35 protein-coding genes (1 of these 35 only partly in view) are annotated in these 44,077 nt (G+C 63.0%); 18 read left to right on the forward strand and 17 right to left on the reverse strand.

Annotation, left to right across the window (positions count from 1 at the left end):
- Positions 1-500, forward strand: partial view of an ABC transporter substrate-binding protein gene (locus EBB56_RS16875; protein WP_253028828.1) — the final stretch only. 706 nt of this gene lie to the left of the window's left edge; only the last 500 of its 1,206 coding nucleotides appear in the window; the start codon falls outside the window, past its left edge; its stop codon occupies positions 498-500.
- A 134-nt stretch (positions 501-634) separates the two neighbouring features.
- Here the strand turns inward: EBB56_RS16875 and EBB56_RS16880 are convergent, their stop codons facing one another.
- From EBB56_RS16880 to EBB56_RS16900, 5 genes are all read right to left on the reverse strand, one after another.
- Complete coding sequence (locus EBB56_RS16880; protein ID WP_409360217.1) at positions 635-955, reverse strand: septal ring lytic transglycosylase RlpA family protein; 321 nt, start codon at positions 953-955, stop codon at positions 635-637.
- Positions 956-1,134: 179 nt separating this feature from the next.
- Positions 1,135-1,977, reverse strand: a complete 843-nt coding sequence (gene cobA / locus EBB56_RS16885; protein WP_108448812.1) for a uroporphyrinogen-III C-methyltransferase — start codon at positions 1,975-1,977, stop codon at positions 1,135-1,137.
- 201 nt (positions 1,978-2,178) lie between these two features.
- Entirely contained in the window at positions 2,179-3,645 is a 1,467-nt protein-coding gene (locus tag EBB56_RS16890; protein WP_108448813.1) for a sodium-dependent transporter, read from the reverse strand.
- Positions 3,646-3,881: 236 nt separating this feature from the next.
- The gene (hppD, locus tag EBB56_RS16895; RefSeq protein WP_108448814.1) at positions 3,882-4,970 is read right to left on the reverse strand and encodes a 4-hydroxyphenylpyruvate dioxygenase; all 1,089 of its coding nucleotides are present in this window, start codon (positions 4,968-4,970) and stop codon (positions 3,882-3,884) included.
- A 216-nt stretch (positions 4,971-5,186) separates the two neighbouring features.
- The gene (locus EBB56_RS16900; protein ID WP_108133064.1) at positions 5,187-5,792 is read right to left on the reverse strand and encodes a LysE/ArgO family amino acid transporter; all 606 of its coding nucleotides are present in this window, start codon (positions 5,790-5,792) and stop codon (positions 5,187-5,189) included.
- A 153-nt stretch (positions 5,793-5,945) separates the two neighbouring features.
- Here EBB56_RS16900 and EBB56_RS16905 point away from each other — a divergent pair, with 153 nt between their 5' ends.
- On the forward strand, positions 5,946-6,836 hold the full coding sequence (locus tag EBB56_RS16905; RefSeq protein ID WP_045994014.1) for a LysR family transcriptional regulator ArgP: 891 nt from the start codon (positions 5,946-5,948) through the stop codon (positions 6,834-6,836).
- Positions 6,837-6,927: 91 nt separating this feature from the next.
- Here the strand turns inward: EBB56_RS16905 and EBB56_RS16910 are convergent, their stop codons facing one another.
- Complete coding sequence (locus tag EBB56_RS16910; protein WP_045994015.1) at positions 6,928-7,230, reverse strand: MTH1187 family thiamine-binding protein; 303 nt, start codon at positions 7,228-7,230, stop codon at positions 6,928-6,930.
- A gap of 215 nt (positions 7,231-7,445) precedes the next feature.
- Between EBB56_RS16910 and cfa the strand changes: the two genes are divergently transcribed.
- The 3 genes from cfa (at position 7,446) to EBB56_RS16925 (ending at position 11,942) form a co-directional block, all read left to right on the forward strand.
- A complete protein-coding gene (cfa, locus tag EBB56_RS16915) occupies positions 7,446-8,612 on the forward strand; it encodes a cyclopropane fatty acyl phospholipid synthase (RefSeq protein WP_108448815.1) in 1,167 nt (388 codons plus the stop codon).
- A gap of 332 nt (positions 8,613-8,944) precedes the next feature.
- Positions 8,945-9,877: a GGDEF domain-containing protein gene (locus tag EBB56_RS16920; protein WP_108448816.1), complete on the forward strand. Its 933-nt coding sequence runs from the start codon at positions 8,945-8,947 to the stop codon at positions 9,875-9,877.
- Positions 9,878-9,983: 106 nt separating this feature from the next.
- Positions 9,984-11,942, forward strand: coding sequence for an ATP-dependent DNA helicase RecQ (locus tag EBB56_RS16925; RefSeq protein WP_124804875.1), 1,959 nt, complete (start codon positions 9,984-9,986; stop codon positions 11,940-11,942).
- A 113-nt stretch (positions 11,943-12,055) separates the two neighbouring features.
- Here the strand turns inward: EBB56_RS16925 and EBB56_RS16930 are convergent, their stop codons facing one another.
- Positions 12,056-13,618 carry a sigma-54-dependent transcriptional regulator gene (locus tag EBB56_RS16930; RefSeq protein WP_045994019.1) on the reverse strand — a complete coding sequence of 521 codons (1,563 nt, stop codon included), beginning with the start codon at positions 13,616-13,618 and terminating at the stop codon, positions 12,056-12,058.
- 284 nt (positions 13,619-13,902) lie between these two features.
- Here EBB56_RS16930 and phhA point away from each other — a divergent pair, with 284 nt between their 5' ends.
- Genes phhA through EBB56_RS16945 form a run of 3 tightly spaced genes read left to right on the forward strand, consistent with a single transcriptional unit; the run spans position 13,903 to position 16,404 of the window.
- The gene (gene phhA / locus EBB56_RS16935) at positions 13,903-14,823 is read left to right on the forward strand and encodes a phenylalanine 4-monooxygenase (RefSeq protein ID WP_124804876.1); all 921 of its coding nucleotides are present in this window, start codon (positions 13,903-13,905) and stop codon (positions 14,821-14,823) included.
- Between the two features lie 38 nt (positions 14,824-14,861).
- Entirely contained in the window at positions 14,862-15,212 is a 351-nt protein-coding gene (locus tag EBB56_RS16940; RefSeq protein ID WP_045994020.1) for a 4a-hydroxytetrahydrobiopterin dehydratase, read from the forward strand.
- Between the two features lies 1 nt (position 15,213).
- A complete protein-coding gene (locus tag EBB56_RS16945) occupies positions 15,214-16,404 on the forward strand; it encodes an amino acid aminotransferase (protein WP_124804877.1) in 1,191 nt (396 codons plus the stop codon).
- Between the two features lie 322 nt (positions 16,405-16,726).
- On the opposite strand, the gene narL is transcribed toward EBB56_RS16945, so the two are convergent.
- Both narL and EBB56_RS16955 read right to left on the reverse strand, forming a co-directional pair.
- Positions 16,727-17,371 carry a two-component system response regulator NarL gene (gene narL, locus EBB56_RS16950; protein WP_045994022.1) on the reverse strand — a complete coding sequence of 215 codons (645 nt, stop codon included), beginning with the start codon at positions 17,369-17,371 and terminating at the stop codon, positions 16,727-16,729.
- Positions 17,372-17,463: 92 nt separating this feature from the next.
- Positions 17,464-19,305 carry a histidine kinase gene (locus EBB56_RS16955; RefSeq protein ID WP_108448820.1) on the reverse strand — a complete coding sequence of 614 codons (1,842 nt, stop codon included), beginning with the start codon at positions 19,303-19,305 and terminating at the stop codon, positions 17,464-17,466.
- Between the two features lie 249 nt (positions 19,306-19,554).
- Between EBB56_RS16955 and EBB56_RS16960 the strand changes: the two genes are divergently transcribed.
- The 9 genes from EBB56_RS16960 (at position 19,555) to EBB56_RS17000 (ending at position 32,446) form a co-directional block, all read left to right on the forward strand.
- Positions 19,555-22,266, forward strand: a complete 2,712-nt coding sequence (locus tag EBB56_RS16960; RefSeq protein ID WP_108133053.1) for an MFS transporter — start codon at positions 19,555-19,557, stop codon at positions 22,264-22,266.
- 82 nt (positions 22,267-22,348) lie between these two features.
- Entirely contained in the window at positions 22,349-26,116 is a 3,768-nt protein-coding gene (locus tag EBB56_RS16965; protein WP_124804878.1) for a nitrate reductase subunit alpha, read from the forward strand.
- Complete coding sequence (narH, locus tag EBB56_RS16970; RefSeq protein ID WP_108133051.1) at positions 26,113-27,669, forward strand: nitrate reductase subunit beta; 1,557 nt, start codon at positions 26,113-26,115, stop codon at positions 27,667-27,669. Before EBB56_RS16965 ends, narH begins: the two co-directional genes overlap by 4 nt.
- Positions 27,662-28,417, forward strand: a complete 756-nt coding sequence (gene narJ, locus EBB56_RS16975; protein ID WP_045994027.1) for a nitrate reductase molybdenum cofactor assembly chaperone — start codon at positions 27,662-27,664, stop codon at positions 28,415-28,417. The genes narH and narJ overlap by 8 nt, the downstream gene beginning before the upstream one ends.
- Entirely contained in the window at positions 28,414-29,091 is a 678-nt protein-coding gene (gene narI / locus EBB56_RS16980; protein ID WP_108448823.1) for a respiratory nitrate reductase subunit gamma, read from the forward strand. Before narJ ends, narI begins: the two co-directional genes overlap by 4 nt.
- Before the next feature lie 11 nt (positions 29,092-29,102).
- Entirely contained in the window at positions 29,103-29,918 is an 816-nt protein-coding gene (locus tag EBB56_RS16985; RefSeq protein ID WP_108448824.1) for a peptidylprolyl isomerase, read from the forward strand.
- A 173-nt stretch (positions 29,919-30,091) separates the two neighbouring features.
- Positions 30,092-30,703: a molybdenum cofactor biosynthesis protein B gene (gene moaB, locus EBB56_RS16990; protein WP_108448825.1), complete on the forward strand. Its 612-nt coding sequence runs from the start codon at positions 30,092-30,094 to the stop codon at positions 30,701-30,703.
- Entirely contained in the window at positions 30,700-31,962 is a 1,263-nt protein-coding gene (glp, locus tag EBB56_RS16995; RefSeq protein ID WP_108448826.1) for a gephyrin-like molybdotransferase Glp, read from the forward strand. The genes moaB and glp overlap by 4 nt, the downstream gene beginning before the upstream one ends.
- Positions 31,963-32,020: 58 nt before the next feature.
- Positions 32,021-32,446 (forward strand): putative zinc-binding protein, encoded by a 426-nt coding sequence (locus tag EBB56_RS17000; RefSeq protein ID WP_124804879.1) that lies wholly within the window; start codon positions 32,021-32,023, stop codon positions 32,444-32,446.
- Between the two features lie 170 nt (positions 32,447-32,616).
- Here EBB56_RS17000 and EBB56_RS17005 read toward each other — a convergent pair whose 3' ends face one another.
- The 3 genes from EBB56_RS17005 to EBB56_RS17015 form a co-directional block, all read right to left on the reverse strand.
- Positions 32,617-32,967: an antibiotic biosynthesis monooxygenase gene (locus tag EBB56_RS17005; RefSeq protein WP_124804880.1), complete on the reverse strand. Its 351-nt coding sequence runs from the start codon at positions 32,965-32,967 to the stop codon at positions 32,617-32,619.
- A 289-nt stretch (positions 32,968-33,256) separates the two neighbouring features.
- Positions 33,257-34,678, reverse strand: coding sequence for a YfcC family protein (locus EBB56_RS17010; protein ID WP_124804881.1), 1,422 nt, complete (start codon positions 34,676-34,678; stop codon positions 33,257-33,259).
- 10 nt (positions 34,679-34,688) lie between these two features.
- A complete protein-coding gene (locus EBB56_RS17015) occupies positions 34,689-35,885 on the reverse strand; it encodes a M20 aminoacylase family protein (protein ID WP_124804882.1) in 1,197 nt (398 codons plus the stop codon).
- 125 nt (positions 35,886-36,010) lie between these two features.
- Between EBB56_RS17015 and EBB56_RS17020 the strand changes: the two genes are divergently transcribed.
- The gene (locus EBB56_RS17020; RefSeq protein ID WP_185696464.1) at positions 36,011-36,934 is read left to right on the forward strand and encodes a LysR family transcriptional regulator; all 924 of its coding nucleotides are present in this window, start codon (positions 36,011-36,013) and stop codon (positions 36,932-36,934) included.
- Positions 36,935-36,999: 65 nt separating this feature from the next.
- Here the strand turns inward: EBB56_RS17020 and EBB56_RS17025 are convergent, their stop codons facing one another.
- The 5 genes from EBB56_RS17025 to EBB56_RS17045 form a co-directional block, all read right to left on the reverse strand.
- Positions 37,000-37,383: a hypothetical protein gene (locus tag EBB56_RS17025; RefSeq protein WP_124804884.1), complete on the reverse strand. Its 384-nt coding sequence runs from the start codon at positions 37,381-37,383 to the stop codon at positions 37,000-37,002.
- Between the two features lie 157 nt (positions 37,384-37,540).
- Complete coding sequence (locus EBB56_RS17030) at positions 37,541-39,721, reverse strand: hypothetical protein (protein WP_124804885.1); 2,181 nt, start codon at positions 39,719-39,721, stop codon at positions 37,541-37,543.
- 2 nt (positions 39,722-39,723) lie between these two features.
- The gene (locus EBB56_RS17035; protein WP_124804886.1) at positions 39,724-40,263 is read right to left on the reverse strand and encodes a hypothetical protein; all 540 of its coding nucleotides are present in this window, start codon (positions 40,261-40,263) and stop codon (positions 39,724-39,726) included.
- Positions 40,264-40,864: 601 nt separating this feature from the next.
- A complete protein-coding gene (locus EBB56_RS17040) occupies positions 40,865-42,100 on the reverse strand; it encodes a lyase (RefSeq protein ID WP_221621204.1) in 1,236 nt (411 codons plus the stop codon).
- 389 nt (positions 42,101-42,489) lie between these two features.
- Positions 42,490-43,461, reverse strand: coding sequence for an NAD(P)-dependent alcohol dehydrogenase (locus EBB56_RS17045; protein ID WP_124804887.1), 972 nt, complete (start codon positions 43,459-43,461; stop codon positions 42,490-42,492).
- Positions 43,462-44,077: the final 616 nt, after the last annotated feature.

Genomic DNA, 44,077 nt, shown 5'->3' on the forward strand with positions numbered 1-44,077 from the left:
TGGCGGCGCTGGGCAAGGCAGATACCGCCCTGGTGAATACCACCGGCGCCATGCTGGAAGGCCTCAGGCAGGGTCGCTACGACATCGCCTACAACGTGCTGGGCAGCTATGCCCGGGAAAGGATCGCCGATGACCCCGAGCTCAGGCTGGTGATTCCCGACGACTATGCCCTGGTCATTCGACGTCTGGCCTTCGTGCCTCGCCAGGCGCCGCACGCGGGGGCAGCGCGCCGCTTTATCGACTACCTGCTGAGCGCCGACGGCCAAAGGGTCATCGCCGAGGCCGGCGAACTCGGCGCCCTGCACCCCCAGCTGGATGGCCCGGGCACCGCCACCGCCATGCGCCGCGACTACCCTGACGGCCTGAGGCCGATTCCTCTGAGCCCCGGCTTGCTGGCGACCCTCGATGAGTTGAAGCGCACCGCACTGCTCGCCCGCTGGCAGCGCGAATTTCACGATCAGCCGGTCGATACCCGGGCGATCGAGCAGTTCTCGCGGTGACGATGCGCCCTGCTATCGTTGCGCAGACACGACAAGGCCCGCCAGGCAAGCCTGGCGGGCCTTGGTCGATCACCTGCGATCGCACATCTTCGTTTCGACGTACCGATGCTTGTGGCCCCTGTTGGTGCCCCGGGTCAAGCTCCGGGCAGGTAGGTCAGAAGGACCGGCGCGGTGCCGCGCTTGAGCATGCCTAGCTCGCGGGCGGCACGCTTGGACAGGTCGATGACCCGTCCCTGGACGAAGGGGCCGCGGTCATTGATCTCGACCTCGACGCTCTGGCCGGTATCACGACGGGTGACCAGCACCTTGGTACCGAAGGGCAGACTGCGATGGGCGGCGGTCAGCGCCTGCTGGTCGAAGGACTCGCCGCTGGCGGTTCGACGCCCCTGGAAGCGATCGCTGTAGTAGGAAGCCTGGCCGCGCTGGGAAGCAACCTCTCCGTCGTCACGGGCCATTGCCGGCGCGCTCGCAAGCGACGCCATGGCCAGAACAACGGCGGCCGCCCAGGCGGCCATGGTCGATCGACCGGACAACATACGACGCAGAGAAATGGACAACATCATCTTCACCTCAGGTAACCCGCGAGACGCGGGGATTCAGAGCCTGGTGCGAAGTCTCCAGCGATGGCGCACGTTCAATCCGAAGAACGTTCTCGGGGTGACGGATGCTTGCCGTGCATCCACCCACGACTCCCCGCTTGCGCATGATCGAACCAGGCCAGTTGCTCGTGCAGCGATACCACGCTGCCGACGATGATCAAGGTGGGCGGTCGAATGATATCCCGATCATTCAACTTCGGCAAATTAGCCAAGTTGGATAGATGGACGCGCTGGCGCTGGGTAGTTCCCTGTTCGACCAGCGCCACCGGGGTGTCCGGGCTCAGTCCCTCGCCGATCAAGCCCTGGCTGATGTAGTCGAGACTGCCAAGCCCCATGTAGAACACCAGCGTCTGACCGGGGCTTGCCAGCGCCCGCCAGTCGAGTTCGCACCCCCCTTCCTTCAAGTGCCCGGTGATAAAGCGCACCGACTGGGCGTGATCACGATGGGTCAAAGGAATGCCGGCGTAGGCGCTGCAGCCGGAAGCCGCGGTGATGCCCGGTACCACTTCCACCTGAACGCCTTCGGCCACCAGGGTCTCAAGCTCCTCACCGCCACGACCGAAGATGAAAGGGTCGCCCCCCTTGAGCCTGACCACACGCTTGCCCTGACGGGCCCAGTCGACCAGCGAGCGATTGATGTCCTCCTGGGGCAGGCTGTGATCGGAGCGAGCCTTGCCGACGTAGTAGCGATCCGCCGATGCCGGCACCAGCGCCAGGATTTCCTCACTGACCAGTCGATCGTGCAGCACCACCTCGGCCTCGCACAGTCGCCGCCAGGCTCGCAGGGTCAGAAGCTCAGGATCGCCGGGACCGGCACCGACGAGACTCACGCTACCGGCCGGAAAGCCACTGTGGGCAGGCAACTGGGAAGGGCTCATGACGGTGGACTCCAGAGTGAACAACGAGCGATGACAACGGGCATCATTATGCCATGTCGGAATTAAACGTCCACTTCGTTATTACCAAAAACACACTTCATTGCTGCTGCAAGGCGTCGTCACCCCAAACCAGAACGCCGCCTTCCCCGACGGAGAAAGCGGCGCTCTGGCGGCTTTGGCAGGGTCAGTGGGGTGACTGTCTTACCCCTTGGCGCTCAGCGTCCGCCGCAGCCTCGGGCTGAGGGTTTCACCGAGACCGGTCATCACGACCAGGATCAGTGCCAGCCACAGCCAGTGAGCGGCGAAATCCACAGCGACGATGCCCAGCGCATCGACGAAGATCACCAGGATGCCCAGGGGACTGACGTAGCGCACCATGAACAGCCACAGGGCGTGTATGCCCGCCGGCAGATCCAGTTCATCGCGTACCGCCTCACTCTTGAGGAAGAAGCCGGCCAGCAGCGCCATGCCGAGTCCGCCCAGCGGCATCATCAGACGCGAGGTGAGGAAGTCGAGCCAGTCGAAGAAGTGCTTGCCGGCCAGTGTCCAGTCGGCACCGATATTGAACGACAGCATCGCCAGGGTGCTCATCAGCCACAGCACGATGCCGGTGCCCCAGGCGGCCGCCTTGCGGCTGATGCCCTTGTTGTCGTTGAGCCAGGACACCGTGGCCTCGACCATCGAGATCGAGGAGGTCAGCGCCGCCATCGACAGCATGATGAAGAACAGGATGCCAAACAGCGTGCCCATCGGCATCGCCTGGAACGCCAGCGGCAGGCTCATGAAGATCAGGCCGGGGCCGCTGTTGGGCTCCATGCCGTTGGCGAAGATCACCGGGAAGATCGCCAGCCCCGCCATCAGCGCCACCAGGGTATCGGCCACCGCGACTGTCAGGGTGGTACGACCGATGGAAGCACGTCTCGGCAGGTAGCTGCCGTAGGTGAGGATGGCCCCGGAGGCCAGTGACAAGGTAAAGAAGGCATGGCCCATGGCGGCCAGCATGCCTTCGCTGGACAGGCTGGAAGCCTTGAAGTCGAACAGGAAGTGGACGGCCTGACCGAAGCCACCGGAGAACATGCCGTAGACGATCATGATCAGCAGCATGATCACCATGCCCGGCATCATCCAGCCGACGCTCTTCTCGATGCCCTGCTGCACCCCCTTGCCAACGATCACCATGGTGGCCACGGTCACCAGGGTGCTCCAACCGCCGAGGCTGAAGGGGTTGGCATTGTTGGCGCCGAAGATGGCCGCCATGTCATCGACGCTGGAACCGACCAGTCCGCCGGAGATCATCTTCCACAGGTAGGCGAAGGACCAGCCGGCGACCACCACGTAGAAACTCAGGATCAAAAAGCCGCAGAGCATCGCCATCCAGCCGAACAGCGACCACAGCGAACTGCCTCCGGATTCCTTGACTACCCGGCGAATGGCGTCGATAGGGCTGCCCCGACCACGCCGCCCCAGGGCGATCTCGGTCATCATGATGGGCACACCGACCGACAGGATACAGACCAGGTAGACCAGCACGAAGGCGCCGCCGCCGTACTCTCCGGTCATGTACGGAAATTTCCAGATATTGCCCAGGCCCACAGCGGAGCCGGTCGCGGCCAGAACGAAGCCCCAGCGGCCTAGCCACTGGGTGCGAGAGGGTTCATTGGTTGTCATGACTCACCAGAGATCGCTTGCGCACTTTTGTTTGTCCACCATGGCGGTGGCGCCCTGAAAACAGCCTGAAACAGCACAGACCCAGGGCATCCAGCGCGCCATTGTGACGGATTTTGTTGTGATTGGGCAGGCCGACGACGCAAAGTCGCGGCCAAGGGCCTACCTGGCGAAGGATCCGCTGCCGCTCACCTGGCCGACAAGACGCCAGTGACGACAGCGGCTGTAGCCGACCGACGTTAGTCGGCGTCGAGGACACCGCGGCGAATCTGATCTTCCTCGATGGATTCGAACAGCGCCTTGAAGTTGCCCTCGCCGAAGCCGTCGTTACCCTTGCGCTGGATGATCTCGAAGAAGATCGGACCGATCACGGTCTCGGTGAAGATCTGCAGCAGCACCCCCTGATCCGGACCGCCATCGATCAGCAGGCTCAACTCACGCAGATCCTCGACCCGCTCTTCGTGGTTGGGCACTCGCACATTGACCTTCTCGTAGTAGGTGTCGGGGGTGGACAGGAAGCGAATGCCGTTGGCCTTCAGCGCGCGCACCGTGGCGTAGATGTCGTCGGTGGCCATGGCCAGGTGCTGGATGCCCTCGCCGTTGTACTCGCGGATAAACTCGGCGATCTGGGAGTTGTCGTCGGCGGACTCGTTGATCGGGATATGCATCTTGCCGCAGGGTGCGGTCATGGCGCGGGAATGAAGCCCGGTCTTCTTGCCCTCGATGTCGAAATAGCGATTCTCACGGAAGTTGGCGATACGGGTATAGAAGTCGGCCCAGGGATCCATCTGACCCCTCGCCACGTTGTGGGTCAGGTGATCCAGCACCTTGAGACCAACGCTGTTGTCCTGAGCCGAGGTGCCGGCGATGGGCTCGAAGTCGATGTCGTAGATGGTACGTCCCTGTTCGTCGACCCGATCATCGACGAAATACAGCAACGAACCACCAATGCCCTCCACCGCCGGAATGCCGACCTCGCCAGCACCGACAGGGTTATCGACCTGACGGGCGCCCTGATCGATGGCGTAGGACAGTGCCTGACGAGCATCCGCTACCTTCCACGCCATGGCGCAGGCGCCCGGACCGTGAATCTCGGCGAACTTGGCGGCGTGACTGCCGGGTTCCGCGTTGAGCACGAAGTTCACCCCCTCCTGCTGAAACAGGGTGACCCGCTTGGAGCGGTGGCGGCGCGTCTCGGTAAACCCCATGGCGAGAAACAGCTCGCGCAGGGCGTCGATGCCAGCCTGATCCGGGGCGCTGTATTCGACGAACTCGAAGCCATTGGTGCCGATGGGGTTGTGGGTATCGATGGGAGCGACTGCGGTCATGTGGGCCTCCGTCATTGTGATTGTCACTCCCCATCCTAGGCTCCTCGACACGCGCCCCCCATCCCCCCGGAGCGGCTTGAGGTGGTAGCGCACACGCCCCGGCATCGGCCAGCTGTAGCGCTGGCGTGACACCCCGTGTGCGCTCTGCACCCCAGGCGTCACGAAATCCTTACACGACGTCACGCTGGCATGACAGGCTGCCTATCGCTGGGACCTTTACAGCGTCAGCGTCACCAGCTGCCACGCCACCAGCAGCATGATCACGGCGATGATCCCGTCCACCCACTGCCATGCCCTCGGGCTCTTCAGCCGCGGTGCCAGGGCGCCGGCGGCGCTGACCAGACCGAAGAACCAGACAAAGGAAGCAATGGTCGCCCCCACGTAGAACCCCACCGGGCTCTCTTGCAGCGAACCGATGGCGCCCAGCATCACCAGGGTGTCCAGATAGACCTGGGGGTTGAGCAGCGTCACCGCCAGGGTCGCCAGCACCACCTGGGCAAGGCTGGCACTGGAGGCAGACGATGCAACGTCCATGCCCCTGGGCCGTCGAACCCGACCAATGGCCAGCCAGGCCTGCCAGGCAAGGAAGGCGGCGCCGCCGTAGCGCGCCAACAGCATGGCCCCTTCACTCTGGGCGATCAGGGCGCCGAGGCCCATCACCCCCAGGCCGATCAGCACGGCATCGCACAGGGCGCAGATCCCCGCCACCCACCAGACGTGTTGTCGCCTCAGTCCCTTGGACAACACAAAGGCGTTCTGCGCGCCGATGGCAATGATCAGTCCCGCTCCGGTGCCCACGCCCTGGATCAGTGAAAGCCACATGGTCTGTCCTTCCTCACGATGATTGTCGACGCTGCGCCGATGTTGGGCGCTGCTGGATGTGGCAGAGACTAGGGCAAGCTGGTAAATAAGAGAAATCACTTCTCCCACTACCTCATTACCATTTCTTATACTCAAGGAAATAGATAGACGCCCATGCTGGACTACAAACTGCTCGATGCACTGGCCGCCGTGCTGACCCACCAGGGCTTCGAGCGCGCGGCCCGTGCGCTGGGGCTGACCCAATCGGCGGTATCCCAGCGCATCAAGCTGCTGGAGGCTCGCCTGGGACAGCCGGTGCTGGTGAGGGGCTCCCCGCCGACACCGACCGAACTGGGTCAACGGCTGTTGAACCACGTGCAGCAGGTACAACTGCTGGAGGGCGAGTTGATCCAGGATGCACCGCAGCTGGCACTGGGCCACCGTCAGCTACGTATCGCCATCAATGCCGATAGCCTCGCCACCTGGTGGCCGGGCGCCATCGCCGGCTACCTCAAGCATCAGGCGATTACCCTGGATCTGGTCATCGAGGATCAGGAGGTCGGACTTGAACGCATGCGCCTGGGAGAAGTGGCTGCGTGCCTGTGCGCAAGCGACATGCCGGTCCAGGGCGCCAGGGTCATCGCCCTGGGCGTGATGCGCTACCGCGCACTGGCGAGTCCCGACTTCATGGCCCGACACTGCCCCCAGGGCGCGGACGCCGGTTCTCTGGCCCAGGCGCCGGCCATCATCTTCGGGCCCAACGATCAACTGCAACACCGCTTCATGGCGGCCCATGGCGTCAACGGCCCCTTCCCGCACCACCGCTGCGCCAGCGTCGAGGGATTTCTGCGCCTGGCCCACGCGGGCCTCGGCTTCGGGCTCATTCCCGAAATCCAGGCGTATCGGGAGCTCTCGACGGGGGAGCTTGAGGACGTGGTGCCGGGCTGGCATCTGGACGTACCGCTGTACTGGCACTACTGGCGCCACGGCGGCGAGCCGCTGGAGCGACTCGGCCGCCACCTGGCCGACCAGGCCGGACACCATCTGTTGCCACCTGCGGATTGACCGGGCCCGGCAAGGTACCCGCCCCGTCTCATGCAGCGATCAGCGTCGCGAGGTCGGGGCAGGCGGTAAAGTGTGCTTTCGAAGTGTGCCGTCAGTCACCCAGGCGTCGTGCCACGCTCTCGACCTTGTCTGCCATGCTCTGATCGCGGTCGGTCCGGGTACCGAGTTTCAAGGTGGTGGTGATGCGTGGCGCCCCCATCTCGTGCACCACCTCATGGCAGCGCTTGACCACCGCCATGACCTCGTCCCAGGGGCCTTCGATATTGGTGCCATAGGCGTGCATCTGGTGGCTGAGACCGGACGCCTGGATCTCCCGCTGGCAAGCGGCCACGTGGTCGGAGACCGAAACGCCCACACCCAGGGGGACCACGCAAAGATCGACGATAACGTGCATAACTTAAGCCTCCTTGATTCTGTGCCAACCCGCCCGCGTTCTTCGCTGGAAAGGCATGCCAGCTGAACTATGCTGTTTTGCAACAATAAAGATAGCCGAAGGTGATTCAGGCCCCTGCCGAGGTGGCGGTCCTGGCCTCACTTCGGAGCGGGCGACTCTCCTGCCCGCTTCTCGTTTCTTCGGACATGCCGCCTGCACAGACACCAGGAGGCCACATGACCAGCGACGCCCGCCCCCATCCCATCGCACTGCCGAACAATCGCCCTCGACGGATCATCGAGCAGTTGCTCGAGGGCTCGGGCATTCGCCTCAACGGACCTGAACCCCACGATATCCAAATCTATCATCCCGATCTGTTCGCCCGCATCCTGCACCAGGGCACGCTGGGGCTCGGGGAAGCCTACATGGATGGCTGGTGGGAGGCGCGGCGTATCGACCAGCTTGCCCATCGGCTGCTGCGCCACGGTCTGGGCCAACGCTCGCGTAGCGCCGCGAGCCACCTCTTCTATCGCCTGCAGGCGGGCTTCTTCAACCTCCAGAGTCGCGCCCGAGCCTATCAGGTCGGCGAGGCTCACTACGACCTCGGCAATGACCTGTTTCGGTATATGCTGGACGACACCATGTGCTACTCCTGTGGCTACTGGCGCCAGGCAACGACGCTGCATCAGGCCCAGCTCGCCAAGCTCGACCTGGTCTGTCGAAAGCTGGCGCTGCGCCCTGGCATGCACCTTCTCGACATCGGCTGCGGCTGGGGCAGCCTGGCCGAGCACGCCGCACGTCACTACGGCGTCAGCGTGACCGGTATCACCATTTCCCGGGAGCAGGTGGCACTGGCCAGGGAGCGCTGCCAGGGCTTGCCCGTCGATATCCAGTTGGCCGACTACCGCGACCTGCAAGGCCAGTACGACCGGATCGCCTCGATCGGCATGTTCGAACACGTAGGACAGCGCAACTACACGACCTTCTTTCGGACGGTGGCCGACCTGTTGCCGGATGACGGACTCTTCCTGCTGCATACCATTGGCTCCAATACTTCTCGCATCACCGCAGACCCCTGGATCCATCGCTACATCTTTCCCAACGGCGTGTTGCCGTCCGCCCGCCAGATCTGCCAGCACAGCGAGGAGACGTTGATGGTGGAAGACTGGCAGAACTTCGGCTCCGACTACGATCTCACCCTGCTGGCGTGGCTAGCCAACCTTGACGCCTGCTGGCATGACATTGCACGTCACTACAACACACGGCACTGCAATGAACGCACCTATCGGATGCTGCGCTACTACCTGGCGATCTGTGCCGGAGCCTTCAGAGCGCGCTACCTGCAACTGTGGCAGGTGGTATTCTCCAGGGGGCGAGAGCTTCGCTATGACGCACCCCGGTAGCCACGAGGTCGCCGGAAATGCGCGCGCTTTCGGTGAATCATGACGGGAACCTGCCTAGTCACTCTCGCTGCGGCATATCCTTGATCAAGCCCTCACGCCGATGTCTGCCGATCGATCAGCGACCGGCTTCACGGCCACAACGCCCGCCACCAGCGGCCCTGCGTAAACATTCAAGCCTTTCCTCCCTATGGCGTAATCCACAAATGCAGAGTTTTGTCTGATATTTCTTAGTCCCTTGGACTGATATACCCGCAATACCCTGCCTTTAAGATGGTGATGAAGGCCCGATACCTCGGGTTGACCCGCCATCCCGTGGCCAAGGACTGCCTGCTATGGAAGATCGTGACCCGCCGTCACCCTCCCCGACCTGCGACGAAAACGCGAGTCTTGTTTGCCTCAAGCGTGTCCCTGGGGTGCTGTTCACCCTGAAGCGAGACGCGCGCGGTCGCCTGCAGCTACCTGCAGTGACCGGTGAAGACCCGATGACGCCTCGCCTTGAGCCACTGCTGGCGATCAACGACGTGCGTCAGCGGCTCGGCGATCTGCTGGGTGACGCCTATGGCGAATTCATCCGGGCCATCGAGCACTCTGCCCACTGGCTGTCGCCGGTCTCCACGCGACTGCGCCTGCCGATCGGCGAACTCACCCCGCACTGGTACTCGCTGGAGGCCCTGCCGGAACGCTCCGAAGAGGGCATCCTGTGGCACGGCCTGCTGGTGGACATCGAGGATCAGGTCGCCGAAGAGCAACGTCTTCGCTACCTGTCCGGCACCGACGAACTCACCGGGCTGACCAACCGACGTTCGATGATGGGACACATCGACAAGATCGCCTCCATGTCCAACCGCCATGGCACGCCGCTATCGCTGTTGCTGATCGACCTGGACCACTTTGCCCTGATCAACGACACCTGGGGGCGCGGACTCGGTGATCGGGTGCTCTGTCAGATCGCCGCCCTGGCATCCAGCCAGTTGCGCCAGGAGGACATGCTGGCACGCATGGGCAGCGACGAATTCGCCCTGCTGCTGCCGATGACACCCGCTGGCAGAGCGCGCGAGCTGGCGGAACGCCTGCGCGAGAGCATCTCTCGTCAGGATTTCGGCATCGGTCGCCACAAGGTCACCGTCAGTATCGGCGTCTCCGACTTCGTTCGCGGCTTGAGCAGCGCGCAACTGATGCAGCAGGTCCACACCAACCTGATGGAAGCCAAGCAGCAGGGCCGCGATCGCGTGATCCAGCGCTGGCTGCCCCAGGGATCATCCTGACACCGCCACCTGAGCTGGCACGTCGTCGCTTCATGCCGGTGACTGTTTTGGGTACCCTTGCCCCCGATCCTGCCGCTGTCACAGGGCCCGCCATCAGGGAGCCAGCATGTCCACCACCATCGACCAGACCCTCGAGAACGTCTTCGGCCACCGCGACTTCAGGCCAGGACAGCGGGAGACCATCAACGCCATCGCAGAAGGCCGCAGCGCAGCGGCGATCTTCCCGACCGGCTCGGGCAAGTCGCTGTGCTATCAGCTACCGGCATTGCACCTGCCCTACCTCACCCTGGTGGTATCTCCTCTACTGGCGCTGATGCAGGACCAGCTGGCGACGCTGACCTCGCGCGGTATCGCCGCCGCCAGCATCGATTCGAGTCAGGATCGCGATCAGGCTCGGGAGGTCATGGCAGCGGCCCGCAACGGCCAGCTCAAGGTGCTGATGGTATCGGTCGAACGCCTGCGCAATGAACGCTTTCGCGCCTTTCTGCGCGACGTGCGGGTCTCCTTGATGGTGATCGACGAGGCCCACTGCCTGTCGGAATGGGGACATAATTTTCGCCCGGACTACCAGAAACTGCCCGACTATCGCCGGGAGTTCGGCATCGACCAGGTGCTGCTGCTGACCGCCACCGCCACGCCCAAGGTCATCGATGACATGCGTCGAGGCTTCGATATCGCGCCTGACGATGTCATCACCACCGGCTTCTACCGCGCAAATCTGGACCTTGCCGTCACCCCGCTGCCCGCCGACAACAGGGCTCGCCATCTGGCCAGTTGGCTGGCGCCAAGACTCGGCAACGGCGGCACCATCGTCTACGTCACCCTGCAGCAAAGCGCCGAACGCCTGGCGGCCTACCTCAAGGCCGCCGGGCTCGAGGTCGCCGCCTACCACGCAGGGCTCGACAGTGAGACCCGCCAGCGACTGCAGGCCGACTTCATGAGCGGACGCCTGCCCGGCATCGTCGCCACCATCGCCTTCGGCATGGGCATCGACAAGGCCGATATCCGCCAGGTGGTGCACTTCGACCTGCCCAAGTCCATCGAGAATTACAGCCAGGAGATCGGACGCGCCGGGCGCGACGGCAAGCCGTCGGAGTGCCTGATGCTGGCCGGACGTGAACACCTGCCAGTGCTCGAGAACTTTATCCATGGTGACGTTCCACCGCTGTCGGGCATCGAAGCGGTATTGACCGATCTGGCGGATGCCTCCGAGACCTGGGAGCTGTCACTCAACGCCCTGTCACGCCTCTCGGACATCCGCGAGCTGCCGCTGAAGACGCTGCTGGTCAAGCTGGAACTGGCCGGCGTGGTACGCGCCAGCCACAGCTACTTTGCCGAGTATCGCTTCAGCCTGGCGATCGAACCAGACGCCCTGCTCGCCCGCTTCCCCGGCGAGCGCGGCGCCTTTCTCGGCGCACTGCTCGATGCCTCGCACAAGGCCCGTACCTGGTATCGGCTGGACTTCGAACGCCTCGACCAGCTGGGCCAGCAACGCGGCCTCGACACCTCCCGCCCACGGGTGCTCAAAGCGCTCGACTACCTGGCGGAACAGGGGCTGATGCGCCTGGAAAGCAAGCAGATGACCGAGGTCTACCACAAACTCGCGGCCGTGGACCCCGGACGGCTGGCTCCCGAACTGCATCAGCAGTTCGTCGAGCGCGCGGGGGTCGAACTCGAGCGGCTCGACGCCATGCTGGCGCTGTTCGAGGCCGACGACTGCATCAGCGCGCGACTCGCCGACTGGTTCGGTGACCCCAACGCCCCCCGACGCTGTGGCCACTGTTCGGCCTGTCGCGGCGAGACCGCCATCCTGCCGCCCGCCCCGGCTCCGGCGCTCCCGGACGAGGGCGAACTGCGAACCTGGCTGACGGGCCTGGCCCAGGCACTGGAAAGTGTCGAGCCAGGCAAGCCGCTGGACCTGGAGCTTGCTACCCGCTTCCTGTGTGGCGTCATCAGCCCGCGCCTGAGTCAGGCCAAGGCGCGACGCCTGCCGGGATTCGCCAGCCAGGAAAGCGCCCGCTATACCGACGTCAGGCAGGCCCTCGCACCACTATTCGAAGGCTAGCCTTGCGACCGCGAGCTATTCGACCGCCAGCTATTCGACCGTGAGCAGTGGGCCTCGATGCCCCGTCGGTGCCTCGAGCCCCCTCAGTCTCACTTTCACTCTCACACTCACCGTCAGCCTTCGCTGCCGGTGATGCCATAGCGATTCAGCTTGTTGGCGATGGTGGTGTGGGATACGCCAAGGCGCCGCGCCAACTGGCGACTGGACGGATGCTGGGGGTACAGCGAGGCCAATACGCGCCGCTCGACCTCGCCCAGGATGTCGTTGAGCGAGCCGTCCAGGTCGATACCGGCAAGACCCGCCGGCGCCCCCGAGGCCGGCAGCCGCAGATGGGCCGGCTCGATGAGCCCGGTCTCGCACAGCGACACCGCCTGGAACAGCACGTTCTCGAGTTGCCGCACATTGCCGGGCCAGTGATAGCTGGCCATGCGCGCCAGTGCCGCGGGGGAAAGCGCAGGCAGCGCGCAGCCGATCTGGCGCGCGGCTCGGTCGACAAAGTGCCCGGCCAGGGCCTCGATGCCATCCAGGCAATCCCTCAGCGGCGGAACGCTCAACGACAGCACGTTGAGGCGATGATAGAGATCCTGACGAAACAGCCCCTGGCCGCACAGGGCCAGCAGATCCTGCTGGGTGGCACAGATCACCCGCACGTCCAGGTAGGTCTCGTCATCGGCGCCGACCCGGCGAAAGCCTCCGTCCTGCAGAAAGCGCAACAGCTTGGCCTGCAGCCGCGGACTCATCTCGCCGACCTCATCGAGGAAGATGGTGCCACCGGCGGTCAGCTCCAGCAGACCCAGCTTGCCCTCGGGGCGAGCGCCATCGAAGGCGCCCGGGGCATAGCCAAACAGTTCGGTCTCGGCCATGGACTCCGGCAGGCCGGCGCAGTTCAGCGCCATGAACGGCGCCTGGCCGCGCTGGCTGGCCAGGTGACAGGCCCGCGCCAGTACCTCCTTGCCGGTGCCGGTCTCGCCAAAGATCAACAGCGGCGCGTCCAACGGCGCCATGCGCCGCGCCTCGTGGATCAGGGAGGCGAGTCGGGGGCTGGCCGCGAACATCGCCTCGAAGCCGCGCATCTCCTGGCGCTGCACCTGATAGATACGCTCGCCGATGCGATCGGCGCTATGCAGCGTGACCACAGCACCGGCCAGCGAGGCCACGTCGTCGTGGTGTTCGCGATGCAGCGGCGCGATATCGGCCAGGTAGGTGGCGTCCTTGAGCCGGATCCTGAGCCCGTTGACCCGAGCATTGTTGCGACGAATCACTTCCGGCAGGTCGAGCTCCGGCAGGTAGCGATTCAGCGACAGCCCGGGCACCTCGTCGACGCGCACGCCGAGCAGCTGGCTCGCCGCCCGGTTGGCCGCCACCAGGTGCCCCTCCATGTCGATGGACATCACCGGGTCGGAGAGTGACGACAGCAGCGCCTCCAGCTCGAGCTGGTGGCGCTCGCTGGGCATCAGGCTGACCCGGCGCACCCCGAATACGCCGGACACCTGCTCGAGACTGGGCTTCAGCGTCGCCAGCTGGGCGTGCAACAGCTGCGGCACGTGCAGATAGATGGCGTTGCCATGCTCTCCGCCCACCTCGCCCCGGGCGACGTTGACCCCGTAGTCGGCCAGCAGGGCCACAATGTCGCGAAGGATGCCGACACGATTCTGGCAGTGAACTCTCAGGCGCATGAAGGGAATGGCTCCGCAAAAGGGTCACACCATCTGAAGTTTCCGTCAGGCTGGTCTGACTCGTATGTCAAGATTTCGTTACAGCCTATCGAAGACAGAGGAGCGCGTCCTGCATCTTTGGTCGATAGACACCATCTCGAGCACCAGCTGTAAAGATTTCCTGACAGAAAAGGGCCGCCTTCTGGTGCCTATCCCCCCGATGCACGGCTGCGTGACGAAAGCCCCCATGCCTAGACTCGACTCAGTCTCGATACCACAACAGTCGACAATCGCCGGGAGACACCATGCACGCACCTTCTTCGTCCACCCCGTCCACCAAGGGCACCGCCTATCAGGCCCGTGAGCCGGATGCCGACGGCATCATCCATTGGAGCGAGGTCGAGAACCGAACCTGGCAGACGCTGATGGAACGCCAGCTGACGTTGATCGAAGGGCGCGTGTGCCAGCAGTATCTGGACGGCCTCGAGCGCCTCGGCCTGCCCAGCGATCGTATTCCGCAACTGGGCGACGTCGATCGGGTGCTACAGCAAGCCACCGGCTGGCAGACCGCCCAGGTACCGGCCCTGATCCCCTTCGACACCTTCTTTCAACTGCTGGCCAACCGTCGTTTTCCGGTCGCGACCTTCATCCGTACCCCCGAGGAGCTGGACTACCTCAAGGAACCGGACATCTTCCACGAGATCTTCGGCCACTGCCCGATGCTGACCAACGAGGCCTTCGCCGAGTTCACCGCCACCTACGGCCGCATCGGCCTCGCCGCCGAACCCAAGGACCGGGTCTACCTGGCCAGGCTCTACTGGATGACCGTGGAATTCGGCCTGGTGGACACCCCACAAGGCCGGCGCATCTATGGCGGCGGTATCATCTCCTCGCCCAAGGAGACCCTGCACGCCCTGTCCGACACCCCTGCACATGCGCCCTTCGACGCCCTCGACGCCCTGCGCACCCCCTATCGCATCGACATCCTGCAGCCCCTTTACTACGTTCTGGACAGCCTCGACCGGCTTCAGGAACTGTCCCGGCGCGACCTGATGGCACTGGTCGAGGAAGCCAAGGCGCTGGGGTTATTCGAACCGCGCTTTCCGCCCAAGCCCAATTCAACGACCAAGCCCAAGCCAACGCCCGGCGAGAACGGCGAGACCGGCGAGACCGGCCCCATCGCCCACGACGGTGCCGACAACGACCGACGCAGCGAACACGCCTGAACATCCACATTCCCTCACCGACACCACCAGGAGACAGCATGAACGACACCACCCAGACCCTCACCGAGCAGTCCTGCGAAGCCTGCAGCTGGGACGCCCCCCACGCCACCGAGGACGAGATCGAACAGTGGCACGCGCAGATCCCCGAGTGGCGGATCGTCGAGCGCGATGGCATCATGCAACTGGAGCGGAGCTACAAGTTCCGCAACTTTCGGCAGGCCCTTGCCTTTACCAACAGCGTCGGCGAGATCGCCGAGGAAGCCGGCCATCACCCGGCCCTGTTGACCGAGTGGGGCAAGGTCACCGTGACCTGGTGGTCCCACGAGATGAAGGGCCTGCACAAGAACGATTTCATCCTAGCGGCCAGAACCGACGAGGTAGCAAGCTAAAATGTTCGAGAAGATTGAGCGGGTTCCCGGGGATGCCATCCTCGGGCTCATCGAGGCCTTCAAGAAGGACACCAATCCCCAGAAGGTCGATCTTGGCGTCGGCGTCTACCGCGATGCAAAGGGCAACACTCCGGTGATGCGTGCGGTCAAGGAGGCCGAAGCCCTGCTGCTCAACAACGAGACCACCAAGACCTACATCGGCTCACACGGCGCCGCCCAGTACGGTGCCGTGGTGCTGCCGATGGTGCTGGGCCAGGACTCCCCCGTGCTCGAGGCCGGCCGCGCCAGCGTCACCCAGTCCCCCGGTGGTACCGGCGCCCTGCGCCTGGCGGCGGACTTCGTCGCGACCCAACTGCCTGGCAAGGGCATCTGGGTCAGCGACCCGACCTGGCCGAACCACCACGGCATCTTCACCGCCGCCGGCATCGAACTGCACAAGTATCCCTACGTGGACGCCGACAACCGTCTCGACTTCGACGGCATGCTGGAAGCCCTCAAGCAGATCCCCCAGGGCGACGTGGTGGTGCTGCACGCCTGCTGCCACAACCCCACCGGCTTCGACCTGAACCACCAGCAGTGGCAACAGGTGCTTGAAGTGGTCCAGCAGCGCGACCTGCTGCCACTGGTCGACTTCGCCTACCAGGGCTTCGCCGAGGGCCTCGACGAGGACGCCTACGCCGTTCGCCTGCTGGCCGAGAACCTCGACAACGTGCTGATCACCAGCTCCTGCTCGAAGAACTTCGGCATCTACAACGAGCGTACCGGCGCCCTGATCGTGGTGGCGAAGAACAGCGACGAGATGGAGAACGTCCGCTCGCAGATCGCCATCGTCGCCCGTGAGAACTACTCCAACCCGCCGGCCCACGGCGGCAGCATCGTGGCCGAGATCCTCAACTCTGCGGAACTCGCCGCGGTGTGGCGCGAGGAACTCACCGAAATGCGCGATCGCATCAACACCCTGCGTCGTGACTTCGTCGAGGCCTTGAAGCCCTACGGGCTGGACCAGAAGTACGCCCACATCGCCGAGCAGCGTGGCATGTTCTCCTACACCGGCCTGACGCCGGAACAGGTGGACCGCCTGCGTGACGAGTACGGCATCTACATGGTGCGCTCGGGCCGCGCCAACGTCGCCGGCTTCTCCCAGGAGAACCTGCCGTACCTGGCCAAGGCGGTGGCCGCCGTCAACGACTGACGCCCTGCCTGCTGGCTCTGCCAGCCAGCAAACGACGCCCGGGCCTGCCCCGGGCGTTGTCGTATCTGGACGAACTTCCCGGCGCCACCGAGCGCAACCACCATTCCTGCAAGCCTGTTTCTGCAAGCCCTGGGCTCTGTCCGAAAAGCCGACGAGCGTAGGCAGGTTTCGCAAAAGCCCTAGGCGCAGTCCGAAAAGTCGACGAGCGAAGGTTAGACAAGGCAAAAATCGGTGAGAAAGCGCAGTTTACGGGGTGTAAATGAGCATTTTGATCCGATTTTTAACGCCGTATTACCGAGCGCAGGCACTTTTCAGACAAGCCCTAGCCCAGGCCATGCTTGGTGGCCCACACCGCTGCTTCCACCCGTGAGCGCAGGTCCAGCTTCTTGAACAGATGCTTGACGTGGACCTTGACGGTGCCCTCGGCGATGTCCAGCTCACGGGCGATCATCTTGTTGGACAGGCCGCGAGCCAGGGTCCGCAGGATGTCCCTCTCTCGAGCGGTCAGGCACGACATGCCGTCGTCGCCCCCTGCCGGCAGCTCGCCCTTGACCACGCTGGCCAGCAGCGACGCCATCTGTGGCCCCAGCACCACCTGACCCTGGGCCGCCTCGCGAATCAGCCGCAGCACCTCCTCGGGGTCCATGTCCTTGAGCAGATAGCCATCGGCGCCTTCCTTGAGCGCGCGCACCACGTCGTCGTCGGAGTCGGACACGGTCAGGATCACGATACGGCTCTTGACCCGGGCGTCACGCATCCGCCGGAGCACCTCGATGCCGTCGATGGGCTGCATGTTGAGGTCGAGCAGGATCAGGTTGGGTTGCAGATCGACGGCCTTGCGCACCGCCTCGGCGCCATCCGAGGCTTCACCGACCACCACCAGGCTAGGATCCATGTCCACCAGTTGACGCACCCCACGCCGGAACAGGGGGTGATCGTCCACGATCATCAATCGAAGCATGCTCATAGTGCTATCTCCAGAGTGGTTTCACCCGACCCGCTGCCGGGCAACACGTTCAGCAGGCCACGTCGTCGCGACCTCGCGCCCGTGAAAGCCCATCACTCGGACGCCACAGGTAACTGCGCCAACAGACGCGGCAGAAAGCGGACGGTCACCACGGTACCGCAGGGCTTGATGCCCCTGACCGTGAGCTTTCCACTCAGGCTTCGTGCCCGCTCCTCCATGATCGCCATCCCGTGGGACATGGAAGGATCGGATTGCGGTCCGATGCCTACACCGTCGTCCGTGACCGAAAGTTGATAGTGCCCCGTGTCGTCGACGGCGAGGCTGATGGTGCAGTGCCGAGCACGTGCATGGCGGGCCACGTTGGACAGCGACTCGCGCACGATCTGCAGCACATGAATTTCCTCGTTGGGGGTCAGCGACAGCCCGCTCCACTGGCCTTTCAGGGTCAGCTCGAAGTCGCCCCGCTTGGAGTACTCCAGCACCGTTTCCTCCAACGCCGCTTCCAGACCCGACTCATGGATGCGCAGACGAAAGGTGTTGAGCAGCTCCCTGAGCTGGCGGTAGGACGAATTGAGACCGTGCCGGAGTTCCGCGACCACCTGCGCCACCTGCTCGTGGCGTTGCTGATCGAGCTGCATCTGTAGACGGGTGACCTGGATCTTCAGGTAGGACAGCGACTGCGCCAGCGAGTCGTGAAGCTCTCGCGCAATCACCGCGCGCTCATCCATCAGCGCCAGCCGACGCTGTTCGTCGGCCTTCTCGGACAGCGACAAGGCCGCGGCAATCAGCCCGGCCACCGTCTCCACCAGCTCGATCTTCCACTGGGCAAGCATATGGCCGGGAGGCTGATGGACACGCAACTCGCCAAAATCCCGACCCGCTTCGCGCACCCTGACCGCATATTCATTGCCGTTGGCATACAGTCCGGCAGCCGCCTTGTCTGATATTTCACGGCCGCGCGATGGTTCCTGAACGAAAGCGCTTTCCGCGCCGGGGCGAGAGCTGAGTCTGACAATATCCTTGCCATTGCCTCCCATGGACAGGCGCAGCTCGAAGGGGCCTTCGTCGGTCACCGCCTCCAGCTGGCGCAGCACTTCCTCGAGCTCTTCCCGGGTCAGCGGAGTGACCCCATTGAGACGCCGCGCGGTCAGATAAAGCATACGCAACGCATCATTGCTGCGCTTCAGTTCATGGGTCTTCGCCGCGACACGCTTTTCCAGCTGACCGTACATTTCCGACAGGCTGGCATTCATCTTGTTGATTGTTCTGGATAACAAGCCTAACTCGTCGTTACCTCGGTAGATGGTTCTCCCCGAAAAGTCACCGACCATCACGCCATTTACAACGCGAATAAGGTCACGAAATGGCGGCATGACACCGCAGACTATTCGATAGACAACCATCACCATAAATATCACGAGAACGGCGAGTGATGCCCCCTGAAAAACCTCAAGAAATACGACCTTTGACTCGGCATATTCTTGAAGCCTTCCCACCAGAATATCGACCTTGTCGACGAACTCTGCGACCTTGTCATCCAGCCGAAAGACGTCACCACCTTCGAAATCCACCGTGTTGGGACGCAGGGTTTCGTGCCAGCACTCCACCACCCTGTCGTAGGCCTCTCTGAGCGGATCATCGGCGTCCACCGGAATCAGCGCGATGATCGCCCCCGCAGCCAGCGTGGCCTCCATCTGTTCGTGCTGCCAGCGTCGCCTGGGGTGATCCGCCGGCAGCAACTCCGACGTCGCCAGCAGTCGATAGGCCTGCATTCGCAGCGAGCCCGCCTGGTTGATGGCGTCGGCGTAACCTCCCGCGCTCTTTGCGATGACGATGGAGCCCAGCAGGCTGACCAGGGCCAGACAGGATATCGCCGCCATGGCGACCAGCATGCGCAGCATCAGTGATCGGCGCAGGTAAAAGGCGCCGTTCATCTACTACACCTTCCCTTTTTGACCCAGATCAAGGGTTTCATCATCTAGAATTTTCCGGAATGTCGCATCCATCTGAGAGGGCAGATAATACGTGACGAACACCTCAAAAACACCCGGATACCTCCATGGAGGTAATTAAGCAAAAGCGCTGGATATAGCACGCAATTCTCTTGACCACAATCAAGTGCCATACAGATACATTGTAGCAAGGTTTAGGGGCCGAACCGGCACCCCTAAAGAGGAAAGCACATGCTCCAACATGACACCGTACCCCGGCGTCAGCAGAACAGAGCGCTAGGCCTATCCACACTCGCCTTCACTCTCTGCTTCGCCGTCTGGACCCTGTTCTCGATTCTCGGTATCCAGATCAAGGAGGACTTCGCGCTCTCCGACACCCAACTTGGCCTGCTGATGGCCACTCCCGTGCTGACGGGTTCGATCAGCCGACTCTTTCTCGGTGTACTGACTGACCGCTTCGGGGGCCGCTGGGTCTTCGGTCTGCTCATGCTGGTCACCGCTACCTGTGTCTACCTGCTGACCTTCGCCAACAGCTACGTGATGCTGCTGGTCGGCGCACTGGGTATCGGCCTGGCCGGTGGCTCCTTCATCGTCGGCGTGGCCTACACCTCGGCCTGGTTCGAGAAGGAACGCCAGGGTACGGCGCTGGGCATCTTCGGGGCCGGTAACGTCGGTGCCGCCGTCACCAACTTCGGCGCGCCCTTCCTGCTGATGGCAATGGGCTGGAAAAGCACCGCCCTGGTCTACGCCACCATCATGGCGATCATGGGCGTGGCCTTTATCCTGCTGGCCAAGGAAGACCCCCAGAATCAGTCGCGCAATGCCGTGCGCCTGCCGCTGTCCGAGCAGTTCGCGCCCCTGGCCGACCTGCGCGTGTGGCGCTTCTCGCTCTACTACTTCTTCGTCTTCGGTGGCTTCGTCGCCCTCGCCCTTTGGCTGCCCCACTACCTGATCGAGGTCTACGGCCTGAGCCTCTCCGCGGCGGGTATCGTGGCGGCGCTGTACACCATCCCGGCCTCGCTGTTCCGTATTCTCGGCGGTTGGATGTCCGACCGCTACGGCGCACGTCGCGTGATGTACTGGACCTTCCTGGCCTCGGTCATCTGCACCTTCCTGCTGAGCTATCCGCCCACCCAGTACGTCGTCGATGGCGTCCGTGGTCCGGTCGAGTTCACCTTCGCCATGCCGCTGGTCGGCTTCATCCTGTTGACCATGGTGCTGGGCTTCTTCATGTCGCTGGGCAAGGCCGCCGTGTACAAGCACATCCCGGTCTACTATCCCAAGAGCGTCGGCCTGGTCGGTGGCGCCGTCGGCATGGTCGGTGGCCTGGGTGGCTTCTTCCTGCCGCTGACCTTCGGCATGCTCAACGATGTCATCGGCATCTGGCAGAGCTGCTTCATGCTGATGTTCGTCGTGGTTGCCGCCGCGCTCATGTGGATGCACTTCGCCATCCGCAAGGCCGAGCGTATCGAGGCCCGCGATCGCTGCGAGTCCACCGACCTGCCCGAGCTGTCCACCCCGAGCCGTTTCGTGCTCGAGGACTGGCGCCCCGAGGACGAGTCCTTCTGGCAGTCCACCGGTCGCAAGATCGCCACGCGTAACCTGTGGATCTCCATCCCCTGTCTGCTGCTGGCCTTCTGCATCTGGATGGTGTGGTCCATGGTCGTGGCCAAGCTGCCCCAGGTAGGCTTCGAGTACACCCCGAACCAGCTGTTCTGGCTGGCGGCCCTGCCGGGTCTTTCCGGTGCCACCCTGCGGATCTTCTACAGCTTTACCGTGCCGATCTTCGGCGGCCGTCGCTTCACCGCGATTTCCACCGCCTCGCTGCTGCTGCCTGCTCTGTGGATCGGCTTCGCCGTCCAGAATCCCGAAACGCCCTACCTGGTGATGGCGATCATCGCCCTGCTGTGTGGTTTCGGTGGCGGCAACTTTGCCTCCTCCATGGCCAACATCGCCTTCTTCTATCCCAAGCGTGAAAAGGGCAAGGCCCTGGCCATGAACGCCGGCCTCGGCAACCTCGGCGTGTCGGTGATGCAGTTCCTGGTGCCCGTGGTCATCTCCACCGGCAGCTTCGTGATGTTCACCGGCAGTGGCCAGCCGATGTCCGACACTGATCTTCTGTGGCTGCAGAACGCCGGCTTCGTGTGGGTGCCGTTCATCGCCATCGCCACCGTTGCCGCCTGGTTCGGCATGAACGACATCGCCAGCGCCAAGTCCTCCTTCAAGGAGCAGTCGGTCATCTTCAAGCGCAAGCACAACTGGCTGATGTGCATCCTGTATACCGGCACCTTTGGCAGCTTCATCGGCTTCTCCGCCGGCTTCCCGCTATTGACCAAGACCCAGTTCCCGGCCATCGATGCCCTCCAGTACGCCTTCCTCGGCCCGTTCGTCGGCGCCCTGAGCCGTGCCTGGACCGGTGGACTGGCCGACCGCTTCGGTGGTGCCCGGGTCACCTTCTGGACCTTCCTGACCATGATCGGCGGCGTGATCGGCGTGTTGTTCTTCCTGATGAACAAGGACATGTCGATCGCCTTCTACGGCTTCTTCGCCTCCTTCATGCTGCTGTTCTTCGCCACCGGCGTCGGCAATGCCAGCACCTTCCAGATGATCCCGTCGATCTTCCGCAAGGAAGTGCCGCGGCTGATGCCGAACCTGACCGCCGCCGAGCAGCTGGTCCACGCCGAGCGCGAATCCGCTGCCACCATCGGCTTCACCTCGGCCATCGCCGCCTACGGCGCCTTCCTGATTCCGAAGTCCTTCGGTACCTCGATCTCGCTGACCGGCGGCGCCGAAGCGGCGCTGATCGGCTTCATCGTGTTCTACGTGTTCTGCACCGCCCTGACCTGGTTCTACTACAGCCGCAAGGGCGCGGAGATCGAACTGAACCTGGATGCGGGGCCCACCCGCAAGCCAAGCGCCGGTGCGGCTCAGACCCAGCACTGACGTTCCCGTCAAGACCGTGACATTCGAGTCCACAAGGACCGTCTAGCCAGGCCCCCTTCGGGGGGCCTTTGAGGAGACCTCCATGAGTCATTTTCTCGATCGCCTGAGATACCTGACCAAACGTCCTCCGGAATTCGCCAACGGACACGGCGAAACCCGCGAAGAGACACGTGACTGGGAAGACGGCTATCGCGCCCGCTGGCAGCACGACAAGATCGTGCGCTCCACCCACGGGGTGAACTGCACCGGCTCGTGCAGCTGGAAGATCTACGTCAAGAATGGCCTGGTCACCTGGGAAACCCAGCAGACCGACTATCCGCGCACCCGCGCCGATCTGCCCAACCACGAGCCCCGCGGTTGCCCACGTGGCGCCAGCTACTCCTGGTACCTGTACAGTGCCAACCGCCTCAAGTACCCGCTGATTCGCCAGGAGCTGGTCAGCCTGTGGCGACGCGCGCTGGACAAGCACGCCGACCCGGTGGATGCCTGGGCCTCCATCGTCGAGGACCCGGTCCTGGCCAATCAGTACAAGCGTGCCCGCGGCATGGGCGGCTTCGTCCGCGCCGACTGGGACGAGGCGCAGACCCTGATCGCGGCGGCCAACGTCTACACCGCCCAGACCTACGGTCCCGACCGCATCATCGGCTTCTCGCCGATCCCTGCCATGTCGATGGTCTCCTACGCCGCCGGCGCCCGCTACCTGTCGCTGATCGGTGGCGTCTGCCTGTCGTTCTATGACTGGTACTGCGACCTGCCGCCGGCCTCCCCCCAGACCTGGGGCGAGCAGACCGACGTGCCGGAATCCGCCGACTGGTACAACTCCGGCTACATCATCGCCTGGGGCTCCAACGTGCCGCAGACACGTACCCCGGACGCCCACTTCTTCACCGAGGTACGCTACAAGGGCACCAAGACGGTATCGATCACCCCGGACTACGCCGAGGTCTCGAAGCTCACCGACGAATGGCTGTCCGCCAAGCAGGGCACCGACGCCGCCCTGGCCATGGCCATGGGCCACGTCATCCTGAAGGAATTCCACCTCGCCTCGCCCAGCGTCTACTTCACCGACTACGTCAAGCGCTACACCGACATGCCCTTCCTGGTGGCGCTGGAGCCCCGCGAGGACGGCACCTACGCCCCGGGCAAGCAGCTGCGTGCGGCCGACTTCGACGCCTCGCTCGGCCAGGACAACAACCCCGAGTGGAAGACCGTCGCCTGGGACGAGACGCGTGACCAGCTGGTGGTGCCGCGCGGTTCCATCGGCTTCCGCTGGGGCGAGAACGGCGACGACGAAAAGGGCAAGTGGAGCCTTGAGTCACTGGACGCCGACGGCCAGGAGATCGACCTGCGACTGTCGCTGGCCGACGCCCACGACAGCGTCGCCAAGGTGGCCTTCCCCTATTTCGGTGGCATCGCCCACGAGCACTTCGACCACGTCGAAGGCAACGAGGTGCTGCACCACTGCCTGCCGGCCAAGAAGCTGACCCTGGCCGATGGCAAGGAAGTGCTGGCGGTCACCGTGTTCGACCTGATGTGCGCCAACTACGGTATCGACCGTGGCCTCGGCGGCGAGGGCGAGGACGACGGCGCCACCACACTGGACCAGCTGCGCCCCTACACCCCGGCGTGGCAGGAAAAGATCACCGGCGTACCCGCCAACCAGTGCATCCGCATCGCCCGCGAGTTCGCCCACAACGCCGACAAGACCCAGGGTCGGTCCATGATCATCGTCGGTGCCGGGATGAACCACTGGTACCACATGGACATGAACTACCGTGGCCTGATCAACATGCTGGTGCTGTGCGGCTGTATCGGTCAGTCCGGCGGCGGCTGGTCCCACTACGTGGGCCAGGAAAAGCTGCGTCCCCAGACCGGCTGGACCCCGCTGGCCTTCGGCCTGGACTGGCAGCGTCCGCCGCGCCACATGAACGGCACCTCGTTCTTCTACAACCACTCGAGCCAGTGGCGCTACGAGAAGCTCGAGGTCAAGGAACTGCTGTCGCCGCTGGCCAAGGCCGACAAGTACGACGGCAGCCTGATCGACTTCAACGTGCGCGCCGAGCGTATGGGCTGGCTGCCGTCGGCGCCGCAGCTCGGGATCAACCCGCTGCGCCTGGCCGGCCCCGCTGCCGAGGCCGGCATGACCACCGCCGACTACGTGGTCAGCCAGCTCAAGCAGGGCCGTCTTGGCTTCGCCGCCGAGGACCCGGACAACCCCCAGAACTTCCCCCGCAACATGTTCGTGTGGCGCTCCAACCTGCTGGGCTCCTCGGGCAAGGGTCACGAGTACATGCTCAAGTACCTGCTGGGCACCCGCCATGGGCTGCAGGGCAAGGACCTGGGCGAATCCGGCGGCGCCATGCCCCGGGAAGTCACCTGGCACGACGAGGCCCCCGAGGGCAAGGTGGACCTGTTCACCACCCTGGACTTCCGCATGTCGACCACCTGCCTGTACTCCGACGTGGTGCTGCCCACCGCGACCTGGTACGAGAAGGACGATCTCAACACCTCGGACATGCACCCCTTCATCCACCCGCTGACCGCCGCCACCGATCCGGCCTGGGAAGCGCGCAGCGACTGGGACATCTACAAGGGCATCGCCAAGAGGTTCTCCCAGGTCTGTCCCGGCCACCTGGGCGAGGAAACCGACCTGGTCACCTTGCCGCTGCAGCATGACAGCCCCGGCGAGCTGGCCCAGCCCGAAGTGCTCGACTGGAAGCGCGGTGAGTGCGAGCCGATCCCCGGCAAGACCATGCCGAGCCTGATCGAGGTCAAGCGCAACTACCCCGAGACCTACGAGCGCTTCACCTCGGTGGGCCCGCTGCTCGAGAGCATCGGCAACGGTGGCAAGGGCATCGGCTGGAACACCGACAAGGAAGTCGAGCTGTTGCGTGGCCTCAACCACGTCAAGCTCGAGGGTCCGGCCAAGGGTCAGCCAAGACTCGAAAGCGCCATCGACGCCGCCGAGATGATCCTGGCGCTGGCACCGGAGACCAACGGTCAGGTGGCGGTGAAGGCCTGGGACGCGCTGTCGAAGATCACCGGACGCGACCACACCCACCTGGCGATTCCCAAGGAAGAGGAGAAGATCCGCTTCCGCGACGTGGTGGCCCAGCCGCGCAAGATCATCTCCAGCCCGACCTGGTCTGGCCTGGAGGACGAGCACGTGTCCTACAACGCCGGCTACACCAACGTCCACGAGCTGATTCCCTGGCGTACCGTCAGCGGCCGCCAGCAGTTCTACCAGGATCACGCCTGGATGCGTGACTTCGGCGAGAGCCTGCTGGTCTACCGTCCGCCCATCGACACCAAGGCCACCAAGGCCATGGCGATGCCGCGGCCCAACGGTAACCCGGAGATCGCGCTGAACTGGATCACCCCGCACCAGAAGTGGGGCATCCACTCCACCTACTCCGACAACCTGTTGATGCTGACCCTGTCGCGTGGCGGCCCCATCGTCTGGCTGTCCGAGGAGGACGCGGTCGCCATCGGTGTCGAGGACAACGACTGGATCGAGCTGTACAACGCCAACGGCGCCATCGCCGCCCGCGCGGTGGTCAGTCAGCGGGTCAAGACCGGCATGGCGATGATGTACCACGCCCAGGAGCGCATCGTGAACGTGCCCGGCTCCGAGGTCACCGGTACCCGCGGCGGTATCCACAACTCTGTCACCCGCGTCTGCCCCAAGCCGACCCACATGATCGGCGGCTACGGACAGCTCTCCTACGGCTTCAACTACTACGGCACCGTCGGCTCCAACCGCGATGAGTTCGTCATGGTGCGCAAGATGAAGCACGTCAACTGGTTGGACGGCGAAGGACAGGACAGCGCCCAGGAGGCAGTGAAATGAAGATCCGTTCCCAAGTGGGCATGGTGCTCAACCTCGACAAGTGCATCGGCTGTCACACCTGTTCGGTGACCTGCAAGAACGTCTGGACCAGTCGTGAAGGCGTCGAGTACGCCTGGTTCAACAACGTCGAGACCAAGCCGGGCATCGGCTATCCCAAGGAGTGGGAGAACCAGGCGCGCTGGAAAGGCGGCTGGCTGAGGCGCGAGGATGGCACCATCGAGCCGCGCATCGGCGGCAAGTGGCGGGTGCTGGCGAACATCTTCGCCAACCCCGACCTGCCGGAGATCGACGACTACTACGAGCCGTTCACCTTCGACTACCAGCACCTGCACCAGGCCAAGAAGGGCCGCCACCAGCCGGTGGCGCGCCCCCGTTCGCTGATCTCCGGTCAGCGCATGGAGAAGATCGAGTGGGGCCCGAACTGGGAAGAGATTCTCGGCACCGAGTTCGCCAAGCGCCGCAAGGACGCCAACTTCGACAAGATCCAGGCGGACATCTACGGCCAGTTCGAAAACACCTTCATGATGTACCTGCCGCGCCTGTGCGAGCACTGCCTCAACCCGGCCTGTGTGGCCAGCTGCCCGAGCGGTGCGATCTACAAGCGTGAAGAGGATGGCATCGTCCTGATCGACCAGGACAAGTGCCGCGGCTGGCGGATGTGCGTGTCCGGCTGTCCGTACAAGAAGATCTACTACAACTGGAAGTCCGGCAAGTCCGAGAAGTGCATCTTCTGCTACCCGCGTATCGAGTCGGGCCAGCCGACGGTGTGCTCCGAGACCTGCGTCGGTCGCATCCGCTACCTTGGCGTGCTGCTCTACGACGCCGATCGCATCGAAGAGGTCGCCGCCTCCCAGGACGAGCGCGACCTGTACAAGCGCCAGTGCGAGATCTTCCTCGACCCCAATGATCCCGAGGTCATCGCCCAGGCCAAGCGTGACGGCATCGATGACAACGTGATCAAGGCGGCCCAGGAGTCCCCGGTCTACAAGATGGCCATGGACTGGCAGCTGGCGCTGCCGCTGCACCCGGAGTACCGCACCCTGCCGATGGTCTGGTACGTGCCGCCGCTGTCGCCGATCCAGTCGGCGGTGGACGGTGGCCACGTGGAAACCGACGGCGTGCTGCCCAAGGTCGAATCACTGCGTATCCCGGTGAAGTACCTGGCCAACATGCTCACCGCCGGTGACGAGGCGCCGGTGGTTCGCGCGCTCAAGCGCATGATGGCGATGCGTGAGTACATGCGCGGCAAGCACGTGGACGGCGAGTTGCGCCACGACGTGCTCGACGAGGTCGAGCTGAGCGAGGCCCAGGTCGAGGAGATGTACCGCTACCTGGCCATCGCCAACTACGAGGACCGCTTCGTCATCCCGACCAGCCACCGCGAGCAGGCTCGCGAGGCCTTCCCGGAGCGTGGCGGCTGCGGCTTCACCTTCGGCAACGGCTGCCAGGGTGGCAGCGACAAGACCAGCCTGTTCGGTGGACGCAAGCAGACCACCACCCTGGTCAACGTCGAGCAGTACGACCCCAGCCATCCGGAGGTCGAGCATGACTAATCCACTCGCCCAGGGTCTGCGCGCCCTGGCCCGGCTGCTCGACTATCCCGACCGGGAACTGATCGAGGGGCTTGCCGAGGTCAAGGCGGCGATCGCCGCCATGCCACTGCCGGGGGGAGCCCCCCGGCAGGCACTGCTCGACTGGTGTGATCGCCTGGCGGATGCCCGCCTGCTGGACGTTCAGGCGGCCTACGTCGCCCAGTTCGATCGTGGCCGCGCCACCTCGCTTCTGCTGTTCGAGCACGTCCATGGCGAGTCCCGCGACCGTGGCCAGGCCATGGTCGACCTGCTCGGCGAGTACGAGGACGCCGGCTTTGCCCTCGACAGCCGCGAGCTGCCCGACCACCTGCCGCTGCTGCTGGAGTTCCTCTCCACTCGCGAGGGCGACGAGGTCGCCCGCTGGATCGGTGACGTCAGCCATATCCTGGCGCTCATCACCGCCCGCCTGGAGGCCAAGCAGTGCGACCAGGCGCTGGTGACCCTGACCCTGCTGTCGCTGATCGGCGCCGAGGATCAGGTGGACCTCCACCGCGAGGCGGTCAAGGAAGAACCGGCCGACAACACCCCTGCCGCCCTCGACGCCGTGTGGGAGGAGGAGGCCGTGCGTTTCTCGGCCGAATCCGACCAGGACTGCGCGCTGACCTCCGCCGAGGGCAAGCGCCTCGCCGAACGCCGGGGCAGTATCCAGCCCGACACCGTTCGCCTCCCCGATGCCATGCCCTCTCGACCCACTGGAGGTCTGTCATGAACTACCTGCACACCCTGCTGTTCGGCCTCTATCCCTACCTGGCGGGCAGCGTCTTCCTGATCGGTAGCCTGTTGCGCTTCGACCACGGCCAATACACCTGGAAGACCGGCTCGAGCCAGATGCTGTCGTCCAGGCGCATGCGCCTGGCCAGTCCGCTGTTCCACGTCGGCATCCTGGTGATCTTCTTCGGTCACCTGGTCGGCCTGCTGACACCGCATTGGGTCTACGCCCCCTTCATCAGCGCCGGCACCAAGCAGGTGTTCGCCATCCTGGTCGGTGGCGTTGCCGGTATCGCCTGTCTGATCGGTGGCGCCATGCTGCTGCATCGCCGCTTCACCGACCCACGGGTCAAGGCGTCCTCCAGCTTCATGGACAACCTGATCATCGTGCTGCTGGTGGTTCAGGTCACCCTGGGCCTGCTGACCATTCCCGCCGCCCTGCATCACCTGGACGGCGGCGTGATGATCAAGCTTGCCGAATGGGCCCAGGCCATCGTCTTCTTCCAGGGCGGCGCCGCCACCCACCTCGAAGGCATTGGCTTTATCTACCACCTGCACATTCTGGTCGGTCTGACCATCGTGCTGGTGTTCCCGTTCACTCGTCTGGTTCACGCCTGGAGCGCTCCCCTGGGTTACTTGGGCCGTCGCTACCAGATCGTCCGGCGCCGTGCCTGAGGAGGCATGTCATGCAAACCATCCCCGTGGAAACCCTGCCGCACACAACGGTTCCCAGCATTCGTGTTGGTGACAGCGTGATCGGCGAGGAAGCCATCGCCGGGGAGATGCAGTTCCATCCGTCAACGGATCGCGAGGCCGCCGCCAAGGCGGCGGCCCGCGCCCTGGTCATCCAGGAACTCTTGCGCCAGCGCGCCGAGATCCTGGGCATCGAGACGGGCTCGTTGCACGAGCCCGACGAACGTGCGATCGCCGTGATGCTGGATCAGGAACTGCAAGTCCCCCCGCCCGATGAAGAGGCCTGCGTGCGCTTTCACGCGGCTCACCCCGAACGCTTCTGCGAGCCCACTCGTCTCAAGGTCCGGCATATCCTGCTGGCGGCGGCCCCCGACGACCTGGACGCCCGCGACGAGCAGTTCAAGAAGGCCGAAGGGCTGATCGACACCCTCAAGCAGCATCCCGAACGCTTCGACGAGATGGCTCAGCGGTTTTCGCAGTGCCCATCGAAGGACGAAGGCGGGAGCCTTGGCTGGGTCAGCCGCGGCCAGACCGTCAGCGAGCTCGACCGCGCGCTGGAACCCCTGCCCGAAGGCCTGCACGAGCGTCCGCTGCCGTCACGCTACGGTTGGCACGTGGTCGTCATCGACGCCCGTCTGGAGCGCCAGCCACTGCCCTACGCCGAGGTCAAGGACAGGGTCGCCCACGAGCTGACCGAACAGGCCACACGCGTCGCCCTGCGCCACTACCTGCTGGCGCTGGAAAGCGAGATCGGCGTCGAGGGTTTCACCCTGGCCGACGATGACGTCGACGGTCCCCTGATGCGCTGACGAGGGCGCTGAAAGGTCGCCATCAAGGGCGTTGAAAGAGCACAGACAGAGCGCCGACCAGGCGCCACTAGCGAATGACGCGTGCCGACTCCCCCTTCCCTCCCACCTGACACCCCCGCCAGACCTCAGGGTCCGGCGGGCTCCCTTCACGTTCTCTCCACCGGAGTCCTTGCATGTCTCATACGTCCACGTGCGCTGTGTTCACCCCGCTGGATATCGCCATCCTCACCGTGTCCGATACCCGAGGCCTGGACGAGGACGGCAGCGGCAACCTGCTGGCGGACCGGTTAGCCGGCGCCGGACACCGCCTGACCGAGCGCGCCCTGGTCCCCGACGACATCTATCGCATTCGCGCCCAGGTCAGCGCCTGGGTGATCCGTTCCGACATCCAGGTAGTGCTGGTCAACGGCGGCACCGGCTTCACCGCCCGTGACAACACCCCGGAGGCACTGACGGTACTGTTCGACAAGGTCGTCGAAGGCTACGGCGAGCTGTTTCGTCTGCGTTCCTTCGAGGCCATCGGCACCTCCACCATCCAGTCCCGCGCTGTGGCCGGGGTGATCGATCGCACCCTGGTGTTCTCCATGCCCGGCTCGCCCAAGGCCTGCGCCATGGCCTGGGACGACATTCTTGCAGCCCAGCTCGACGCCCGCACCCGGCCCTGCAACTTCGTCGCCATGGTGGTGAAGGACAGCCAGCGCTGCACCAGCCGCAGCGCGGATCACCACGTCGCTTCCGTCACCGGGACGACGGCTCGACACGAAGCCCTGGAGGTCACCCCATGAGCGAGACCTGCGGCTGTGACACACCGACCAGGGGCCACACCCTGATCGATCCCTGGCAGGCCCGCGAGCAGGTCATCGCCTTGACCCGCCCGCTGGAGGACACCGAGACGCTGAGAACGACCCACGCCCGTGGCCGCATCCTGGCCGCGCCGCTCAAGGCGCTGCACGACGTTCCCGGCATCGACAACAGCGCCATGGACGGCTACGCCCTGCGTCTGGCCGACCTCAAGCACCGGCTTGCCCTGCCGGTGGTGGCCCGGGTGCCCGCCGGCGCCGCCCCGATCACCCTGCCCTTCGACGGCTGTGCGCGCATCTTCACCGGCGCACCGATTCCCCGCGGTGCCGACGTGGTGGTGCCCCAGGAACAGGTACGGATCGACGACGCCGGCCAGATCCACTTTCCCACTGACTTGCACCTGGGAGACCATATCCGGCGACGCGGCGAAGAGCTCACCCAGGGAGCGGCTCTGCTCGAGCCAGGTGAGCCCCTCGATGCCATCCGCCTGGCGCTGCTGGCGGCCCAGGGCATCACCGAGGTGCCCTGCCGGCGTCGGGTGCGCGTCGCCGTCATCAGTACCGGCTCGGAGCTGGTCACGCCCGGCAAACCGCTAGCCCCGGGCCAGATCTACAACTCGAACGCCGGCATGCTGCACGCCCTGCTGCAGGATCACAACGCCGAGCTTGTCGACCTTGGCAACATCAGCGACAGCGCCACGGCACTCGAAGAAGCGCTGACCTTCGCCGCCCGCCAGGCCGATCTGATCGTCTGTACCGGCGGCGTCTCGGTGGGTGAGGAAGACCACGTCAGGCCCTGTCTCGAGCGCCTTGGCGGCATCTGCCTCAGCGGCGTGGCGATGAAGCCCGGCAAGCCCTTCACCCTGGGCTACATCGGCCAGTCCCCGTCCACCGGCACCCCGTTGCTGGGACTTCCCGGCAACCCCACCGCTGCCCTGGTCGCCTGGCACCTGCTGGGCCTGGCGGTACTGCATCGCCGACAGGGTCGAACCATCGCCCCGCTGGCGAGCTTTGCAGTGCATGCAGGCTTCACCTACCGCGCCAACCGCACCCGCACCCAGTGGCTGCGCGTCCGCCTGGATCACAGCGACATTGCCCCGGTGGCCAGGATCGCCGGCGACCAGGGCTCCAATATGCTCAAGAGTGCGGCACAAGCCGACGGCTACCTCCAGGTCCCCCCTGGCCAGCAGGTGGTGCCCGGCCAGCGCTATCCCTACCTGCCGCTAAGCCAGTTCGCCCGCTAGTGCGACGACCTGAACACCGACAGCACACCCCAGAATGTTCCGACAAGGAGAGCCCACCATGGCCACCCCCTCACCCCTTCCCCTGGTCTACGCCTGCTCCGGCTGCTCAGACGTGGCCCAGCTCGCCAACAGCGTTGCTGTTGCGCTCGACCATCGCGGCATCGCCGAGATGTCGTGCATCTCGGGCGTTGGTGGCGGCGTGCCAGGGCTGGTGCGCAAGGCCCAATCCGGGCGGCCGATCGTGGCGCTGGACGGCTGCCAGATGCACTGCACCGCCCACTGCCTGGACAAGGCCGGCGTCAGCGCCACCCATCATCTGCGACTGTACGAGCAGGGCTTCAAGAAGCGACGTGGCCGCCGCTACGATGACGATTGCGTGGAAGCCGTCATCACACAGCTCATTCCCGTCGTCGACGCACTCGCCTGCGGCGATGCGACCCTCGACCAGGGCGACTCCCCTGTCAGACTCACCGCCCGCCACTGAGCAAGGGCGACGCGATAACGCCAGCCCCGTCGGGTGAAAGTGGCGTGGCGCGTGCGAGCAATATGCAAGAACGACAAGGCCCCGCCGGGCTGCAGTGCAGCAGCTCCCCGGCGGGGCCTTGTTATTGGCCATGTCATATTAGCGGTGCGTCATGACGGAGGCGTCGCTGCTCAGCTCATACCCGCTGTCTCGTCGAGGCCATACTCCCGCTCCACCAGTGCTACCCTGACGCGATAGCTTGCATACCAGCGCTCGCGGCCCCTGGCCTGGGCCTCGCGATGATCCAGATTGGCCTTCCAGGCGCGGATCGATGCCAGGTCAGACCAGTAGGACACCGTGATGCCGGCGGCATATTCACCCGGCGAGCGCGCCGACTCCACCCCCAGAAACCCCGGCTGCTGTGCCGCCAGTTCGACCATGCGCTCGGCCATCTCGCCGTAGCCGTCATCCCCCGGCGTTCTCGTGGAGGTGAAGATCACCGCGTAGTACGGCGGTGTCGGTGTGGTGGCGAGAGGATTCATCGGGCGGGCCTTGTTAGCGATGGGAGAAGTCTCGATTTGTCGAGACGGAAAAGCCGCTGAAGCTTGCCAGACGCTGTCCCTCAAAGCCAGGCTCATGGCCACTGCGGTGGTCGAACCTCCAACGCCCGACATCCGACCACCTACGTCCATCTGCCACTCATGCGCTGACCAAGGCCATATCGCGACCGGTGCATCCAACCGAGATGGGCACCGGCTTGAACAGCCAGTGCCCACAAGGTGAGGAGACGCAGGCAGGATCGACGCCTCCTCGGCGGTCTTTGATGGCAGCCTACAAATGGGCACCCCAGGAAATGAAGACCGCGATCATCAGGAACACCCAACTTACCAGAAAGCACTTGATGATCAGAGGGAGGGCATAACGCACCCAGCGGTCATAGGGCACACCCGCCAAGGCCAGCATGGCGAGCGTTCCCCCCGAGGTGGGAGACACCATGTTGGTAAAGCCATCGCCAATCTGGAAGGCAAGTATCGATGTCTGACGGGTCATGCCGATGAGGTCGGACAAGGGAATCATGATGGGCATCGTCGCCACCGCCTGACCACTACCCGACGGAATGAAGACATTTATCAGCCCGTGGACCAGCGTCATGATGATGGTCGACAGCGCAACGGGAAGGTCGGACAGAGGAACCGCCAGATAATGAATGATGGTATCCGTGACCTGCCCCTGCTCCAGCAGAATCTGGATGGCCCGGGCCACCCCGATAATCAGAGCGCCAGAGGTCACCGAGGCAGCTCCCTTGAGCAGATGGCCGACGATGTCGCTGGCGCTCATGCGCGTCAAGACACCGCAGACGACGGCGATCGCCAGAAATACCCCGGAGATTTCGTTGATGTACCAGCCAAGCGAAAAGACACCGTAAAGGATCGACGCCAATCCCGTCAGGAAGACCGCCACCACCACCAGATCCTGTCTGGCCATCCGGTACTCACCAAGGGGCTTGTCCAGCGACATGCCTGCCGTGGAAATACCTTTGACCAGGCTCTTCTCCGGATTCCTCTGGATCTTCTTGAGATACCGTGACGTGTGGTGCGCCACCACACACAGAATCACTATCCCCATGGCTGACCTGAGGGCGATTCCCGAAAACAGCGGAAGTTCGGCAATCGCCTGTGACACCCCGACGGTATAGGGATTGACCGGTGACGTCGCAAAACCGAAACCAATACCTCCTATCGCAATGCTGAGCCCCACGATCAGATCTCCCTTCAAGGCGAGGCCAACGAAGACCGCCAGGGGAATCAACGCAATATTGCCTTCGTAGCCAACAGCCACTCCCAGCATGCCGAAGATAAATGTCATGGCCCAGACCGTCAGGGTCTGTCGCTCACTTCCGATCTTCGCCACCAGACACCCCACGGCGTTATCCAGGGCTCCGGTCACCGAAAGCAGTCGGAAAAGCCCACCGGCGATAAAGACGATGAAGATAACACTGGCCGCGGACACCATGCCTTGAGGGATGGCAAAGAAGATGTCCATGGGCGACAAGGCAGGACTATTCACCAACTCGAAAGATCCCGGCACGACAGCTTCCCTGCCATTCACCTCAACTCTGTCGAATGTACCAGAGGGCACAAACCAGGTAATGGCATAGGAGACCAGCAATATAAAAAATATTAGCACCATCGGGTCCGGTATTTTTTCATACCACTTTTTATTTTCTAGAACCGTGCTTGTATTGTTATTCATATAAAACCTCTCACGCCTTGTCATCAAGAGAATCGAGCGCAATCTTTACCATCAACTCAATCCCGAGCGGAATGATTTCGTCATTGAAGTCGTAGTAGGCACTATGCAGCGGAAAAGAGCCCTCGTCCTTGCCGGATCCGAGAAAGAAGTAAGCTCCTGGGCATCGATCAAGCATAAAGGAGAAGTCTTCGGCCCCCATGCTGGGCGCTACCTCTTCAGCCAGTCTGTCATGGCCCCACAGGGCCACCACCGAGGACGCGACCAGTTCGGCGGAATCCTTCGCATTGCGGGTCACCGGGAAGAGGCGTTCATAGTCCAGTGATACTTCACCACCGAACGTCTGACCAATCCCGCGACAGATACGCAGCATGGAGCTCTCTATGGAACTACGAACATGCTCTTCGAGACTTCTCACCGTGCCGCTGATCTTGACCTCATCGGGAATGATGGCAAACCCGTCGAGGGACCCGCCCTCGATACCACACAGACTGATGACACCGGATTCGAGAGGATCAACATCACGCGACACGACGGTGTGCAAGGCTTGCAACAGAGCGCCGGACATCAGCACAGGATCGATGGCGCGGTGGGGATTGACGCCCCCATGGCCGCCTTTGCCACGTACCGCTATTCTGATTTTATCCGTCGCCGCCATGATCGCTCCGGGCCGGACCCCAACCATGCCAGTGGGCAGAGCCGGCCAGTTGTGCAAAGCGAAAATTTCGTCCACAGGAAAGCTGTCGAACAGCCCGTCGTCGATCATGCCCATAGCGCCGCCTACCCCCTCTTCCGCGGGCTGGAAGATGAGGTGAATGGTCCCGGAGAAATCCCGATTTTCCGAAAGCCAGGCGGCGACGCCGAGCAGAATGGTGGTATGACCGTCGTGGCCACAAGCATGCATCTTTCCAGGATTGCGGGAAGCGTGGGGCAAGCCCGACATTTCCTGCATGGGCAAGGCATCCATGTCAGCCCTGAGGCCTACGCGCCGTCCAGAGTCCCTGCGATTTCCCCTGATGGTCGCGACGATTCCGGTTCTTGCAATACCGGTCGTGTATTCGATTCCCAGGCGATACAGTTCCTGGACAATCCGATGGGAAGTCTCATGCTCTTCAAATCCAAGTTCTGGGTACATATGAAGGCAGCGACGAAATGCTTTAAAGTGTTCGGTATTTTTGGAAATAAAAGAATCAAATTTATTATTGGACATATCCAGCCTTGAAAAACTTGAACGTCGCCACCTTATAAGGAAAAAATGGCATCCTCGGAAAATATTGTTTTTGTATGGCTGCCATGCTATTTTTCGATACCGGCCGAACGTACCCAGGAAAGCCCATGGATTTCAAACGGATAACCTATTTTATCGAAGTGGCCGAGAGAAAATCCATTTCGGCTGCTGCGCGAGCAATACCGGTGGCTCAGCCAGCCCTGACACGCCAGCTCAAACTGCTGGAAGAGGAAGTAGGTGCCACATTATTACTTCGTTCAAATCGAGGTATCGTACTGACCTCCTCGGGTGAAGCTTTTTATGATGCCATGAAGCAAATGGCGGCAGAGTATTCCGAGGCAAAAAAAATCGCACGCGATATCCAGCATGGTCACCGTGACAGCCTCAAGCTTGGCCTTACCCCCCTGCATCCATGGATATCCAACATCACCAATCTATTGCTCGCGTTCAAGAACACCTTTCCAGACACCGATGTATCGATCGAATCCATGCTGTCAGGCCATCAGGAGCAAGCGCTGCTAGCGGCCGAAATGGATGCCGGAATCATGTTCTTTCATCCACAAAGTCAGCCGCTGCTGAGAAGTCTATGCCTGTATCGGGATCATATGGTGCTGGCAGTCAGCAGGCACTCTCCATTGGCCTCCCACCCACCGACCCGGCTTTCCGATATCAGTGACGAGGACTTTATCTGGTTCAAGCGGGGCTCGACGCCCAGTAGCTATGACCAGCTTCAGCGTGCCTTTGACGCCGCAGGCTTTGAGCCCAAGATTGTGCAGGAGTGCAGTGACAACACCACGATGCGATGTCTTGTGTCAGCCCAGATGGGGTGTACGCTACTCCCCTCCCTGGCCATGACTGATGCACCGGAAGATATCGTGAGCTTCAGGCTTGAGGACCTCACGACCGAGCTTTGCCTGATGCTGGTGTGGCATCCCGACCATCGTCTGCCCGCCGTCGAACGCTTGATCGGCCTTGCAGAGAGGCTCGACTGGGACGACCAAAAGGTCGACAGCCACAGCACTCTCACATAGCGCCAGCAGGCATGGAAGAACTTCAATTGTTCGATTCGGAGCATCTACGTACGACCAACGAGCGATCAGGGGGAGCCGACGCCCGAGTCTACCCGCCCCTCGTTAATTGCATTGGTAAACGGATCATCAAACCCCGAGCCTACCGCGCCTTCATTGATACTCGGGGTAAAAGGATCGTCGCGTCCTGATCCGACTGCGCCTTCATTGATATCGTCGGTAAACGGATCATCGATGTCCGAGCCGATCACACCTTCATTCACGTCGTCAGTGAAGGGATCATCGAACCCGCTTGCTACCGCCGCTTCGTTGATATCTTCCGTAAAAGGATCGTCAAAGCCCGAACCCACCGCCCCTTCGTTGATCTCGCTGGTCCAGGGGTCATCAGTGGCCGCGGCGACCCCTGATGACAGGGCCAGCATCAGGAATAGACAACGGACGCCATACCTCATGACACACCCCATGACGGCAAAATACCAGGATACAAGGCCCCATTTGCTGCCATGCTGACCCGCGTCCATAAAAAAAGGGCCGGAACCCTGCTCGGGTACCGGCCCCTCCTGCCATCTCTTTTCCTTCTACTTTCTTGCGTTTCTTGTGGGCTCGAGCCTAGCCGATCGGATCTACCTCGACCAGCGGCTCCCGCGGCAGCAAGGGTCGCCAGTAGGCAAGCTCAGCGGCCACCGGCAACAGATTGACCGACACATCCTTGCGAGTCGGTTTGCACGGACGGCAGCGCCGCTCTATACCGGGCTGATTGAGCTGAATACAGGTGTAGAGCTCCAGGCCACGGGCATCGATGGCGCTGACACACAGCTCGCACTTGAACGACTGGCCCATTTCGGTCGCGACCTTGAGGCGTCGTCCCTCCAGTCGATAGGTAATGATGCCTGCCGCGCTCTTCACCTTGCCATCGCCCTGTTCCAGGGTCTGCCCACACAAGCACCACTCGTAGTCCACCGGGAAGGCGGTGAGCCTGGGCCAGGCTTCAAATACACCGGACCATCGCACCGGGCTGGAACGACAACGAGAACAGTCCTTCGCCACGTAGTGCGTCACCTCTCCGCGCTCTGTCACGCTCCATCGTGCCGCAATATCCAGCGATGGCGTCGGGGTGTCGAAGGTGATCCAGTCCAGATGCAGTGCACCCTGCTGATCGATCTGGCGCCAGGCACGTAACTTGGCCAGGCGCCCTTCGGACGTGCGCATCCCGAAGACCACCTCATGGTGAGGCATGAACAGGAACCATCGTGGCCACGTGAGGGGTATCAGGCCCAGAGACATCTGGCTTGTTGCCAGCGGCAGGCGCGATATCTGCACCGGTGTCAGCGCGCCGAAGGAGGTCCCCGTCACCGTCAGTCCACTGCCACCGACGGCATTCAAGCCACTTGCGGGATTCCAGGCGAGATCGGTTCCGGGCCGCACCCCCGCACTGAGGGCGCCACTGTCCAGATCCACCGAGAACCCTCCGAGACCGACGTTTCCGCCCTGGTGTTTTACCGGCACCGAGACCGACCGCACGATGCTCGAGCGCAATTCCAGATCATCGAGGACGATACTGGACAGCGTCAGACCACCACCGATGGGCCCGAGCGGGATCGCCGGCAGGCCACCAATGGCCCCGCTGATTCCATCCGAAATCAGACCATCGGCGATGCCTTCTGCCACCGCCTCGACAATCGCCAGCACCACGGCGGCAATGATGACTCCGACGATACCGCCGAACAGACCTCCCAGACCGAGTGAGGCAAGCCACACCCACCAGGCCAGGTCCACATCGGTATCCACCACCGGCGTGGTGGCAGTCACCGTGATCGCCCCAGCATCCAGACCGATATCGATGAAGAACGAGAAATTCGACTCCGCCGACCAACCACTACCCGAGTCGGTGGCACGTCCCGTGACGGAAATGCGATTGGCGACAACGCGAGCCTCAAGACTTCGAAGCGTCCCCTGACCACCCGGTGCGGGGATACTGCGGTTTAGCCTCAAGGGGGTGTCGAAATCGGTGACAGGTCTGCCCATGGAGCTTGCGATACGTGGGCGCATTACCCTGGCCAGCAACCAGAAGTTGCTCATCGTCACCAGCGACTGGCTCCCGGCAGGGATCAAGCTGGAGGTGACGTTATTGATATTCCCCCCGCCGTCGCTGGACATTCGCACACCGAACGCAAGGCAATCACGATCCAGCGCCGTGGTATCGTTCACGGTGGTGACATCGATGTCGAAGACGGTTGTCGCATCCGTATCGTCGACGACCGGGATAGCTGGCGTCAGATCGATTCGACCGATGCTTGACTGAAGCTGGTCGAGTACGACTCCCGCCATCATGTTTTGCGCCTGCGTGAGGCTCAGCCCCGCAACATCCAGAAGCGGCTCAAGCAGTGACACCGACGCAGGATCGAAGGCCACATTGACCGTGGGCGCACCGGCATTGAAGTCCATGGTGGCGAATTGATTGCTGCCCTCGGTCACCATGGCGATACTGTCCACCACCGTGATGGCGCCACCGATCGGGGCGACCGTCAACGCCAGGGGCGCGGTGATCTGGAGCTGAGAATTGGAAAAGGGAACGGTCAGCCCCATTCTCGGCCGAGGGCGGTCCAGGTCGGCGACGGGGGTATCGAAATTCAGATCGGCGCTCCCGCTGACACCGCCTGCATTGACTGGCACGCTGATACTGGGTGGAAAGATCCCTCCGGCGAGGAAGGCCGTGGCAAGTTGATTGTTGAGTTCGTTCTCGGAAATCTGAACGAGCATGTCAAAACCGGCTGTTCGATCCAGTGCCATGACTAGCCCTCCTTGTGAACAGCAAAGCCATCATCATCCTGCGGCTTCGCACCCGGCTTGATCTCGCCGATACGACCACGCGGGAAGGCCGCAGCCTTGAAACCCGCCACCTTCACTCCGGGACCTACCACTGCTGTCTGTTCGACCTCCCCGTGGGCCCGCTCGACGGCCTTCAGCTCCTGCCTTGACAATTTGACACCGGCCTTGAGCAAGGCCTCGACAGGACGCGCCATGTATAGGCTCGCGTTCGCCTCGTCCTTGGCCAACCAATCCATCATCACCTTGTCGGCCTCCTGGAGTTTCTTCATCACCTCCTCTGGTAACGCCAGCGGCTTGGCATCCCGACGGGGCGCTCCCTTGCGAGGACGGCAGCGCAGAGGACGCTTGGGGAGCGCGAAGTCTCCTCCAGGCACGAGGCGCACATTGATGTTGGCCTCAAAGCCCTGGGGCACCTTGGCCACCACGAGCTCTTCCGCCCGATCCTTGCCCAGCCCCACCTGAGAGCGGCATGGGCAGGGATCGGGGTCTTTTGACGTGTTCATGTGTTGGCTCCTTGACGTTGAATGACGTTTGCAACTTCGCAGGGCAGCGCAGTACAGGTCGTCAACAAGAAGCTCGGCGAGAAATAACGCTACCCGGGTCATCGAATTGATGACCGCGCGGGGGTAGTCGACTTCCGGGACGTCAGCCCACCGAAACAGGAGGCAGGCGACCGGAATCTGGTGCTATGCGAGGAAGGAGGGAAACATGCTCGGACACCGGAGCTTTGGATAACGGGCAAGGCGCCCCGACAGCGTCCCCGCGCTGACCTCTTTCATCTGACACGGAAAGGAAAGCGCTTCTGGCGGCGCAGCCCTGAATAAAATGTGCTTAAAAAGGCACCAGGGCCACGACCACAGGACACCAAACATCTCGGCTAATTTATCAAGTACTTACCAAGTATTCCTGATGGATTCAATCAGAATGACTACCCCCGCAGGACACTCTTCCTAAGTAAACTTGGTCTTTGAAGCATAGACTGTCTTCGTCAATGTGACGATGTTCAATCAGCCATCAGGTCAACAAACGAAGGCACCCCGCCGAGAGGCTTTCTCGACGGGGTGCCTGAAGGGGGCCTACGGACACCAGAACAACCGGTGGCCCTTAGCGATTGATCTCGACACGAATGATGCGATTGGTGGCGCTCTGATGAATCAGCAGGTCGCCATTCCGGGTCGGTCGCATATGCCGCACAATACCGGCGTAAATACCGCCAGACGGGATCGCCCAGCTCTGGAAGGTCTCGGTGGCGGGATCAAAGCGCACCAAAGCATCGGGGCGCATCCCGGATTCGTTGTACCAGACCACGCCATCGAGTACCGCGATCGCGTAGGGATGAGACTTCTCGCCGCTTGGCGATGGCCACTCCTGCACCTCACCGCTGCGGGGGTCATAGCGCCCAAGCCGGCCCCTTCCCGAATTGACGTACCAGATCATGCCGTCATCGGCGATATCGAGCCTGCGCACAGTGGTTGCCTGGCGGGGAAGTTCGATTTCGGTAAGCGCCATGGTGTCGGGATCGACCCGTACCAGGCAGTTGCTGCCATTGCAGGCCACCCAGGGTGTGCCCTCTGCATCGATCTTGATGCCGTAGGGACGTGCCCCCGAGCTAGGCATGGCAACGAGTTCGACCTCACCGGTTTGCGGATCGAGGCGTCCGACGCGATTGGCGTGCTGCGCCGTAAACCAGAGAAGGCCGTCATCATCGAACACGGCCGTGTGGGGATCACGCACCGAGGGGTCCGGCATGTCGACCACCTCGATATCACCACTGGCCGGGTCGAGACGCCCCAGCGTCCCGTTCTTGTTACCGGTAAACCACACGCCACCGTCACGATCCAGCGTCACCGAGTGAGGCATGCTGCCGGGCGGCAGCGGGTATTCGCGCATCTCACCGGACATGGGATCAATGCGCCCCACCAGATTTCCCCATTGGCCCGCCCACCAGATCCCGCCATCTGGCGCCTCGGCCGGATCCCGCGAGCGTTGCCCGAGCGTCGGCACCACCCATTCGTGGAAGCCGATATCGGTATCTCCCTCAAGCAACGTCGGTGCCCGTCGCTCACTGGGAGGAAAGTGCTCCGCCAGATAGTCGGCGATAGCCCCGCGGCGGGCAGGATCACTCGAGAGATCCACCATGGTGCCCATCAACTCGAGCCACCCCTCACGGCTGTAGCCAATGCTCTGGCTGATGCGACTGACCGGATGGCACACCGAGCACTGCACTTCGACAGCCTCCCTGCCCTCCCCCGATGGCAGGCCGGCGCCCAGTGCCACCGACGAACCAGCGAGCAGCCAAATCGAGAGACATAGCCCCTGAACCCCCATCTGCCTGGTCATACGCCACCTCTCCGAGCCTGAGTGCACCGAAAGTGCGCACTCTGGTGGACCGCTTCTTTTGATCGCCAGGCTCCGATGGTCTGGTGCTTTATCCGCCACCAGCGCAACAAATCGATACCTGTCGGCACCAACCCCGTGCTATCGCGACAAGCAACCCACGTCGCGAGCCACATGCCTTTCGCCGACGTCGATACCTATCCAGCGTAGGCAAGATGACGCCACACTGCAGCGCCATCATCGAAAGCCCAAGTGGTGAAATCACTGGATAGGTGTCACAAGCAGTGACACGACGGGTGGTACCAGGCCCCCATTCCTGCGATGAAAGACTGGCAGAACCGGCGTCCTGAACTATTCACCAAGTGCGTGATCAATCATTCGGGACCTGACACTTAAGGGACGAGTACTACAACATTTCCTCGCTTGCGGCGAGATGCTACGCGTGCGTGCGCCTCGCGCATCTGGGAGAAATCATAACGCTCGTCGATGAAAGGGCGGAGAACGGCTTCTGTTGCGAGTTGGGCGAGCCGCTCCGCGACCATACGCGACTCAGGCGCGACGCCAGCGATCAGCTTCTTGGTCCCGAGCGCGGTGACGATAGGGGCTCCAACAATCGTGGAGAGCGAACCGGCGACCGCGAGCAGCCGGCCGCCACGCCGCAGCGCGTGCCTGCACCGGGACATGGGGGTATCCCCAACAGTGTCGACGATGACATCGTACCCATCCGTGATTTGCAATGGGTCCTCGCGTTTGTAGTCAATCACCCCGTCAGCGCCCATTGCCCGGACAATCTCGGCGTTCGCTCCGCTGGTGACGCCCGTGACGTGTGCGCCAAGATGCTTCGCGAGCTGGATGGTCGCGGTGCCCACGCTACCCGAGGCTCCAATGACCAGGACTCGCTCACCTGGCTGAACTGAGGCTTTGCCGAGGAAGTGGAGCGCCGTCGCGCCGCCGAACGAGAGTGCTGCGGCCTCCTCGAACGACAGATATTGCGGCTTCCGCGCGAGGTGCTCGTTCTCCCCGAAGACAACGAACTGCGCGTGGCAACCCATCCGCCAGCCGTTCGCCCCGAACACCGCGTCGTCCACGCGGAATCGCGTGACCGAGCGGCCAACTTGAGCCACTACGCCCGAGAACTCACCGCCCAAGATGGCTTTCCTCGGACGGCGTAGGCCGAAAATGAGCCGGCCGATCGCCCCAAACCCCTTAGGCATCTCGAGCGTACGCGCGCGCCAATCGGCAACCGTGACTGTCGTCGCGAGCACCTTGATGACCATCTCGTCATCCTTCGGCACCGGCGTCGGGACCTCCTCAAGGTGGACCACCTCTGGCCCGCCGTATTCACGATACACCCAAGCTTTCATGCACTGCCCTGCTATCGTCGTCTATGGCCCTTTGGAACGTCTCACCCGTGTCCGTCGAACGCCTGAGTTCAGCGGCGTTCTAGGCGACGACCGTTTTCGCGGTAGAAAAAATGGGCGACGGATCAAACGTCCGCTGCAACGATTTGTTAGCGGTCACCGAGCAGAACGCTCTCAACCGCCTTGACCACTGATTCAAGCTTCTGCTTCGCCTCATCTGTTCGAAAGCCCTTACGACGCGCTCTTTCATCCGCTTTTACATGGCCACTGCCAGTATACGGATTTAGTACTTCCGTAGATGCGTACCCATCCGCCAGCGCCTGAACCATTTGGTTCAACCACCTCTCCATTTCGTTGATTCTGTCAATACATTCCCTCCGCTTATCTTGGCACTCGGGGTATGGGTCAAAATGGTCGAATGCGTAGGTGTACCGCCAATCTTCGTGAGCCTCCAGCTTATTCCGGACCTGGCTATGGATCTTGTTGTAAGAGAAGTGGGGCGGTCTCAACCTACAAGCGCAACACTATTGGAGTGCCGGAGATCCGGGCACTGACTTCTGGAGAACCTCCGCGTATACCTCCAGAGGCGTCTTGGCGTTCAACGTCTCTCTAGGCCTGG

Origin of the sequence: Halomonas sp. YLB-10, from assembly GCF_003856855.1 — a bacterium.
GTDB lineage: Bacteria > Pseudomonadota > Gammaproteobacteria > Pseudomonadales > Halomonadaceae > Halomonas > Halomonas litopenaei.

What these genes read in the sequence shown, in the direction of transcription:
- EBB56_RS17030 (WP_124804885.1), bottom strand. Translation starts at nt 39,721, where the DNA reads ATGGCACTGGATCGAACAGCCGGTTTTGACATGCTCGTTCAGATTTCC.
- EBB56_RS17005 (WP_124804880.1), bottom strand. Translation starts at nt 32,967, where the DNA reads ATGAATCCTCTCGCCACCACACCGACACCGCCGTACTACGCGGTGATC.
- EBB56_RS17035 (WP_124804886.1), bottom strand. Translation starts at nt 40,263, where the DNA reads ATGAACACGTCAAAAGACCCCGATCCCTGCCCATGCCGCTCTCAGGTG.
- EBB56_RS16965 (WP_124804878.1), top strand. Translation starts at nt 22,349, where the DNA reads ATGAGTCATTTTCTCGATCGCCTGAGATACCTGACCAAACGTCCTCCG.
- EBB56_RS17045 (WP_124804887.1), bottom strand. Translation starts at nt 43,461, where the DNA reads ATGAAAGCTTGGGTGTATCGTGAATACGGCGGGCCAGAGGTGGTCCAC.
- cobA (WP_108448812.1), bottom strand. Translation starts at nt 1,977, where the DNA reads ATGAGCCCTTCCCAGTTGCCTGCCCACAGTGGCTTTCCGGCCGGTAGC.
- EBB56_RS17010 (WP_124804881.1), bottom strand. Translation starts at nt 34,678, where the DNA reads ATGAATAACAATACAAGCACGGTTCTAGAAAATAAAAAGTGGTATGAA.
- EBB56_RS16900 (WP_108133064.1), bottom strand. Translation starts at nt 5,792, where the DNA reads ATGTGGCTTTCACTGATCCAGGGCGTGGGCACCGGAGCGGGACTGATC.
- hppD (WP_108448814.1), bottom strand. Translation starts at nt 4,970, where the DNA reads ATGACCGCAGTCGCTCCCATCGATACCCACAACCCCATCGGCACCAAT.
- EBB56_RS16930 (WP_045994019.1), bottom strand. Translation starts at nt 13,618, where the DNA reads ATGCGCCTGAGAGTTCACTGCCAGAATCGTGTCGGCATCCTTCGCGAC.
- EBB56_RS16890 (WP_108448813.1), bottom strand. Translation starts at nt 3,645, where the DNA reads ATGACAACCAATGAACCCTCTCGCACCCAGTGGCTAGGCCGCTGGGGC.
- EBB56_RS17000 (WP_124804879.1), top strand. Translation starts at nt 32,021, where the DNA reads ATGGCCACCCCCTCACCCCTTCCCCTGGTCTACGCCTGCTCCGGCTGC.
- EBB56_RS16920 (WP_108448816.1), top strand. Translation starts at nt 8,945, where the DNA reads ATGGAAGATCGTGACCCGCCGTCACCCTCCCCGACCTGCGACGAAAAC.
- EBB56_RS16905 (WP_045994014.1), top strand. Translation starts at nt 5,946, where the DNA reads ATGCTGGACTACAAACTGCTCGATGCACTGGCCGCCGTGCTGACCCAC.
- EBB56_RS16960 (WP_108133053.1), top strand. Translation starts at nt 19,555, where the DNA reads ATGCTCCAACATGACACCGTACCCCGGCGTCAGCAGAACAGAGCGCTA.
- narJ (WP_045994027.1), top strand. Translation starts at nt 27,662, where the DNA reads ATGACTAATCCACTCGCCCAGGGTCTGCGCGCCCTGGCCCGGCTGCTC.
- EBB56_RS16880 (WP_409360217.1), bottom strand. Translation starts at nt 955, where the DNA reads ATGGCCCGTGACGACGGAGAGGTTGCTTCCCAGCGCGGCCAGGCTTCC.
- EBB56_RS17025 (WP_124804884.1), bottom strand. Translation starts at nt 37,383, where the DNA reads ATGAGGTATGGCGTCCGTTGTCTATTCCTGATGCTGGCCCTGTCATCA.
- narL (WP_045994022.1), bottom strand. Translation starts at nt 17,371, where the DNA reads ATGAGCATGCTTCGATTGATGATCGTGGACGATCACCCCCTGTTCCGG.
- EBB56_RS17015 (WP_124804882.1), bottom strand. Translation starts at nt 35,885, where the DNA reads ATGTCCAATAATAAATTTGATTCTTTTATTTCCAAAAATACCGAACAC.
- narI (WP_108448823.1), top strand. Translation starts at nt 28,414, where the DNA reads ATGAACTACCTGCACACCCTGCTGTTCGGCCTCTATCCCTACCTGGCG.
- EBB56_RS16910 (WP_045994015.1), bottom strand. Translation starts at nt 7,230, where the DNA reads ATGCACGTTATCGTCGATCTTTGCGTGGTCCCCCTGGGTGTGGGCGTT.
- EBB56_RS16945 (WP_124804877.1), top strand. Translation starts at nt 15,214, where the DNA reads ATGTTCGAGAAGATTGAGCGGGTTCCCGGGGATGCCATCCTCGGGCTC.
- EBB56_RS16985 (WP_108448824.1), top strand. Translation starts at nt 29,103, where the DNA reads ATGCAAACCATCCCCGTGGAAACCCTGCCGCACACAACGGTTCCCAGC.
- EBB56_RS16940 (WP_045994020.1), top strand. Translation starts at nt 14,862, where the DNA reads ATGAACGACACCACCCAGACCCTCACCGAGCAGTCCTGCGAAGCCTGC.
- EBB56_RS17040 (WP_221621204.1), bottom strand. Translation starts at nt 42,100, where the DNA reads ATGACCAGGCAGATGGGGGTTCAGGGGCTATGTCTCTCGATTTGGCTG.
- EBB56_RS16925 (WP_124804875.1), top strand. Translation starts at nt 9,984, where the DNA reads ATGTCCACCACCATCGACCAGACCCTCGAGAACGTCTTCGGCCACCGC.
- phhA (WP_124804876.1), top strand. Translation starts at nt 13,903, where the DNA reads ATGCACGCACCTTCTTCGTCCACCCCGTCCACCAAGGGCACCGCCTAT.
- moaB (WP_108448825.1), top strand. Translation starts at nt 30,092, where the DNA reads ATGTCTCATACGTCCACGTGCGCTGTGTTCACCCCGCTGGATATCGCC.
- glp (WP_108448826.1), top strand. Translation starts at nt 30,700, where the DNA reads ATGAGCGAGACCTGCGGCTGTGACACACCGACCAGGGGCCACACCCTG.
- narH (WP_108133051.1), top strand. Translation starts at nt 26,113, where the DNA reads ATGAAGATCCGTTCCCAAGTGGGCATGGTGCTCAACCTCGACAAGTGC.
- cfa (WP_108448815.1), top strand. Translation starts at nt 7,446, where the DNA reads ATGACCAGCGACGCCCGCCCCCATCCCATCGCACTGCCGAACAATCGC.
- EBB56_RS17020 (WP_185696464.1), top strand. Translation starts at nt 36,011, where the DNA reads ATGGATTTCAAACGGATAACCTATTTTATCGAAGTGGCCGAGAGAAAA.
- EBB56_RS16955 (WP_108448820.1), bottom strand. Translation starts at nt 19,305, where the DNA reads ATGAACGGCGCCTTTTACCTGCGCCGATCACTGATGCTGCGCATGCTG.